This window comes from Amycolatopsis sp. NPDC031561, from assembly GCF_055580625.1.
The window spans coordinates 57,672-115,342 of the sequence record NZ_JBVILA010000027.1; the positions used below are offsets into that span (position 1 = coordinate 57,672).

46 protein-coding genes (2 of these 46 cut by a window edge) are annotated in these 57,671 nt (G+C 69.6%); 26 read left to right on the top strand and 20 right to left on the bottom strand.

All coding sequences use genetic code 11. The features are described 5' to 3' along the window. Positions 1-1,322, bottom strand: partial view of an AfsR/SARP family transcriptional regulator gene (locus ACZ5IK_RS37060; protein ID WP_465491927.1) — the start only. Its footprint begins 1,390 nt before the window's first position; 1,322 of the gene's 2,712 nt are visible here — the first part of the coding sequence; its start codon is at positions 1,320-1,322; the stop codon falls past the left edge of the window. A gap of 124 nt (positions 1,323-1,446) precedes the next feature. On the opposite strand from ACZ5IK_RS37060, the gene ACZ5IK_RS37065 reads away from it, so the two are divergent. Beyond that, positions 1,447-1,935, top strand: coding sequence for a hypothetical protein (locus tag ACZ5IK_RS37065; protein WP_465491928.1), 489 nt, complete (start codon positions 1,447-1,449; stop codon positions 1,933-1,935). 84 nt (positions 1,936-2,019) lie between these two features. Here the strand turns inward: ACZ5IK_RS37065 and ACZ5IK_RS37070 are convergent, their stop codons facing one another. Then, positions 2,020-2,832 (bottom strand): SAM-dependent methyltransferase, encoded by an 813-nt coding sequence (locus ACZ5IK_RS37070; RefSeq protein ID WP_465491929.1) that lies wholly within the window; start codon positions 2,830-2,832, stop codon positions 2,020-2,022. A gap of 172 nt (positions 2,833-3,004) precedes the next feature. On the opposite strand from ACZ5IK_RS37070, the gene ACZ5IK_RS37075 reads away from it, so the two are divergent. The 5 genes from ACZ5IK_RS37075 (at position 3,005) to ACZ5IK_RS37095 (ending at position 11,313) form a co-directional block, all read left to right on the top strand. Next, positions 3,005-4,348 (top strand): cytochrome P450, encoded by a 1,344-nt coding sequence (locus ACZ5IK_RS37075; RefSeq protein ID WP_465491930.1) that lies wholly within the window; start codon positions 3,005-3,007, stop codon positions 4,346-4,348. A 76-nt stretch (positions 4,349-4,424) separates the two neighbouring features. Further along, positions 4,425-5,474, top strand: coding sequence for an alpha/beta hydrolase (locus ACZ5IK_RS37080; RefSeq protein WP_465491931.1), 1,050 nt, complete (start codon positions 4,425-4,427; stop codon positions 5,472-5,474). Between the two features lie 105 nt (positions 5,475-5,579). Continuing rightward, positions 5,580-7,694 carry an EAL domain-containing protein gene (locus tag ACZ5IK_RS37085; RefSeq protein ID WP_465491932.1) on the top strand — a complete coding sequence of 705 codons (2,115 nt, stop codon included), beginning with the start codon at positions 5,580-5,582 and terminating at the stop codon, positions 7,692-7,694. Positions 7,695-7,969: 275 nt separating this feature from the next. After that, positions 7,970-9,559: a substrate-binding and VWA domain-containing protein gene (locus tag ACZ5IK_RS37090; protein ID WP_465491933.1), complete on the top strand. Its 1,590-nt coding sequence runs from the start codon at positions 7,970-7,972 to the stop codon at positions 9,557-9,559. An 8-nt stretch (positions 9,560-9,567) separates the two neighbouring features. Then, positions 9,568-11,313 carry a hypothetical protein gene (locus ACZ5IK_RS37095; protein WP_465491934.1) on the top strand — a complete coding sequence of 582 codons (1,746 nt, stop codon included), beginning with the start codon at positions 9,568-9,570 and terminating at the stop codon, positions 11,311-11,313. On the opposite strand, the gene ACZ5IK_RS37100 is transcribed toward ACZ5IK_RS37095, so the two are convergent. Continuing rightward, positions 11,307-12,011: a class I SAM-dependent methyltransferase gene (locus ACZ5IK_RS37100; RefSeq protein ID WP_465491935.1), complete on the bottom strand. Its 705-nt coding sequence runs from the start codon at positions 12,009-12,011 to the stop codon at positions 11,307-11,309. The two genes, ACZ5IK_RS37095 and ACZ5IK_RS37100, sit on opposite strands and share 7 nt — an antisense overlap. 39 nt (positions 12,012-12,050) lie before the next feature. Here ACZ5IK_RS37100 and ACZ5IK_RS37105 point away from each other — a divergent pair, with 39 nt between their 5' ends. Further along, the gene (locus ACZ5IK_RS37105) at positions 12,051-15,983 is read left to right on the top strand and encodes an alpha-(1->3)-arabinofuranosyltransferase (RefSeq protein WP_465491936.1); all 3,933 of its coding nucleotides are present in this window, start codon (positions 12,051-12,053) and stop codon (positions 15,981-15,983) included. 201 nt (positions 15,984-16,184) lie between these two features. After that, positions 16,185-17,039: a hypothetical protein gene (locus ACZ5IK_RS37110; protein WP_465491937.1), complete on the top strand. Its 855-nt coding sequence runs from the start codon at positions 16,185-16,187 to the stop codon at positions 17,037-17,039. 1 nt (position 17,040) lies between these two features. On the opposite strand, the gene ACZ5IK_RS37115 is transcribed toward ACZ5IK_RS37110, so the two are convergent. Further along, the gene (locus ACZ5IK_RS37115; RefSeq protein WP_465491938.1) at positions 17,041-18,237 is read right to left on the bottom strand and encodes a lipopolysaccharide biosynthesis protein; all 1,197 of its coding nucleotides are present in this window, start codon (positions 18,235-18,237) and stop codon (positions 17,041-17,043) included. A 69-nt stretch (positions 18,238-18,306) separates the two neighbouring features. Here ACZ5IK_RS37115 and ACZ5IK_RS37120 point away from each other — a divergent pair, with 69 nt between their 5' ends. Further along, the gene (locus ACZ5IK_RS37120) at positions 18,307-19,998 is read left to right on the top strand and encodes an MmpA family trehalose lipid delivery protein (RefSeq protein WP_465491939.1); all 1,692 of its coding nucleotides are present in this window, start codon (positions 18,307-18,309) and stop codon (positions 19,996-19,998) included. Positions 19,999-20,001: 3 nt separating this feature from the next. Next, positions 20,002-20,181 (top strand): hypothetical protein, encoded by a 180-nt coding sequence (locus ACZ5IK_RS37125; RefSeq protein ID WP_101608693.1) that lies wholly within the window; start codon positions 20,002-20,004, stop codon positions 20,179-20,181. Between the two features lie 925 nt (positions 20,182-21,106). Here the strand turns inward: ACZ5IK_RS37125 and ACZ5IK_RS37130 are convergent. After that, positions 21,107-22,339: a glycosyltransferase family 4 protein gene (locus ACZ5IK_RS37130; protein ID WP_465491981.1), complete on the bottom strand. Its 1,233-nt coding sequence runs from the start codon at positions 22,337-22,339 to the stop codon at positions 21,107-21,109. Between the two features lie 163 nt (positions 22,340-22,502). Between ACZ5IK_RS37130 and ACZ5IK_RS37135 the strand changes: the two genes are divergently transcribed. Beyond that, entirely contained in the window at positions 22,503-23,198 is a 696-nt protein-coding gene (locus ACZ5IK_RS37135) for a class I SAM-dependent methyltransferase (protein ID WP_465491982.1), read from the top strand. Here ACZ5IK_RS37135 and pgfA read toward each other — a convergent pair. Next, a complete protein-coding gene (gene pgfA / locus ACZ5IK_RS37140; protein WP_465491940.1) occupies positions 23,195-24,229 on the bottom strand; it encodes a cell envelope lipid trafficking protein PgfA in 1,035 nt (344 codons plus the stop codon). The two genes, ACZ5IK_RS37135 and pgfA, sit on opposite strands and share 4 nt — an antisense overlap. A gap of 236 nt (positions 24,230-24,465) precedes the next feature. On the opposite strand from pgfA, the gene ACZ5IK_RS37145 reads away from it, so the two are divergent. Beyond that, entirely contained in the window at positions 24,466-24,846 is a 381-nt protein-coding gene (locus ACZ5IK_RS37145) for a hypothetical protein (RefSeq protein ID WP_101608690.1), read from the top strand. Here the strand turns inward: ACZ5IK_RS37145 and ACZ5IK_RS37150 are convergent. The 4 genes from ACZ5IK_RS37150 to ACZ5IK_RS37165 form a co-directional block, all read right to left on the bottom strand. After that, the gene (locus ACZ5IK_RS37150) at positions 24,843-26,021 is read right to left on the bottom strand and encodes a PucR family transcriptional regulator (RefSeq protein WP_465491941.1); all 1,179 of its coding nucleotides are present in this window, start codon (positions 26,019-26,021) and stop codon (positions 24,843-24,845) included. The two genes, ACZ5IK_RS37145 and ACZ5IK_RS37150, sit on opposite strands and share 4 nt — an antisense overlap. Before the next feature lie 145 nt (positions 26,022-26,166). Next, on the bottom strand, positions 26,167-26,937 hold the full coding sequence (locus ACZ5IK_RS37155; RefSeq protein ID WP_465491942.1) for a hypothetical protein: 771 nt from the start codon (positions 26,935-26,937) through the stop codon (positions 26,167-26,169). A gap of 94 nt (positions 26,938-27,031) precedes the next feature. Further along, positions 27,032-27,721, bottom strand: coding sequence for a sigma-70 family RNA polymerase sigma factor (locus ACZ5IK_RS37160; RefSeq protein WP_465491943.1), 690 nt, complete (start codon positions 27,719-27,721; stop codon positions 27,032-27,034). A gap of 144 nt (positions 27,722-27,865) precedes the next feature. After that, positions 27,866-28,363 (bottom strand): hypothetical protein, encoded by a 498-nt coding sequence (locus ACZ5IK_RS37165; RefSeq protein ID WP_465491944.1) that lies wholly within the window; start codon positions 28,361-28,363, stop codon positions 27,866-27,868. Between the two features lie 197 nt (positions 28,364-28,560). On the opposite strand from ACZ5IK_RS37165, the gene ACZ5IK_RS37170 reads away from it, so the two are divergent. The 3 genes from ACZ5IK_RS37170 (at position 28,561) to ACZ5IK_RS37180 (ending at position 31,076) form a co-directional block, all read left to right on the top strand. Further along, complete coding sequence (locus ACZ5IK_RS37170) at positions 28,561-29,592, top strand: hypothetical protein (RefSeq protein ID WP_465491945.1); 1,032 nt, start codon at positions 28,561-28,563, stop codon at positions 29,590-29,592. Positions 29,593-29,721: 129 nt separating this feature from the next. Then, positions 29,722-30,198, top strand: coding sequence for a glycine-rich domain-containing protein (locus tag ACZ5IK_RS37175; protein WP_465491946.1), 477 nt, complete (start codon positions 29,722-29,724; stop codon positions 30,196-30,198). Positions 30,199-30,218: 20 nt separating this feature from the next. Beyond that, entirely contained in the window at positions 30,219-31,076 is an 858-nt protein-coding gene (locus tag ACZ5IK_RS37180; RefSeq protein WP_465491947.1) for a hypothetical protein, read from the top strand. A 17-nt stretch (positions 31,077-31,093) separates the two neighbouring features. Here ACZ5IK_RS37180 and ACZ5IK_RS37185 read toward each other — a convergent pair whose 3' ends face one another. Beyond that, a complete protein-coding gene (locus ACZ5IK_RS37185) occupies positions 31,094-31,963 on the bottom strand; it encodes an alpha/beta fold hydrolase (protein ID WP_465491948.1) in 870 nt (289 codons plus the stop codon). Between the two features lie 119 nt (positions 31,964-32,082). On the opposite strand from ACZ5IK_RS37185, the gene ACZ5IK_RS37190 reads away from it, so the two are divergent. After that, a complete protein-coding gene (locus ACZ5IK_RS37190; RefSeq protein WP_465491983.1) occupies positions 32,083-35,166 on the top strand; it encodes a BTAD domain-containing putative transcriptional regulator in 3,084 nt (1,027 codons plus the stop codon). Position 35,167: 1 nt separating this feature from the next. Here ACZ5IK_RS37190 and ACZ5IK_RS37195 read toward each other — a convergent pair whose 3' ends face one another. From ACZ5IK_RS37195 to ACZ5IK_RS37205, 3 genes are read right to left on the bottom strand one after another with little or no spacing between them, the layout of a single operon-like run. Next, the gene (locus ACZ5IK_RS37195; protein ID WP_465491949.1) at positions 35,168-35,464 is read right to left on the bottom strand and encodes a hypothetical protein; all 297 of its coding nucleotides are present in this window, start codon (positions 35,462-35,464) and stop codon (positions 35,168-35,170) included. Then, complete coding sequence (locus ACZ5IK_RS37200) at positions 35,457-38,855, bottom strand: TM0106 family RecB-like putative nuclease (protein WP_465491984.1); 3,399 nt, start codon at positions 38,853-38,855, stop codon at positions 35,457-35,459. The genes ACZ5IK_RS37195 and ACZ5IK_RS37200 overlap by 8 nt, the downstream gene beginning before the upstream one ends. Before the next feature lie 52 nt (positions 38,856-38,907). Further along, positions 38,908-39,618: a GntR family transcriptional regulator gene (locus ACZ5IK_RS37205; RefSeq protein WP_465491950.1), complete on the bottom strand. Its 711-nt coding sequence runs from the start codon at positions 39,616-39,618 to the stop codon at positions 38,908-38,910. A gap of 121 nt (positions 39,619-39,739) precedes the next feature. On the opposite strand from ACZ5IK_RS37205, the gene ACZ5IK_RS37210 reads away from it, so the two are divergent. The 4 genes from ACZ5IK_RS37210 to ACZ5IK_RS37225 all read left to right on the top strand — a co-directional run bounded on the left by ACZ5IK_RS37210 (position 39,740) and on the right by ACZ5IK_RS37225 (position 44,043). Further along, the gene (locus ACZ5IK_RS37210; protein ID WP_465491951.1) at positions 39,740-40,654 is read left to right on the top strand and encodes a glycoside hydrolase family 16 protein; all 915 of its coding nucleotides are present in this window, start codon (positions 39,740-39,742) and stop codon (positions 40,652-40,654) included. A 34-nt stretch (positions 40,655-40,688) separates the two neighbouring features. Next, on the top strand, positions 40,689-41,561 hold the full coding sequence (locus ACZ5IK_RS37215; RefSeq protein ID WP_465491952.1) for a sigma-70 family RNA polymerase sigma factor: 873 nt from the start codon (positions 40,689-40,691) through the stop codon (positions 41,559-41,561). Between the two features lie 98 nt (positions 41,562-41,659). After that, positions 41,660-42,436 (top strand): cyclase family protein, encoded by a 777-nt coding sequence (locus tag ACZ5IK_RS37220; protein ID WP_465491953.1) that lies wholly within the window; start codon positions 41,660-41,662, stop codon positions 42,434-42,436. Then, positions 42,433-44,043: a thiamine pyrophosphate-binding protein gene (locus tag ACZ5IK_RS37225; RefSeq protein ID WP_465491954.1), complete on the top strand. Its 1,611-nt coding sequence runs from the start codon at positions 42,433-42,435 to the stop codon at positions 44,041-44,043. Before ACZ5IK_RS37220 ends, ACZ5IK_RS37225 begins: the two co-directional genes overlap by 4 nt. A 3-nt stretch (positions 44,044-44,046) precedes the next feature. Here ACZ5IK_RS37225 and ACZ5IK_RS37230 read toward each other — a convergent pair whose 3' ends face one another. Genes ACZ5IK_RS37230 through ACZ5IK_RS37240 form a run of 3 tightly spaced genes read right to left on the bottom strand, consistent with a single transcriptional unit; the run spans position 44,047 to position 48,014 of the window. Continuing rightward, positions 44,047-45,309, bottom strand: a complete 1,263-nt coding sequence (locus ACZ5IK_RS37230; protein WP_465491955.1) for a class I SAM-dependent methyltransferase — start codon at positions 45,307-45,309, stop codon at positions 44,047-44,049. 27 nt (positions 45,310-45,336) lie between these two features. Then, a complete protein-coding gene (locus ACZ5IK_RS37235) occupies positions 45,337-46,722 on the bottom strand; it encodes an FAD-binding oxidoreductase (RefSeq protein WP_465491956.1) in 1,386 nt (461 codons plus the stop codon). 59 nt (positions 46,723-46,781) lie between these two features. Then, positions 46,782-48,014: an SGNH/GDSL hydrolase family protein gene (locus tag ACZ5IK_RS37240; RefSeq protein ID WP_465491985.1), complete on the bottom strand. Its 1,233-nt coding sequence runs from the start codon at positions 48,012-48,014 to the stop codon at positions 46,782-46,784. Between the two features lie 275 nt (positions 48,015-48,289). Between ACZ5IK_RS37240 and ACZ5IK_RS37245 the strand changes: the two genes are divergently transcribed. The 4 genes from ACZ5IK_RS37245 to ACZ5IK_RS37260 all read left to right on the top strand — a co-directional run bounded on the left by ACZ5IK_RS37245 (position 48,290) and on the right by ACZ5IK_RS37260 (position 53,516). Beyond that, on the top strand, positions 48,290-48,661 hold the full coding sequence (locus ACZ5IK_RS37245; protein ID WP_465491957.1) for an MmcQ/YjbR family DNA-binding protein: 372 nt from the start codon (positions 48,290-48,292) through the stop codon (positions 48,659-48,661). 114 nt (positions 48,662-48,775) lie between these two features. Then, positions 48,776-49,948, top strand: a complete 1,173-nt coding sequence (locus ACZ5IK_RS37250; RefSeq protein WP_465491958.1) for a sensor histidine kinase — start codon at positions 48,776-48,778, stop codon at positions 49,946-49,948. Continuing rightward, the gene (locus ACZ5IK_RS37255) at positions 49,945-50,607 is read left to right on the top strand and encodes a response regulator (protein WP_101608672.1); all 663 of its coding nucleotides are present in this window, start codon (positions 49,945-49,947) and stop codon (positions 50,605-50,607) included. The genes ACZ5IK_RS37250 and ACZ5IK_RS37255 overlap by 4 nt, the downstream gene beginning before the upstream one ends. Before the next feature lie 2 nt (positions 50,608-50,609). Continuing rightward, positions 50,610-53,516 carry an AfsR/SARP family transcriptional regulator gene (locus ACZ5IK_RS37260; protein WP_465491959.1) on the top strand — a complete coding sequence of 969 codons (2,907 nt, stop codon included), beginning with the start codon at positions 50,610-50,612 and terminating at the stop codon, positions 53,514-53,516. On the opposite strand, the gene ACZ5IK_RS37265 is transcribed toward ACZ5IK_RS37260, so the two are convergent. Next, positions 53,488-53,928, bottom strand: coding sequence for a hypothetical protein (locus tag ACZ5IK_RS37265; RefSeq protein ID WP_465491960.1), 441 nt, complete (start codon positions 53,926-53,928; stop codon positions 53,488-53,490). The genes ACZ5IK_RS37260 and ACZ5IK_RS37265 overlap by 29 nt on opposite strands. A gap of 96 nt (positions 53,929-54,024) precedes the next feature. Next, positions 54,025-54,762, bottom strand: coding sequence for a carbonic anhydrase family protein (locus tag ACZ5IK_RS37270; protein ID WP_465491961.1), 738 nt, complete (start codon positions 54,760-54,762; stop codon positions 54,025-54,027). A gap of 240 nt (positions 54,763-55,002) precedes the next feature. Between ACZ5IK_RS37270 and ACZ5IK_RS37275 the strand changes: the two genes are divergently transcribed. Next, a complete protein-coding gene (locus ACZ5IK_RS37275; RefSeq protein WP_465491962.1) occupies positions 55,003-55,494 on the top strand; it encodes a hypothetical protein in 492 nt (163 codons plus the stop codon). A gap of 4 nt (positions 55,495-55,498) precedes the next feature. Here the strand turns inward: ACZ5IK_RS37275 and ACZ5IK_RS37280 are convergent, their stop codons facing one another. Beyond that, positions 55,499-56,152 carry a TetR/AcrR family transcriptional regulator gene (locus tag ACZ5IK_RS37280; protein ID WP_465491963.1) on the bottom strand — a complete coding sequence of 218 codons (654 nt, stop codon included), beginning with the start codon at positions 56,150-56,152 and terminating at the stop codon, positions 55,499-55,501. 116 nt (positions 56,153-56,268) lie between these two features. Between ACZ5IK_RS37280 and ACZ5IK_RS37285 the strand changes: the two genes are divergently transcribed. Continuing rightward, a protein-coding gene (locus tag ACZ5IK_RS37285; protein ID WP_465491964.1) for an MMPL family transporter crosses the window boundary here: on the top strand, positions 56,269-57,671 show its 5' portion. 1,291 nt of this gene lie beyond the right edge of the window; the window shows 1,403 of its 2,694 coding nt (coding positions 1-1,403); it begins with the start codon at positions 56,269-56,271; its stop codon lies off the right edge, out of view.

Genomic DNA, 57,671 nt, shown 5'->3' on the forward strand with positions numbered 1-57,671 from the left:
GTCCACTGTGGACGATTCTGCAACCGGGCGGCCGCGATCCTGATCGCCAGCGGCAGGTTCCCGCACAACGCGGCGACGCCCGAGTCCGGTCTCCCCGACGCCGCCGCGAACAGGGCGCCCGCCTGTTCGTCCGGCAGGACTTCGAGACTGATCGACGCGGCACCGTCGACGGCGGCCAGCCGCCGCCTGCCGGTGACCACGAGGGCGACCGTGGCCGAACCGGGAAGGAGCGGCCGCACTTGCTCGGCGGTCGCGGCGTTGTCGAGCACCACGAGCAGCGACCGGCCCGCCGTCCTGGTCCGCCACAGTTCGGCGCGCCGGTCCACGCCGCCGGGGAGACGGCTCGCCGGGACGTCCAGCTGCCCGAGCAGGGCTTCGAGCGCGGCCTCGGGCGCGAGTGGTTCGCGGGTGGGGGAGTGGCCGTGCAGGTCCACGAACAGTTGCCCGTCGGGGAAATCGGCGGCGAGCCGATGCGCGGCGTGGACGGCGAACGAGGTCTTCCCGACCCCGGCCATCCCGTCGACGGCGACCGGGCGGCCGAGCCGGACGGCGTCGAGGAGACGGCGGAGCTCCTCCTCCCGGCCGGTGAAATCCGGGACGTCGTAAGGAAGGAAGCAGCGGACCTTCCCGTACTCCGGCTCGTCGCGGAGGATCCGCTCGTAGAGTTCGCGTAACTTCGGGCCGGGATCGATTCCGAGTTCGTCCACCAGCCGTGACTGCGTCTGCCGGTAGACGTTCAGCGCGTCGGCCTGCCTGCCCTGCTGGTGCAGCGCGCGCATGAGCAGCCCGGCGAACGGCTCCCGGAGAGGGTGCTCGGCGACCAGCGCCGTCAATTCCGCGACGGAGTCTTCCCCGGCGGAGATGTCCTCGTCGAGGCAACGCTCCACAACGGACAGACGCCGTTCGTCGAGTTCGTCGGCTTCACCGCGTAAAGCCGTACTGTCCACACCGGACAGAGCGGGACCGTGCCAGCATCCGAGCGCCTCCCGGAACTCACCGCGTGAGACGTGCTCCTCGAACGAGCGCAGGTCGAAAGTACGCGGGCGCAGGACGAAGCCGGGCCCTTCGGCGGTCAGGATGTCTTCGGTGGCGCCTGCGGCGACGAGAGCACGCTTGAGCGCGGTGGTGAGGTTGCGGACCTGGCGGACGGCCGTCGCGGGAGGATCCTCGTCCCAGACGACGTCCACCAGTCGTGAAACCGAAACGACGCGATCGGCACCGAGCAGCAGCGCGGCCAGGATCCGCTCCTGCCGCGAACCCGCCAGTTTCAGTGGCCGTGCGCCGATCCGGCACTGCACCGGCCCCAGTATCCGGAACTCCATCGCACCCCCTCCCGCGAGGTTAACCGGCCCCGCGCCCGCGCCGGTGCGGAAGTGATGCAGCTGTGATGCGCCACCCGGCGAACCTTCCGGTGGACGAAGTACCGGACGTGATGAGGAGAACCCTATGCGCAAGCGGTATTACGCGGCGTTGGCCGGGCTGGTCGTGGCGGCGGCGGGAATCGGCGTGCCCGCCGCGGCGACCGCGGGCGAGCAGAAGGCGGAGAGCGAGCGGCTGTCCTGCCAGCGCTCGTTCGACCGTGCCGTCTGGGAGGACATGGACAGCTACAACAAACGCGACGAGGCCCGCTACCGGGCGATCATCCACCAGAACATGGTCACCGTCGGGCGTAAGGGGCAGCTGTTCATCGGCTACGACGCCAACGTGCAGCCCGTGGTCGACGTGCAGTTCAAGCTCCCGTACGAGTACAGCATGCCGTGGACGGTGACCCACACCGTCGTCGAGAACTGCACGATGGGCTTCGCGATCCTCGACGCCTACTACAAGGTGCCGTCGCAGAACATCGACCGGCACTACACGATCAGCCTGACGCTGGTGCGCGAGCACGACAGGTGGCAGGTCATCAAGGACACGGTGACCGACGTACTGCCCTGATCGGGGAGGGGGAGTGTCATGAAAGGGGCTTTCAAGACAGTTTTTGTCCTGAAAGCCCCTTTCATGACATCCGAAGCTGGTGCGTCAGGGCTTCCGGCCCACGCCGGCGTACGGGAGGGAGTTGATCTCCGGGTCGTCGGACATGTCGCCGGCCCCTTGGGGGTTCCACATCGCGCAGCCGACGACGCCGGGCTCGATGAGGTCGAAACCGGCGAAGAACGCCTCCACCTGGTCGTGGGTCCGGGGGATGGGGTCGTTCTGGGTGCTCTTGTACGCCTCGATGGCCTCGTCGAGGCCGCTCGAGTCCGCGTCGGCGGCGACGTGCGAGATGGCGAGGAAGCTACCGGGGGCGAGGCGGTCCCGGTAGCGGGCCAAGATCGCGTTCGGCTCCCAGGAGTCCGGCACGAAATGCAGCAGCAGCAACATGAACAGGCCGATCGGCTGGCCGAGGTCCAGCAGCTCCCGCGTTTCGGGCGCGTCGAGGATGTCGTTGGCGTCGCGCAGGTCGGCCTGGATCGCCGCGCACCGGTCGTTGCCGCGCAGCAGCAGTTTGGCGTGCGCCACGGCGACCGATTCGCGGTCGACGTAGACCACCCGGCAGGACGGGTCGATCTGCTGGACGATCTCGTGGAGGTTCCCGACTGTCGGGATCCCGGAGCCGATGTCGAGGAACTGCCGCACGCCCGCGTCCACCATGTGCAGCGCGGCGCGGCGCAGGAAGGCGCGGTTGAGCCGGGCCGCGTCGCGGATCCCCGGCATGATCCGCAGGATCTGTTCGCCCAGCACGCGGTCGGCCTGGAAGTTGTGGTCGCCGTCGAGCCAATAGTCGTAGACCCGGGCGGGATTCGGCACGGTCGTGTCGACCTCGGGAGGGACCCAGCTCAGGTTGGAAGTCACCGTCGTCGCCGCCGTTCCGTTGGGAATCCTTTGGGGCACAGGAGTCTAGCGGGAGCCACGGCCGAGGTCGCCATCGTCCGATCGTGTGGATGTGCGGCGGTGGAACCCCATTCGCCGCCCGGCGGTCCTAAGGTGACCGGGTTCAGCGTCCAGGCACCGGGAGACGAGCACGATGGCACCACCTCCGGACGTTCCTGTCGCACCAGGCCGGTGGCCGCTGTTGGGGCACACCGTGCCGATGCTCCGCGACCCGCTGAAACTGCTGTCGTCACTGCGATCGTACGGCGACGTCGTGCGCCTCGACTTCGGCCCGATGCCGGTCTACCTGGTCACCACGCCGGAACTGGCCTGGCGGTTGCTCGCCGTCGACGCGGCGAAGTTCGACAAAGGCATTGTGTTCGACAAAATGCGGCCGCTGTTCGGTGACGGGCTCGCGACTTCCAACGGTGCCTTCAACCAGCGGCAACGGCGGATGATGCTGCCCGCCTTCCAGCGAAGCCGCATCGCGCTCTACGCCGAGACGACGATGACGAAGCTCGCTGTAGAGCTTGCCGACTCGTGGAAACCGGGCGAGGTGGTGGAATTCGACCAGCGGATGCAGGATCTCGCGCTGACCATCTCCGGGCGCACGCTGTTCTCCACCGAACTCGGCGACGACGCGCTCGCCGAAATCCAGCGGTCGATCCCGATCATGCTGAAGTACGTCATGGTCAGGGCCTTCTCGCCGAAGTTCGTGGAGCGGCTGCCGATCCCGGCGAACCGCGAGTTCGACGCAGCGGCCGCGCGCCTGAGACGGGTCATCGGCGACGCCGTCCTCAAAGCCCGTGAGCAGGGCGGGGATCAGGGCGACCTGCTGTCGATGTTGTTGCTGGCCAAGGACGACGAGACCGGCGAGAAGATGACCGACCGTCAGGTGGAGGACGAGGTCATCACGATCCTCACCACCGGCGCCGAGACCACCGCCGTCGCGCTCGCGTGGTTCTTCCACGAGATCGGGGAACGGCCGGACGTCGAGCGCCGCTTCCACGCCGAGGTCGACGAGGTGCTGGCGGGCGGACCCGCGCGGTACGAGCACCTACCGCGCCTGGTCTACACGCAGCGGATCATCAACGAGGTCGTGCGCCGGACCCCGCCGGTGATCCTGATGCGGCGCGCGCGGGAAGACGTCGAACTCGGTGGCGTGCGTCTTCCGGCCGGGACCGAGGTCGCGCTCAGCCAGCACACGCTGCACCGCGATCCACGCTGGTTCCCCGATCCCGGCCGTTTCGACCCGGACCGCTGGGAGCCGGATCGTGCGGACTCGTTGCCGAAGGGCGCGTTCATTCCGTTCGGTGCCGGGCCCCGGCTGTGCCCCGGCCACCAGTTCGCTCCCACCGAGATCGCGTTGGTCGCGGCGACGATCGGCGCGCGGTGGCGGCTGGTGCCGGTACCAGGGGTGAAGGTCTTTCCCAAGATCAAAGCGACGATGCAGCCGAACCGGTTGCCGATGACCGTGCTGCCGCGAACCTCGGGCTGACGGTGAGCGTCCGACTACCAGGTGTAGGGTTCGTGCTCCTTCCGAGCGTTCCGATTCCGGAGAGGGTTCTGTGAGAATGCCGCTCAAACTGGCCACGGCGGTGGCTGCCTGCTGCGTGCTCCTCGGTGGTTTCCTGGTCGCCGCCCCGGCCGCGGCCGTCGAGATCCGTTGTACCGACCTGGATCTGCCGGTCACCGGCCCGCTCGGCGAACCCGCCACGGTGCACGGCCGGTTCTGCCTGCCCGACGGCCCGGCGCCCGAGGCCGTCCAGCTCCTGGTGCACGGCGGCACCTACAACAGCGCCTATTGGGACCTGCCCTACGACCCGGATCGCTACTCGTACCAGCGCGATATGGCCAAGCACGGCTACGCGACCTTCGCCGCGGATCAGCTCGGTTCGGGCGGGAGCAGCAAACCGTTCAGCCTTCCGCTCCTGCTGCCGGTGCTGGCGCGATCGATGCACGAGGTGATCGGCCACCTGCGCGCGGGACGCGTCGGCGGCACGCCGTTCGAGAAGGTCGTGATCGTCGGGCATTCGGTCGGTTCGGGCATCGTCGCGGCCGAGGCGTCGACGTATCAGGACGTGGACGGCGTGATCCTCACCGGGATGACGCATCTGCCGTCGGTGCCCGCGTTGACGCTCGGCGTGCTCTTCGGCCTGCAGCCCGCGTTCGCGGACGACCGGCTCGGTTCCCTCGGCAGCGATCCGCTCTATTTCACGACGAAACCGGGGGCGCGCGCCGGGCTGTTCTACGCGACGGAAAATACCGACCCGGGTGTCATCGCGGCCGATGAAGCGACCAAGGACCAGGTTTCGGTCCCGGGAATGGGAACGGTCGCCGTGTTCGGCATCGTGCTGCCCGCGACAAAGGCGATCCGCGTGCCGGTTCTGCAGGCTGTCGGGGGGAAGGACATCCTGTTCTGCGGCCTGTTCGCGCTCCGGAACTGTTCGAGCGGCGCGACGCTGCGACCGGCGGAAGCGCCGTACTACCGGCCCGAGGCCGAACTTTCCACGTATGTTCTGCCCGGTGCCGGACATTCGTTGGCGTTGCATCGCAACGCGTCCGAGTACCGGGACGCCACGCGCGGATGGCTGAGGGACAAGGTCGGTATTGCGGTACCGTAGGGTTACCACCCGATTGGGTGACCGGTAAACCGTGAGTATGGCCAGAGAATCGTGGAGGATGTTTCTCCACCGCGGAATACGAAAACGACCCCAGGACCGGCGGACGTGACTGCCCCACTTCCGGACGGCGATGAGTTCCCCGTATCGCCGGACGCCTCGAAAAGAACCTCGTCTTCCGCTTCGCCGAAGCGGAAGAATGCCGCGCCGACCCGGGCGACCCTTGTTCGCAAGTGGGCGTACCTGGTCACGAGTACGGCGTACCTTCCGTATACCCACGCCCAGATCGAAGAGCATTTCACCGCTCTGCTGGACGAGGTGTACGCGGCGGTGCTCAGTGACGACGCCGAGCCCGTGCAGGCCACCGAAGCCGGCGCGCGGCTCGTCGCGCTCAGATGCGTCGGGCCGGACAGCCTGCGTCGCACGATGGACGTACTCGGCAAGGGGCTCTTGCACGAACCGGAGTTGCGGAGCGTGAAGTCGCTCCCCGAACGGGTGTTGCAGGTGCTCGGCGCTCTCGCGTCCGGCTACGGCGAGGCCTTGCGCGAGAGCATCCAGACGCAGCAAGAGGATCTGAGTCGCACGCTGGTCACGCTCGAACGCGAGACCCGGCGTGAACTGGTGCTCGCACAGGCGCGTTTCGAGCAGTTGTTCACCGGTTCGGCGACCGGTGTGGCCGTCACCAGGGTGGACGGCCGCGTCCAGCGGGTGAACCCGAAGTTCGCCGAGATGCTGAACCGGCCCGTCGCCGATCTGATCGGGCTCAACCTCTACGACCTGGTCCATCCGGATGACGCCGGTGGCCTGCGCGAGGGTTACCGGAAGCTGCTCGAAGGCGAGAGCCAGCGGCTCGAACTGTCACGAAGGCTCCTGACCGACGACGAAGATCCGACCTGGGCGGGCTTCACCGGCGCGGTCATCCGCGACCCGGCCGGCGAGGTCCAGCAGTTGATCACGCTGGTCGACGGTGACACCGACGTCTCCCTGCTCCAGCGGCAGCTGAGCCGCCAGGCCCTGCACGATCCGCTGACCGGCCTGCCGAACCGGCAGTTCTTCGGCACCCGGCTGGAGAAGGCGCTGCGGCACGCCGATCCGGCCTTCGGCGTCACGGTCTACCACCTCGACCTCGACGGATTCTCCCTGATCGCGGGCGGGCTGGGCCAGAAACAGAGCGACGACCTGCTGAAGAACGTCGCCGCGAAGCTGCGGACCGTCGTGGGCGGCGAGAACGCGCTCGTCGCCAGGCTCGGCGGAGACGAGTTCGGCATCCTCATCCAGAACACCGCCGCCAGCCCGGACGTCGCCACCGTCATCGGCATGATCAACCAGGAACTCTCCGAACCGGTCTACCTCGAAGGCGGGAGCGGGGTCGCGGTCTCGGCGTGCGTCGGGGTCGTGCACCGGCCGCCGAGGGACATCGCGCCGACCGAACTGCTGCGCGTCTCCGACATGACGCTGCGCCGGGCGCAGTCCAACGGCTATCGGCAGTGGGCGCTGTCCGACTCCGCCCTCGACACCAGGGAGCGGCACGAGTTCAGCCTGGCCGTCTCCATGGCGGGTGCCTGGGAGACCGGCGAGCTCGAGGTCGGTTTCCGGCCGTTGACCTGGCTGGCGGACAACCGGCCCGCGGGTATCGAGGCGAGACTCGCTTGGAACCATCCTCGCCACGGCCGGATCGGCCACGACACGTGCGTCCGCTTCGCCGACGAGACCGGTCTCATCGTGCCGCTCGGCGAATGGCTCATCCGCACCGCGTGCGAGGAGTCGGACGACAGGCTCCCGATGGTCGTGGGACTGACCCCGCACCAGGCCGCGGATCCGGATCTCGTCGGATCGGTGCGGAGCGTGCTCGCCGCGACCGGGCTCGGGCCGTCACGGCTGCGGCTGGGCTTCCCCGCCGGTGCCGTGCTCGCCGAACTCGGGGAGACCGTCGACAACCTGCACCTGCTCGCCGAGATCGGAGTGGACCCCGAACTGCAGGACTTCGGCGCGGCCGGTGACGTCGTCTGCCTCGTGGACGTTCCCGTGCGGACGGTCAGGATCGCTCCCCGGCTGGCGGAGCGGCGGACGGAACCGCTGGCCGGACGTTCGCTGCGGAACCTCATCGAGACCGCGAACATGGCGGGCGCGACGGTGATCGCGGACGGGATCGACTCGACCGGCGACGCGGGCTGGTGGCAGTCCGCCGGTGCCCACATCGGGGCGGGCCGATACTTCGGTTAGGCCATGTCTCTCAAAGCGCGCTTTCGGATTTCCGCAGCCGGGCCGCGGCGTCAGCTGGTCACTCACTCGGCCGTAGCAGCGGCCCGCCTCCGCAAATCCGAGGCCTCCGGCCGAAAGGAAACGCGCGCGCGTACCCTTGCCCACCCTGCCGACTTCAGTTTGGGAGACACGCGTTAGGCCATCTGTCGCAGTGGCGCGGCGCTAAGTTACCCGAGAGTTGACGTACGCGGGCGGATTGGGCAACATCCCAGGTCCTCACCCCGCACCTCGGAGGCATGCGCATGCAGGTAGGCCCGAGGCGTGGGCGGCGTTTCAACGCGCCCGTCGTCGTCTTGAGCCTGTTGCTGGTGATCGCGCTCGGTGCCTGGTGGGGAGTGGACTATCTGCGGGCCCGGTTGGCGGGCAACGGTTGTGACGCGCTGACGCCGGTCGCGATCACCGCCGCGCCCGACGTCGCACCGGTGCTCACGCGGCTCGCGGCGACCGTGCCGCAGGAAGAATGCTTCAGTGTCACCGTGACCGCGAGCGAGTCGGCCACGACGGCCGACCTGCTCGGGACCACCACCTCCGGCGGCCCCGACGTCTGGATCCCCGAGTCGAGCACGATGTTGTCGCAGGCCAGGGACGCCGGCGCGTGGAACCTGCCGGAATCCGGTCAGTCGGTGGCGAATTCCCCGGTGGTGCTGGGACTTCCCGACGAGACCGCGCGGCGGTTCGGCTGGCCGGGGAGAACCCCTGCCTGGCAAGAGATCCTCGACGGTTCCCCGGTCGGGATGCCGGACCCGGCCCGCGATCCGCTGGGCATCGCCACCCTGCTCGGCCTGCGGAAGCTGACCGAGCAGGCGCCCGATCCCGCCGCGGCCTTCACCGCCGTCATGCGGAAGCTGAATCCGGCTCCCGGCCAGTTCCCGGCCGCCTTCCCGGTGACCGAACAGGCCGTCCTCGCCCGGAATCTGGTGGCGGCGTACCCCGGTGTCCCGGTGCAGGGGTTCGATTATCCGTACGTCGTCCTGCCCAAGGCGTCGGAGGCGTCGAGAGGGGCGGCGGAACGCTTTCTGCGGCTGCTGCTCGATCCGATGGCGGGCGCGACCTTCGCCAACGAGGGATTCCGCGCGCCCGGCGGCCAGTTCGCCGTCCCCCGGGCGCAGGACAGCCGGACCGATCCGGCGTCTCAGCCGCCCGGTGCGCCGCCCGTAACGGAAATGTACGCCGCGCTGCAGGCCTGGGCGGGGACGAACCTGAGCGCCCGGGTCCAGGTGCTGCTCGACGTCTCCGGTTCGATGGCCGCCGCCGTGCCGGGCGCGGGGAAGAGCAGGATGGAACTCACCCTGCAAGCCGCGACGCAGGGACTCGGGCTGTTCAAACCCACCACGGAACTGGGGTTGTGGCTGTTCTCGACCAAATTGGACGGTGACAAGGACTACCGCGTCCTGTTGCCGATGAGGACGATCGCGGAACAGACGACTTCGGGCGGTGTCGGGCAGCTGCAGGCGGTGCGGCCGAAATCCGGTGGGGCGACCGGCCTCTACGATTCGATCCTGGCCGCGTACCAGAACGCCAGGCAGAACTGGAAACCCGGCCGGATCAACCTGGTCGTCGTCCTCACCGACGGGCGTAACGAAGACAGCGAGACGATCGGGCTGCCGCGGTTGCTGGAAGAGCTGGGGAAGCTCCAGGACCCGCGGAAACCGTTGCCCGTCATCGGGATCGGCATCGGTCCGGACATCGACGCGTCCGAACTGCGGCAGGTGTCCACCGCCACCGGCGGAGATTCGTTCACCACCCCCGATCCCCGGAAGATCTCGGACGTCTTCTACCAGGCGCTGAGCAAGATCATGTGCCAGCCGCCGACCTGCAAGAATTGAGGCAAGACGTGGTTGTCCGGGGGGTAAGACCTTCGCTGGTCACGCTCGCGGCGTTCGTCGCCGGTGTCGTGCCGTTCGTGCTGCACGCGTGGGCCGCGCTGCGCGGCAGCCTCGCGCAAGACGACTTCGTCATCACCTACCACGCCGCGCAGGCAGGCCCCTTCGACTTCGGCTACTTCTTCCAGGACTACCACGGCCATCTCGCGCCGGGCGGCTTCCTGCTCGCCGATCTGCTGACCGCTGGGGCACCGCTGAACTTCGCCGTGCTCATGGCGCCGGTCCTGGCGATGCAGGCGGCGGCCTCGGTGCTGTTGTGGACAGTGCTCGTGCGCTGTTTCGGGCGCCGGTGGGGGATTCTCGTCCCGTTCACGATGTTCACGACGTCGACCCTGCTGCTCGTCCCGACGTTGTGGTGGGCGTACGCCATCCAGATCGCGCCCGTGTTGCTGGCCACCACGGCCGCCTTGCACGCGCACGTGCGGTATCTCGCCGACGGCGGACGCTGGGCGATCGCCACCGTGGCCTGGACGGTCTTCGGGCTCGCCTTCTACGAAAAGGCGGTGTTCATCCCGCTGCTGGTCGCCGGGATCACCGTACTGCTCGGGGTTTCCCTGCGCCGTCACGTCGTGCTCTGGGGCGTTCTCGCCGCCCTGCTCGCCGGCTACGCGGCCGTTTTCTTGACCCTGACCACGAGCCAGGTCGGGCAAGGCGGCGGTCCGGTCACCGTCGGCACGGTCGCGGACATGACGGGGAGGATGCTCGGCGACACCCTGGTTCCGGGGCTGGCGGGCGGGCCGTGGTCAGGGCCGGGTCCCGGTGCGACGTTCGCCGCTTCCCCTGTCGTGGTGCGGATTCTGCTGCTGCTCGTCGCCGTCGCCGTACTGGTCGCGGGAATCCGCACGGGTGGGCTCCGGGCGCGGAAGGCGTGGCTGCTGCTGGGCCTGGTTTTCGTGGCGGACATCGGGCTTTCGGCGGCCACCCGGCTCACCGAGGTCGGCCCCGAACTGGGCAGTGACCCCCGCTATGTCGCCGACCTCGCGCTCGTGGCCGTGCTGTGTCTCGCTTTCGCCTTCCTGGAACCGAAACCGTTCGACCGGCTTTCCGATCCGGTGCCATCGCGGGCGAAACGCCCGCTCGCGCTGGTGTTGAGTCTCGCCTTGATCGCGAGTTCGGCCGTGGGTTTCTCCCGGCTGGCACCGGGATTGCGGTTCGAGCACTCCCGGGACTTCCTCGCCAACGCGCGGGCTTCGATCGAACGGAACCCCGATCTCGTTCTGTACGACACGACGGTGCCGAACGACGTCCTGCACGGCTGGTTCGGTGAGAACGCCCGCACTTCCCGGGTGGTGGGCCTGATCCCGGGCGTCCGGTTCGATCAGCCGACGAGCCGCATGTCCCTTTTGGACGGCGGGGGTGTCGCGCGGGCGATCACCGGCGTGGAATCGATTTCCCGCGGCCTTCCCGGCCCGGTGGCGGGCTGCGGGTACACCGTCGGCGAAAGCCTGGTCCGGGTTCCGCTGGACACGCCCGTTCTCGGCCGCCATCTGCTGCGGATCGACTACTTCACCTCGGACGGCGGTGAAGGTGTCGTCGATCGCGACGGGGCGCGCGTGCCGGTGTGGTTCCAGCCCGGCCTGCACACGATGTACCTGCCGATCGAAGGCCTGTTCGACAAGGTCGGTTTCCAGTTGTCGGCCAAGGGCGCACCCGTCTGCCTCGCGAAGGTCGACGTCGGCAGGCCGCTCACTCAGTAGGGGTCGTACGGACTGTCGTGGCCGAAGATCCTCGCCACGGGTGCCAACCGCAGCCGCAGCAGGATCTTGATCCCGACGTTGCGCGCGAACCACGGCAACTGGGCCAGTACGCGCAGCCTGTCCTTGGCCGACGGCGGGGTGAGCCGGAACCGGGCCATCGACGTCGCGCGGTCGAGGTAGGTGTACCGCCGTCCGAAGAGGACTTTCGCGATCGTGCCCAGGGTGACGCCGATCGAGGAAAAGCAGTCGTGGACCAGGATTTCCCCACCGTCGATCAAGTTCGTCGACCAGCGCAGATCGTCGGTGTAGGTCCAGTAGTCGTGTTTGCCGTCGATGTAGAGCAGCTGGATCGGGCGGTCCCAGCGCGGACGCAGTTTCGTGCTGTACTCGGCCACGAGTTCCACGACGTCCTCGACGTCCGCCGTCCTCAGGTTCGCCTCGAATCGTTGGCGTGTCGGCGATCCACCGAAGAGCCGTCCGTCGACGAACGGGTCGACCGCGACCACGCGGGCACCGGCCGTCCGCGCCGCCATGGCGAGGACGATCGTCGAACGGCCTTGGTGGCTGCCGATTTCGACGATGAGGTCGCCCTTGTCCAGGCGGCGTGCCGCGTTCCACAAGGCAAGGCCCTGGTCCCGCGTCATCCAGCCCTTGACGGGTTCGGCGAGCGACCACGCTTCTTCGAAACCGTCTGTCATGGGCGCATAGTAGCCACGTTTCCGCCTAGTATCTACCGGATGGTAACCGGCGCGATCGTGAAGAAGCCGAGCACGTGGATCGTGCTGGCGCTGACCGTGCTGTCCTTTTTGCAGCGTCCGGGCAGGACGACGTTCGACACCAAACTCGACCTCGCCGTGGATCCGCTGGCCTTCCTCGGCCGGGCGCTGCACCTGTGGAATCCCCAGGCGACGGCGGGGGAACTGCAGAACCAGGCGTACGGCTACCTGTTCCCCATGGGGCCCTTCTTCGCGGTGTGCCAAGCCGTCGGGATGCCGGTGTGGATCGCGCAGCGGTTGTGGTGCGCGCTCCTGCTCTCGGTCGCGTTCGGGGGCGCCCTCCTGGTGGCCCGCGCGCTCAAGATCGGGAACGAACGGACTCGGCTGATCGGAGCAGTCGGGTACGCCCTCGCGCCGAGGATGGTCACCGAAATCGGCTCGCTGTCGTCGGAAATGCTGCCCGCCGTCCTGCTGCCGTGGGTGCTGCTGCCACTGATCCTCGCCGATCGCATCGGCTCGCCACGCCGTGCCGCCGGGCTGTCCGCGCTCGCCGTGCTGTGCATGGGCGGGATCAACGGCGCGATGGTCGTGATGGCGCTCGTGCTGCCGGGACTCTGGCTGCTGACCCGGAAATGGCGGAGCACGCACGTCGAACTCGTCATCTGGTGGTTCGTCTTCGTCGCGGGCGTGGTGCTGTGGTGGATCCTGCCGCTCGTGCTGCTCGGCCAGTACAGCCTGCCGTTCCTGGACTACATCGAATCCGCGACGAACACGACGGCGCCGATGTCGCTGTACGAGGTGCTGCGCGGGACGAACCAATGGGTCGCCTACGTCGTGCAGGGCACGCCGTGGTGGCCGTCGGGCTGGGCACTGATCGACAATCCCGTCCTGATGGCGGCCACCGGGCTGGTGGCGGCGGTCGGCCTGTTCGGGCTCGCTCGGCGTGGCCTGCCCGAACGGCGGTTCCTGGTACTCGGCGTCCTGACCGGGCTGACGCTGCTGACCGTCGGCTATGTCGGGACGCTCGACAGCCCGCTGGCCGAACCCGTGCGGCATCTGCTCGACGGCCCACTCGCACCGCTGCGCAACGTGCACAAGTTCGAACCGGTGCTGCGGTTGCCGCTGATGCTGGCGTTCGTATACGGCATCACCACTGCCGTGCCCGCCGTGCGGCGGCAGCTGCGGCCCGCGCTGGGCGCTCTGCTGGTCGTGGTGATGGCCGCGCCGGTGTGGCTGCTGACGCTGCGGCCTGGGCCGGGCTGGGACGAGGTTCCGGGCCACTGGTACGACGCGATGGGCTACGTCGCCAAGACCGACCCGAACGCGCGGACGCTGCTGCTGCCCGCGACCGGATTCGGCGAGTACGACTGGGGCCGCACCGTGGACGAACCGGCACAGGCCATCGCGGACAGCCCGTGGGCCGTGCGCAACCAGGTCCCGCTGGGCTCGGAGGGCAACACGCGTCTGATGGACTCGGTCGACGCGGCGTTGGCCGACGGCAGAGGGGATCCCGGGCTCGCCGCCCTGCTCGCGCGGTCGGGCTACCGGTTCTTGCTGCTGCGAGGGGACATCGACCGCGCCAAGGTCGGCGCCCCCGACTTCGCGACGCTGCGCTCCGGACTGGCGGGATCTCCGGGGATCGGGAAAGCGGCCGAGTTCGGGCCGCTGGAGATCTACGAGGTGAAACGGCCGGTGCCGCTCGTCACCGCGACGTCCGTGAAGGACGTGCCGACGGTGAGCGGCGGCCCGGAGAACCTGCTGCCGCTGATGAACTCCGGGCAGCTCGATCCCGGCACGCCGACGGTGCTGACCGGGGACGGCGGTTCGCCGTCCGGGCGGCGGCTGGTCACCGACGGGCTGCGCCGCGCCGAACGCAACGTCGGCGGGGTGCGGGACAACCTGAGCCAGACGCTGACCGCGGGGGAATCGCCGAGACAGCAACGGGCCGCGCTGGACGTCCTGCCGTTCCCGGGGGAGCAGCATCAGACCGTGGCCGCCTACCGGGGGATCCGCTCGGTCAGCGCGTCGACAGCGGCGTCGTTCGCGGACGCTTTCGGCGGTTCGGATCCGAGTCACCAGCCGTTCGCCGCGTTGGACGGGGATCCGCGGACCGCTTGGCATTCCTCGACCTTCACCGGTCCGATCGGGCAGTGGCTCGAAGTCGAACTGGACACGCCGAGGCTGGTGAACACGGTCGATCTCGCGATGGTCGACGACATCCGCGTCGGCTGGCCGCCGACCAGGATCCGGATCACCACGGACAACGGTTCCGTCGATCACCAGGTCATCCGGGGCGAGGGGGCGCACACCTACGCGGCGCCGGCGGGCGTGACGCGCAAGGTGCGGATCACGTTGCTGTCGCTCGTGGTCGGCAGGCAGGACGGCAACGTCGGCATCTCGGAGCTGAAGATCCCCGGCGCGGAACCGCAACGCGCGCTCGAGGTCCCCGCCGACCTTCCCGAGGGAACGCCGCCGGGCTTCGCTTTCACCCGGGGCCAGCAGCCGAGGTACGCGTGTGTGCCCGACGGCGGGCACGTCCGCTGTGATGCCAACGCTGGCCGCGACGGTGAAGAACCGGACGGCATCCGGCGGCTGTTCTCGACGACGTCTCAGAGCGCGTACGAGTTCGGCGGCACCGTGCTGCCCGCCGGTGGCGGCCGGTTCCCGGTCGACCTGCCGGGCGTGCGGGTGTCGGCGACCTCGCAGCTGGGCGGGGATCCGTCGGCGGGCGCTTTCGCCGCCGCGGACGGGAATCCCGCGACCGCGTGGCTGCCCGACGTCACCGACCTGCGGCCGACGTTGACCCTGGATTGGGCCAAGGCACAGACGATCTCCGGAATCCGCGTCGCCGTCGACCCGGGCGGGACCGCGAGAGCGCCCGCGCGACTGGAGCTGACGACGCCGACGTCGAGCCGCTCCGTCGAACTCGACGCTTCCGGCACGGCGACGTTCCCGCCCATGGAGACTGGGCAGCTGAAGATCGCCTTCGCCGGTCTCGACGACGACCAGCGGACCCGGAACTCGCTGGGAATCGGGAGCCTGTCGCTGACCGGCGCCGAACTTCCCGCTCCGGCCGCGGACTTCACCGTGCCGTGCGGATCGGGCCCGAACGTCCACCTGAACGGCTTCGACTACGACACGTCCGTGCGCGGCACGCTCGCCGATTTCGCCGCGCACCGGCCGCTGACGCTTTCCGCCTGCCCCGACTCCCAGGGCGGCGTCGACCTGGCGGCGGGCGGACACGAACTCCGGACCGACCGGTCCGAGTCCTTCGTGGTCCAGGACCTGTGGCTCAAACCCGCCGGGCAGGTTGTCGCGCCTGCCACGCATCGGGCCGTGTCCGTGGACTCCTGGGACGCGACGTCCAGGACGGTGACCGTCGCGGGCGGCGACGAGTCCCTTTTGGCCGTTCCCGAGAACGCCAACGCGGGCTGGACCGCTTCTCTGAACGGGACTCCACTGGTGAAGACGCGCGTCGACGGCTGGCAACAGGCGTGGATCCTGCCCGCCGGAGCCGGCGGTGTCGTCCAGCTCGAGTTCACCCCCGACTGGAAGTACCGCTCCGGTCTGCTGATCGGCGCCGTCGCGATCCTGGCGGTGCTGATCGGCGTCCTGTGGCCGGTCCGGCGGCGCCCCGTGTCCACAGTGGCCGGATCCGGGCGGGTGGTCCCGGTGGTGCTCATCGGCCTGCTGGCCGTGCTCGGCGGGATGCTGCCGATCGTCCTGCTGATCGCCGTCCTGCTGGCACGCCAGTTCACCGACCGCGCGCCGCGCTATCTCGCTTTCGGCGGGATGGCCGTGGGGACGCTCGTCGCGGTGGTGGGGCGGCTGCTGGGGCACGGTCAGGAGTGGGCCTACGGTCCGGTGACGCAGGCTTCGCTGCTGCTGGCCGCGGCGGCGATGGTGGCGATGTGTTTGCCTTGGTTCGCGGGGCGCGAGGGTGACAGGCTGTGACGGGTGTGTGGAAATAGGGACGTTGGATGTCCCTATTTCCACACAGCCGGGCTTCAGCGGACCTGTCACGACTCATAACCCCCGGTTCTTGTCGGTGTCCCGGCTCAAGCTGGACGGGTGCGAAGAGGGGAATGGGCGCAGCACCCACTGTTGACGAGTGGCCCGGCCGTTGTCGGTGTGAAGCGGCTCGAAGAGCTGGGAATGCCCCGAAGAACGATCTGGCGCCGGTGTGAGCCCGGCGGTGTCTGGCGGATGCTGCTGCCTGGAGTCGTACTGCTCGGAAACGGTGAGCCGACCGAAGAGCACCGGATCGAGGCGAGCCTGCTCCACGCTCGTGAAGGTTCGGTGCTCACCGGTGTGCCCGCGCTCAGGCGATACGGCCTGCGTAACCTCCCGGCCGCCGAGGACGTGCATGTACTCGTGGCCGCCGAACGGACGATCGCCAGTACCGGGTTCGTCCACATCGAACGGACGCGACGCTTGCCCGCGCCACGGATCAGGTCGGGTGTTCCCACCGCTCCCGTGCCGCGAGCGGTGATCGACGCGGCACGCCGGACGCCCGATCCGGACGCGATCGTGGCGATGATGGCCGAAGCGGTGCAAGAGCGTCATTGCCTGCCGTGGGCGCTCGCCGCCGAAATCGACGGGCGGTCTCGAGCCGACGGCAGACTGCAGCGAGCGCTGACGCCGATTCTGCGCGGCGCGCATTCGGTCGCCGAGGCCGACGCGTGGAGCCTGTGGACGCGTTCAGGACTGCCCGAGTTCCAGTGGAATGTGAAGATCTTCGACGCGGCGGGCCGGTTCGTGGCGAAACCGGACGGCTGGTGTGACAGGGTCGGGTTCGCCTGGGAGGTCGATTCCCGCGGCTATCACGCCGAGGGTGACCACTTCCGTGCCACTCTCGCGCGAAACGCTCGCTATGCCGCTGCCGGGATCGTCGTCCTGCAGACGTTGCCGTCCCGGCTCCGGTCCGAACCGGACGCGGTCTTGGCCGAGCTCCACGCGGCGTTCAGGAGTGCCCAAAGACGTCCACGTCCCGATGTGCGCGTCCGGTGAGTCAGCGGCGCGACCGCCACTCCAGCACCGCACCGGAAAGCGCCAAAGCCCCTGCACAGCAAGCAGCGACGGTCACCACCTGAGTGGCCGAGGAGTGCAGCCAGGTCGTCACCAGCACCGTCTCCACCAGCACGGTCGCCCACATCAGCACGGTCACCCGGCGGTCGCCCGCGGCGAGGCGGGAGAACAGGAGGATCTGCACCAGCGCGAGCATCGAGCCGGCGAGGGCGAACGGCCAGACCGGCATGGTGCTGGCGGCGTAGCCGGGGCCGCCGATGAAGGAGAGCAGGCGCGGGCCGGCGACGAGGGAGACAAGGAGGACGAGGGCGTCGAGGGCGGCGCAGACGGCCAGGGCGGCGGGCAGGATGCGGCGCCGGTCGTCGCCGTTCGCGAACCGGGGGAGCACGAGGACGCCGACGGCTTGGGGGAGCCAGTAGGCGATTTTCGTGACGATGGCGCCGAGCGCGTATTCGCCCGCCTCGCTCGCGGGGAGGGTGTGGCGTGCCAGGACCAGGTCGAGGTTCACCAGCAGGACCAGCGCCAGCATCGCCTGTGCCGCGTGCAGGACGTCGCCCGCGTGCCAGCCCGCTTTCCGCGGCCGCTGCCGTCCACAGAGGAGCCAGCCGCAGAAGATCACCAGGTACGAGCCGATCGCGGTCCCGGCCAGCGCGCCGGTGGCGTTGCCGCCGATCACGAGGCCGATCAGCGATCCGCCGACCTTGCCCGCGCCTTCGAGCGCCATGAGCCCGGCCAGCCGCGCGAACCGGCCGCTGCCCTGCAGCAGCCCGTGGAAGAGGCCGAGCAGGGTCAGCGGGCCGAGGGTGACGGCGAGCAGCAGCGCGGGCACCACGGAATCCAGGTGCAGTACGAAGACCAGTACCGGCGCCAGGATCAGGCCGATCGTCGCGACGATCGCGCTCGTCGTGAGGCCGAGTGCCAGGAGTGTTCCCGTGTCCTGAGGCTTGCGCGCGACGCGGAGCGCGACGACGGTCTGCAGGCCCATGGCGGGGACGACGCCGATCACGAGCACCGCCAGCAGCGAGCTCAGCTCACCGAAAGCGCTCGGAGCGAGCAACCGGGCGGCGACGATGCTCAGCGCGTAGGCGCCGGCGTTGTTGGCCGCCAGCGCGAGGGAGACGAGGATCGCCGCGACACGCTTGTCGGTCCTGGCCTGATCGACCTCGACGTCTACGCTCAAAGGCGGTCTCCTATTACCGGCGAGTAATCAAGGGACCATAACCGCGATCGAGGCGGAAAGGAAAGGCCGTTGGGCGCACGTGGCGAGCGTTCGGTCCTGGCCGCGGTGTCGGCGGGGCTGGCGTTGCTGGTGTTCCTGCCGGTGCTCGGGCGCGGCTTCGTCCTGAGCTACGACATGGTGTTCGCCCAGCGTCAGTCGCTCGTCCCGGACGCGCTCGGGCTCGGTTCCGCGCTGCCGCGTTCGGTTCCCGCCGACGCCGTGATAGCGCTCGCGACCGCGGTGGTTCCCGGTGACGTCGTCCAGAAAGTAGTTCTGTTCCTCGCACTTTTCGGAGCGGCATACGGCGCAGCGAGGCTGGTGCCGGCGGAGCAACTCGGTACGCGGATCGTCGCCGCCACCGGCTACGCGTGGACGGCCTATTTCGCGGAGCGGTTGTTCATCGGGCATTGGCCGCTCCTGCTCACCTACGCCTGCCTCCCGTGGATCGTGCGCGCCGCGCTTTCCCTGCGCGACAGCGAGCCGAGGGCACTCGCGCGGCTGGTGCTGGCTTGCGCCCCCGCGGTGCTCACCCCGCCGGGTGGGATCTTGGCCGCGCTCACCGCGATCGTCGTGGCCGGACCTCGAAAACTCGGCCACACCATCGGTCTCGCCGTGGTGCTCACTCTGCCGTGGCTCGTGCCCACGCTCCTGCATGAAGGCGGCTCGCTGTCCGATCCCGCCGGGGTGGCCGCGTTCAGCGCCCGCGCGGAAAGCTGGGGCCCGGCGATCCTGAGCGTGCTCGGGCTCGGCGGTATCTGGAACGGCGACGTCGTCCCCGGGAGCCGGGGCGCGCCGATGGCCCCGGTGTTGATCCTCGTCACGGTCGCCGTGGCACTGGCGGGACTGCGTCCTCTGGCGCGAAGGTGGGGGACACCGCCGGCGAGAGCGTTGCTGGTGCTGGGAGTTCTCGGTGTCGTGCTCGCCGCGCTGGCGACACTGCCGTTCGGCGAACCCGTGCTGTCCTGGGCGATGGGACACGTTCCCGGCGCGGGACTGCTGCGGGACGCGCAGAAATGGGTGGCGTGGTGGGCACTTCCCGTCGCGCTCGGATTCGCGCTCGCGGTGGAAGCTGCCGCTTCCCGGCTGCGGACCGGCGCGGCGCGTGTGGCGCTCGTCGTGGCCGCCGCGCTCTTCCCCTTGCTCACCATGCCCGATCTCGCCTGGGGCGGCTGGGGGAAGCTCGAAGCGGTGCGGTACCCGGAGGACTGGAACGCGGTCCACCGGGTGCTCGCGGAAGACGACAGGCCCGGCGACGTCGTCGCGCTGCCGCTGTCCACGTTCCGCAGGTTCGCCTGGAACGACCACCGGACACAGCTGGACCCCGCGCCGAGGGCCTTGCCCGAAACCGTCCTCGCGGACGACACGTTGCGGGTCGGCGACGAGGAGATCTCCGGCGAGGATTCCAGAATGGACCGTGTCCGCGCCGCGAAGTCGCCCGAGGACCTGGCGGCGGCGGGAATCGGCTGGATTTTGGTCGAACACGGGACGCCGGGACGGGTCGACCCGCGGTTGCTGACCGGCGCGGAACCGGTGTGGTCCGGTGACTGGCTCACGCTCTACCGCACTCCCGGTGTGCCCGTCGTGACCGAGACGGGATCACCGATCCCCGTGGTGCTGGCAAACGGAGTAGCGCTGCTTTCGATCGGCGCCGCACTGTTGTGCCTTAAGTTACCGGTGCGTACATTGAGCCGACGCAGGAATTCCCTGCTGCGGAAGGAGTAGGTCTTGGGCACCCTCATCGGCGCGGCCGCCGCCGTCATCATCGGGCTCGCAACGGCCGCGGGCGGGAGTTACGCGCTGACGAACTCCGCCGATCCGGACGCCGCACCCCAGGTGCAGGCGAAGATCAAGGAGCAGTTCAACCCGAACACGGGCCCTGAGAACGTCATTTACGGCAACCGCTGAGCCGGTGTCCCAGTTCGCCTCCGACCACGCGCAGCGCGTCGTCGGGCTCTACGGCGACCCCACCGTTTCCTGGAGCATCCTCCTGGAAGCGAAGTTGTCTTCGGTACTGACGCCGGAAAAGGCGCGGATGCGGCTGGCGGTCGCGGTCGAGGAGCGGCCCTGGCTCGGGGCCGCTCCCGGCGTCGAAGCTGTTCCCGGCGAAGAACTCCCGGCGATCCGTGATCGTTTCGCCGAAGCCCCGTACGAACGCGGTGCACCGCTGCTCCGCGTCGCTGTCGGCACCGACGAACCCGTCGTGCTGATCGCCGCGCATCACGGCGCGCTCGACGGCCTCGGCCTGCTCGCCGTCCTCGGACTCGCCCTCGACGTCCCGATCTCGTCCGCAGCCAGGGGAATCGGCGCGCGGACGGCGAATCGGTCGTTCCTCACCTCGGCCGTCCAGCGAGTCGCTGAAGCGGTTTTCGCGCCTCCGGCGAGGATTACCCCGGAAAGAGCCGAAAGCGGCCCAGGTGACGTGTTCAGCGCCAGGATCCTCCCTCGCTCACGGCTCGGGTCCTCGACTTTCGCGGCGGCGGCCGCCGACCTGACCGACACGTGGAACGCCCGGCACGGCGAGAAAACCACCAGGGTGGTGGCCGCGGTCGGAGCGTCGTGGCGCGGCGGCGCGGCGCCGGAACCCGAGCACGACAGCGCCTTCTTCCGCTTGCGGCTCGGCAAGAAGCCGGGCGCGGCCGAAGTGGGCGCGCTACTGGCTTCGCAGCCGCCGGAACCCGATTTTCCCGCCCGCAGCAGCAGGATCGCCCGGCTGGGGACCCGGCTGCTGGCGAGCAGGCTCGGCTCGACCTACCTGGTTTCCAACCTCGGCATCGTTTCGGCGGCCGACGCGGTCACCTCGATCGCTTTCTACCCGGCGGCCAGCGGCCGCTCAGGCGTGGCGTTCGGCGCGGCGACCGTCGGGGACACGAGCACCGTCACCGTGCGCGCACGCCGCAAGGACTTCGACGACGCCGCCACGGCCGGGCTGGCCGACGGGATCGTCGAAGCCTTGCGGCGTCAGGACCCTGGGATGGGGGATGGCCACCCCGGCCACGTCGCGCACGAGTGATTCGAAGCGGTTCACGCTGTGTTCCCAGTCGAACAGACCGGCCCAGGTGATGCCCGCCTTGCCCATTTCGCTTCGGCGCGCTCGGTCTGCGAGCAGTCCGTCCACCTTCGCGGTGAACTCGCCGAAGTCGTCGGCCAGCAGCCCGGTCTTGCCCTCCACGATGGATTCGGCCACCCCGCCCGCCGCCCGGTAGGCCACCGACGGCACGCCGTGCGCGGCGGCCTCCATGATGACGATGCCCCAGCCCTCCTTGACCGACGGGCACAGGTGCAGCCAGGACCGTTCCAGGATCTCGTGTTTCGCGGCCTCGTCCACCCAGCCGTGCAGCCGCACGCGATCCTCGACACCGCGGTCACGGGCGTGCTCGCGCAGGACCTCTTCCCACGGGCCCTGCCCGACGACTTCGAGCCGCAGCGTCGGCCAGCGCCGCGCCAGTTCCGCGACGACGTCGATCGCGTGCTCGATCCGTTTGTGCGGAACCAGCCTGCTGACCGCGACCAGCGTCGGTTCCTTGTCCCGGACGGCCTTGCCGCGCGGGGGAGCGTCCAAACCGTTGGGTACCACGGTGACCCGGGATCCTTCGATGCCGAGGCCCGCGAGCTCGCCCTTGGTGATCTCGGAAACCGTGACGTAGCGGCAGTGCCGGAACAGCCACGGCGCGAGCCGGGACTCGATCCACCAGCCGATCCGGCCCAGTGTCTCGCCGAGCGCGCTGATCCACTGTTCCTTGTGGACGTGGTGCACGAGCACGAGGACCGGGCAGCCTGCCACCAGCCTGGCGAAGAACGGCATCCCGTTCTGGACGTCGACCACCAGGTCCGCGTGCGCCTTCCGGATCGCCCGCAGCGCGTGGAGGTAGACGCCGAACTTGTTGCCACGGCGGCGATAGCGGACGCCGTCGCGCCACTCCCCGGCGTTCGCGCCCGGATAGGCCGCGCACTGGATCTCCACTCGGTATCCGGCCTTGGCGAGTCCTTCGGCCATTCGCTCGACGTACCTTTCGGAACCGCCGCCTTCCGGATGGCCGGTGTCGCGCCAGTTGACGAGCAGCACACGTGGCCGTTCCATCGTGGTTCTCCCAACCTGTTAGCGACAATGCTAGGTTACCGGTGCGTACACGGTAGATGAATCATTCCCGGAAAGCGATGGTTCGATGGTCGGTAATCGGTCAGTGACACTCTCGGTGATGCCGCATCGCGCCACTTTGCGCAGATCCGTGACCTTGTTCCGTACTTTTCTCACCGAGCAGACCGATCCGGACGGTTTCTACTCGGTGCTCGCCGACGACTCCGTCAGGCAATTGGCTCAGCACACTTCGTTGAACGGCCGTACCATCGTCGACGTCGGCGGCGGGCCCGGCTATTTCTCGGACGCGTTCCGTGCCGCCGGCGCCACGTATCTCGGGATAGATCCCGATGTCGGAGAGCTGACGGCGAGGGGAGAGGCCGGTGAGAACATGGTCCGGGGCAGCGGGACGGAACTGCCGGTGCGCACCGGCTCCGTGGACATCTGCTATTCCTCGAACGTGCTCGAACACGTTTCCGAACCCGAGGTCATGCTCGCCGAGATGTGCCGGGTGACCAAACCGGGCGGGACGGTTTTCGCCTCGTTCACGCCGTGGTATTCACCGTGGGGCGGCCACGAGACGGCGCCGTGGCATTTCCTCGGTGGCTCCTACGCCCGGCGGCGTTATCTCGAAAAGAACGGGAAGGAGCCGAAGAACAAATTCGGGGAGAGCCTTTTCGCCTTTTCGGCAGGCGCGGCCATCCGGTGGGGGAAGGCCACGCCGCTCGCCGATCTCCAGGAGGTCTATCCGCGTTACCACCCCTCCTGGGCCCAGTGGATCGTGCGCGTTCCCGGCGTCCGGGAAGTCGCGTCGTGGAACTTGGTGATGGTGCTGCGCAAGCGCTAGTGACGCGAAGGGGTGGGGCGGCGCTTCACCAGAAGGAAGACCCCGAGCGCGAGGAAGGCCGCCCCGCCGATCCCGAGCACGATCGGCCCGGTGCTCCCGATGAAGTCCAGCTTGCCCTTGTTCTCGCCGACCTGCTTGACCATCGCGTCGACGGTCGCCTCGGTGAAGGTCAGCTTGCCGTCGAAGACCACCGTGGGCGTGGGATTCGCGGCCGACCGGAGTTCCTGGTGCGACCGCTGCTCCTGCTTGACCTGGATCCCGGTCACCGGCTCGATCCAGCTGGTGACGGTGCCCTGGTAGAACTGCCCCGCCTCGACGGAGTCCCCGGTGGCGCCGATGAGCGAGCTGGGCACCTTCTTCATCGAGATCTTCGTGTCGGGGATCTCCTGGACGAACTTGTAGACCTCGACACCCTTGATGTCTTCGACGCCCATGAACCGGGCCTGGACGGCGCGGCCGGTGTTGTCGTCGTAGACCTGGTAGTCCTTCTGCTCGGTGCCGAAGGGGAACTTGAAGTTCAGGCCGGGCTGCGGCCTGTACTCCTGGATCTCCTCGGGCTTTTCGTTCTCCTTCGCGGCCTTCTCCTTGAGCTTCGTGACGAAGCTGGAGTTGTCGGAGCACTTCGACTCCTGGTCGCCGCCCGGCGGCACGTAGCCCTCCGCGGTGCGGCGGTCGAAGCAGACCTGCCGTTTGCTCGCGCTGACCACGGTCTGATCGCTGGTGTCGACGACCGAGACGGCCAGCAGCCACACCGCGACGTCCGTGCCCTCCCGCATCTCCGGCGGCGCGAAGTTCGCGATCACCCGGGCGGTGGCCTTCAGCTTGGCGTCGTCACGGATCTCCGTGACGGTCTTGCCGTCCTCGGTCTTCACCGCGAGCACCTTGGACGCGGTGCCTTCGAGGACCGACGTCGATTCCTGGTTCAGTGGCACTTTGGCGAGTTCGGGCTTCACGTAGGTCGGTAGCAACACCGCGCCGGCGATGGCGAACACCCCTAGTGCCAAGAAGATCAGGCTCAACGCACGTCGCAACGGTCCTCCTGGTGAGACCACGGAAAATCCACATTACCCATCGGTAATCGGTCGCCAGATAGTGGCTGGTGGACCGGTCAGCGTCAAAGGTGTGACCGACGGTCACAGGTACGCCACGGGGCCGGAAGGCGGTACGGGTGCCGCCATTCGGCGCAGACAGCCAAACATGTTTGTTCCCGGGAACAACGTGAGCGGGACCACCATCGGACGACTTCCGGTGCGTGGAAAGGAACTCTGTGCCGCAGGACCCGAACGATCCCCGCGCGCTGGACATCGGCGCGTACTCGGACTCCATCACCGACGTCGAACTCCGCGACGCGGTCGCGGACGTCGCCGCGTTGCTTTCGTTGCACGGCAACGTGATCCGCGACCTCGACGCCAGGAGATCACGGTGGCGTCCCGGACGGCGGTCCCCGCATCCGGACATCGTGCTGTCCGCGGCCGGGCGCCGTCCACAGTGGACGAGGTCCGCGAACCCCGAGGTGACCCTGCCGGTCGCCACGACCTCGCGCGGCCGCACGCTCGCGGTGCGGCTCACCGCGCGGCCCGGTCTCGGGCACACGCTGCTGGACCTCGCGAGGATCATCGACGCCGACATGGCGCCGGACAGGCGCTAGCGAGCGTCGTCCGCCAGCCGGACCGCCTCCAGCGCGACGTAGAGCTCGCCGACGTCGACCGGGTCGGACAGGTCGCGTCTGGTCAGTTCCTGCACCCGGCGCAGCCGGTAGCGGACCGTGTTCGGGTGGACGATCAGCCTGTCCGCGGCCTCCTTCGCCGAGCCGTGCCCGGCGAACCACGCGACCAGCGTGTCGAGCAGGACGTGCCGTTCGGCCTGGGGGAGCACCAGGATCCCGGTGAGCACCGAGCGCACGACGTCCCGCGACATCGCGGGCGCGCTCGCGACCAGCGTGGTGACCGGCGAGTCGCCGAAGACGGCGACGCCGGTGGTGCCGGTGGACAGCGACCGGCGGGCGATCCGGGCCCGGTGCACCGCGTCCGGCACCTCGAGGAAGCCGTTGAACGGCCTGCTCATCCCCACCGCCAGCGGCAAGGCGCCCAGTACGTCGCGCAGCCGCCGGACGTCCTCGACGCGGTCGATCACGACCAGCCCGGTTTCGGCGCCCGGCCGCCACGCCGACTTCCAGCGCCGCGCCCGCAGCAGCGCCTCGACGCCGGGGCGTTCCTTGGGTTCGACGGCTTCGGTCACGACGGCGACGAACGTGCCCGCCGCCGGAAGATCGAGTTCCTTCGCGGCGTTCTCGAGCTCCGCCTGGGTGGCGAACCGGCCCTGCAGCAGGCCGTCGAGCAAGGCGAGCTTCTCGTGGGACAGTTCGGCGGCGACCTCGCTGTACGCGGTGGTCAGCGCGTCGGAGTAGAGGTCGATGGTCTTCCACACGTTGGAGTTGATCTCCACCGTGCGGGCGGGGTTGATGAACCCGGGGCCCGCCAGTTCCAGCAGGCGCTCGTAGACGAAGATCCCGCCGATGCGGAACGCGCGGAGCACGGACGGCAGCGGGATACCCTGCCGGGCCTGTGCCAGGCCGGTCTTGCGGGCCGCGTCGAGAGGGAGCCCCCGGCCCTCCACGAGCGCTGTCAGCGCCCGCTCGAGATTCGCCCGGCAGACCTTGCGCAACTCGTCCGGCGCGGTGCTGTCCACCTGGTGGTAGAACTCGTCCTCGTCGCTGAGCAGCTGGGCGAGGCGGTCGCTGAACTCGGGCAGCCGGGTGAGCATCGCCTGCATGAGCACACGCTGCTCCCGGGGTGCGGGAGTAGCGAGAGCCTCGGTGCCCATCCGTCAACTCTAACCCGACGGAGTGGCCGATTTTTATCACGATGCGACGAAAGGGCCGTTTCGGGTGCTGGGCGCGCCTGACAAGAAGGAACGCCGCCGGACGAAGACCTCTTCGTCCGGCGGCGCCCCCAGGTGGCCCGGGTGATCAGTGGTTGATCTTGAACCAGGGCTGCGACCAGCCGAGATAGGTGTAGTTCCACTTGCTCTTGATCTGCGCGATGGTGGTCTCGGTGAAGCTGCCGGGACCGTTGATGTCGTTCGACAGGAACTTGCCGCCGCCGATCGAGATCATCGTGTGCCCGGTGCCGCCGTTGCTGAAGAAGGCGAGCCCGCCCGCGGGGACCTGGGTGTCACCCGGGTGCTTGTACGAACCCGGGAGCTGGGTCCAGTGCACGTAGGCGGTTTCCGAACCGCTCGCGGTCCAGCCGTAGGCCCACGAGTTGATCCGGTCGCACCAGCGGTAGTAGTCCGGGTCGTTGTTGGTGTGCACGTGCGCCTTCGCCCACGCGACGGCTTCCGCGCAGGTCCGCGGGTTGCCGGTGCCCGCGGTCGAGCAGGAGAGGGTGCTGCCGGCGCAGTCCGGGGCGACCCGGCCGTCCGAACCGGTGTAGACGTAGGCGTCGCTGATGTAGCCGCCCTTGGACGGCACGTAGTCCCAGATGTCGGTGGTGCCGTACTTCCCGGTCACCGTCGAGCCGTTCGTCTGGCAGTCGATGGTGACGGCGGTGCCGCTCGCGACCGTGCCGACCGCGCTCCCGCCCGTGCTCGGGGTCGACCGGACGGTCACGGCGACACCGGAGTCGGTGTTCACCGTGCCCGTCGCCGCCAGCGCCTCGCCCGCGCCGCCGAGCATGACCGCCCCGGCCATCGCGATCGCGCTCATGGCGCCGCCGACGATCCTCGATCGGATCTTCATTGCTGTCCTCCAGTGGTTTCCCCAGATAGGTGGACAGGATGCAAGATCCCCGTACAAGTGGCGTACAAGAAACGACGGTCCGAAGTGGACGGTTCTATACCGGGACGAGCTCCGGGACGGCCACCTCTTCGAGTTCCGGGACATCGGGCGCGTAACGGGCATTCCGCTCGGTGAGCAGGGCTCGCAACCTGGTCAGCGCCCGGTACTGGGCCGCGCGGACCGCGCCGGCGCTCGGCAGGCCGAGGCGTTCGGCCGTCTCCTCGGCCGAAAGGCCGAACACGAACCGGAGGGCGAGGACCTGCCGGTGCGGCATCGGCAACCTGGCCAGCAGCACCCCGGCCTGCATCCGGTGTTCCAGTCGTTCGATCTCGTCCGGGTCACGGCGGATCCACCGGGTCAGGCCGTCGCCGATTTCCGCGACGGTGGCGACCGGTTCGCGTGAGCGGCGGCGGTGGAAATCGGCCACCTTGTGCCCGGCGATCCCGAAGGCGAACGCGAGGAACCGGTCCGGGCGGTACCGGTAGCGGGGCAAGGCGATCAAGACGGCCTGCAACACTTCCTGCGCGCAGTCCTGTGCGTCGCAGACGCCCGTTCCGGTGCTCCCGAGCCTCCCGGCGCAGTAGCGGAACACGTGCGGGGAAAGGAAACGAGCCAAATCCCGGACCGCGTCCGGATCACCCGCGACGGCGGCCCGGACCAGCCTGCTCTCCGGGTTGGGCAGCAGCCCCGCCGTGGCGGCCGCTCGGGAGTCCGCGGGTATCGTCGAGGGCGCTACCTCGTCCAAGTCTGCACTCCTGGTTCAGGGGAACTGGTCACCAAGGTGCGCCCGTCATCGGGGACTGGGACTTCGTGCGCGGTTGTCCAGCCTGCCGCGCCGCGCTGGGGATGTCCACATGTTCGGCGGGAAGTCATCCGAACCGCGCAATGTCTACTGTGGACGCTGGGGCTGTGAGCCCTTGAGGCAGGAAAGCACCGGGGGATAGGCCGTGGTGTCGGTGCTGAGGAAGTCCGATGTCCAGACCAGGCAGTGCGCGAGCACCCGGATCCGGCGGTCGAGGTCGGCGTTCGCGCAGGCCGCCCCGATCTGGTCGGCGCAGGTGTCCCGGTCGTCGCGGACGCTGGCGGCGATGGCGCGGACCATCGCGGCCACGCCGGGATCCAGTTTGTCGGGCCGGACCGTCTGGCCCGCGGGATCCCGCAGGCGCAAGGTGAACGGTTCACGGATCCGCAGCGAACGACGGCGATCCTTGGCGGCAAGGGAGAAGGTGTCGACCAGCCGCCCGACGACGTCGCCGAGCGCCGGCCCTTCCCGGGTGGGCGAGGCGGTGGACACCAGAGCGGTGGCGAGCCGGTCGGCCTCGCCGGATCTGGTGAGGGAAAGGAGATCACGGGCGACGGTGTGCGCGCGTCTGGAACTGGGTTTCATGTCGGGCCCCTCGTTTGTCCTGCCGACAACCGATACCCCGCGTGGAGAAAGGTAAACATGAAGGTCTGTCGGATTGGGGCGGGCGGGGGCGCGGATTGCGCCGTTCGGCCCAGTCAGGGGCGGTCGGACCGTTCTGTAACGGCGAGCGACCGGAGGACGACGCCTGGTAGGACCGGTCGTCGGGCGGGCGGAGGGGCATGCTGTCGAGTCTTCTCCCGGGTCTGCGCGAACTCCGGGCGCCGCTCGCCGCGGGCTACGTCTGGCTTCTCGGGCTCTGGCTCGCCTTCCGGCCCAGCCTGCCCCCGCCCGGCCAGGCGTCCGGCGTCTACCGGGACCTGCTGGACCTGGGTTCCTGGTCGGGCAAGGCCGCGGTCTTCGCGGCCGCCACCTTCGCCGCGTATCTCCTCGGGACGATGTCCCTTGCCATCACTCATTGGCTGGACACGATCGTGACCCCGTTGTTCCGCCGGTCGAGACTCCAGGGAATCGCCTGGCTGGAGCCGAAATACCGGGGCAGGCGGCTGATCCTGCGCGCGTTGCGGGACGCCGTGCTCAACAAGCTGTCGGACCGGTTCCTCACCGATGAGGCCTTCCGCGACAAGGTGCTGGCCCACGTCAGCGGGCTTCAGGAATTCGCGCGTCGGGCGGGACAGGAACTGCCGGAGATCGTCGCCGGGGTGCGCGGTGGCGACCACCGGCGACGGGCCATGGACGACTACCTCCACCGCTGGCACCTCCTCGGCACTGTCGTCCGGCTCGACGCCTACGTCGAATCGGCCAAAGAGGATCTGGACTACGTCGGGCCGCGGCTGCTCGGAAAAGAGGATCAGCTCTACGGCGAATACGACCGGCAGAACGCCGAAGGATCGTTGCGCATCGGTCTTTTCCTGCCGCTCGTATTCCTCGTCGCCGTCCTGGCCCTGCGGGTGAGCCCCTGGTGCCTGCCCGCCCTGATCGTGCCCGTGACGCTGCTCTACCTCGGCTCGTCGTCATGGGCGGCGGCCGAGCAGAACCTCGCCGTGGCGCTCGCCGCGGAACGGGTCGAAAGCCCGACGCTGGAACTGCTCAAGTCGGCCGACGTCGAGTTCGTCCCCTTCGAGTTGCTGGTGCTGGGGCGGGTGGTGCCGGGTTATTCCGCCGGTTACCCGAACGCCCGGGCGCCCAGGGAAACGCAAGGACGCATCGCGACCGTCGCGCCGAGCAAGTCCATGCCGAAGCCCAAGTTCTAGCGCGTCAGCCTGGTAACGACCTGGCTACCCGACAGGGCCACTCAGGTGGAGTCGCGCTCCGGACGACTGATCGGGCCCACAGCGTGCGGCAGCCTACCCATTGAGCAGAGAACCGAAAAGGAGTGGGGAATGACAAACACCGTTGAAGAACTTACCGGCCAGGGACTCATCCCCGGCGAGCTGTTCGGGCGCCTCGTGAACCGTATCGCCAAAGAACACGACATGCCGCGTGATTTCGCGGCCCGAATCATGGATCAAGCGCTGGCGTTCCTTCGCGCGTGCGGCGAAAGTCACGGTGCGCAGCTCGGGCCGTCGGAGCTGGTGGATATCGGGTGGCACACCTTCATCCTCTACACCCGTGAATACGCGTCTTTCTGTGCACGGGTGGCGGGCGGGTTCATCCACCACGTCCCCAACGACGACGGCGCGAGTGGAACGGACCCGGAAGAACTGATCGCCCGGACCACCGAGGCCATTCGCTCTCTCGGGTTCGCGGTCGACGACGAGCTTTGGTTGACTTTCATGGTCAAGTGCAGCGATGGCGATGACGGTTGCCGGGCTTCGGGCAAAGACGGCAACGAGAACACCGACACCAACGGCAAGTAGTACCAAGGACAGGACCGCAGGTGAAGAAGTACGGCTGGGACGAGTTGCCGGAACCCGTCAGGGAAGCCATCCGGAATCGTGTCGATGATATCGACAGGGTCGATGAGATCGAGGTCGGCCAGAGCAGCAACTTCGCCGCGGTGTTCTCCCGAGACGGAGCGGCACCCTTGTTCGTCAAGGGGGTCGAGGGTGTGTCGCCCGCGATGCGCTGGCTTCGGAACGAGGCCGAACTCGGCACGCTGGTGTCCGGCATCGCTCCGGCCGTGCACTTCGCCGCCGACATCGAGGACTGGCTGCTCGTCGGCTACGAATACGTCGCCGGCCGACGAGCCCGGCTCCAACCGGGCTCGTCGGATCTCACGCGAGTGGCCGAGACGGTCAACCGCATCGGCGATATCAAGGCGCCCGGACTCAAGCCCCTGGAACAGCGCTGGAAGTCCGCTTGGTGGCCCAAACTCGCCCAGGAGCGGCCGGAGATCGTCGGCGACTGGGACATCGGCGAGCTGACCGCATGGGAGCAGAAGGCTCCGGCGTTCACGGCCGGACGCTCCCTGCTGCATACAGATCTTCATGCCGACCAGTTCCTCGTCCCGGCGGCCGGAAATATCCGTGTCATCGACTGGGGTTGGCCCGCTCAAGGTGCGGCCTGGGTCGATCCCGCCTTCATGGTGATCCGCCTCATCGGTGACGGCCATCGGGCGATGGACGCCGAAACCTGGGCGAAGACGAGCACGCGCTGGAGCGAGGCCACCGAAGAGGAGATCACCGCGTTCGCCGTGTACGTCGCAGGGCTCTGGAGCTATAAGGCCGCCACCACCAGCAGGCTGGCACAGATCGCACGTGACTATGCCGGCTGGCGCCTGCGACCGCCGCACTGATTCGCCCGCCCCGAGTTCTAGCGCGTCAGCAGTTCTCGCAGCGCCTTCACCACCTCCGACGGTGATTCCTCGGCCATGAAGTGGCCCGTGGTGACCGTCCGGTGGTCCAGGTCCGTCGCCCACGCCCGCCAGAGTGCGACGGCGTCGTAGCCGAGCGCGGCACCCCAGTCCTGCTGGAGCACGGTGAGCGGCATGGCGAGCCGGTTGCCCGCTTCGCGATCCGCCGTGTCGTGCTCGACGTCGATTCCCGCCGACGCGCGATAGTCGGCGACGATCGAGGTCACCGCGTTCCGTGACGCCTCCAGATACGCGGCCCGGACGTCTGCCGGGATCGCGTCGCCGGGCCGCGTCCACGCGTCGAGGAAGTGGCCGAAGAACGCGTCGGGCGCGGCGCTGATCAGCTGTTCCGGCAGGCCGGGCGGCTGAGCCATCAGGTAGAGGTGGAAGCCGACAGTGGCGCTCGTGCCGTGCAGCACGTCCCACATGTCCAGGGTCGGCAGCACGTCGAGGATCGCGAGGTGGCTCACCTTGTCCGGGTGGTCGAGCCCGGCCCGCAGGGCCACCAGCGCACCCCGATCGTGCCCGGCGAGGGCGAACCGGTCGTGGCCGAAAGCCTTCGCGACGGCGACGACGTCGGCCGCCATCGAACGCTTCGAGTAGGTCTCGCCGGTGTCGGCGGGCTTGTCGCTTTCGCCGTATCCCCGCAGGTCAGGGCAGAGGACGGTGTGGTCCGCCGCCAGATCCGCCGCCACGTGCCGCCACATGAGGTGGGTCTCGGGGAAGCCGTGCAGCAGCACGATCGGGCTGCCCGTCCCGGCGACGGCGACGTCGAGTGCGACGCCGTCGGCCACGGGCACGCGCTGGTAGTCGAATCCGGTGATGCGCATGGGTACCTTCCTGGTCGTTTCCGTTGACCGCCAGCGTCCCGGACCCGAATCAGCACCCGGTCAGCGTCGGCCGAGCGGCCGGGGCACGATGATCACCGTCGGTGAACGAGGAGGTGGCGATGCGGTTCGGGGTGCTCGGCCCGCTCGTGGCCGAGGACGCGCGGGGCGACGTCGGGCTCAACGGCCCGCGGCACCGGGCGGTGCTGGCGAGGCTGCTGATCGCCCGCGGCCGGGTCGTGCCGGTGGAACGCCTGGTCGACGACCTGTGGGAGCGTCCGCCCGAAGGAGCTGTCGGCGCTGTCCAGACGTTCGTCGGTGCCTTGCGCCGCGCGCTGGAGCCGGACCGCGCGCCCCGTGAGCCGGCGCGGCTGCTCGTCACGGTCGGCCGCGGCTATGCCCTGCGCGCGGACTCCGTCGACGCCTGGGATTTCGAGGCCGCCGTCGCCACGGCCCGCGAACTGGTCGACGCCCGCCGGGCGGACGCCGCACTGTCGCAAGTGGACACCGCGCTCGCGCTCTGGCGCGGGCCCGCGTATGCCGGGTTCGCCGACGAGAGCTGGGCCCGTGGCGAGGTCTCCCGGCTGACCGAACTCCGTTCGCTCGCCGGGGAACTTCGCGCAGAGGCTCTCCTCACGCTCGGGCGGGCCGCCGAGGCGATCCCCGAGCTGGAGTCGCGAGTTCGTGAAAACCCGTTGCGGGAGAACGGTTCCCGGCTGCTCGCGCTGGCGCTCTACCGAACCGGGCGACAGGGCGACGCGCTGGCCGTGCTGCGCACCACGCGCGCACTGCTCGCCGACGAACTCGGTCTCGACCCGGGCGCGGGCCTGCGTGAGCTCGAGGCCGACATCCTGGCGCAGGCACCCCGGTTGGCACCGTCCGTGCCCAAGATCGCCGAGCGGCCGCTGATCGGCCGCGCCGCCGAGTTGGCAAGGCTCGAGGAAGCCGCGACACGGTCGCGGCTGGTGCTCGTCTCGGGAGACGCCGGGGTCGGGAAGACCGCGCTCGCCGAAGCGTTTTCCGCTCGCCTGGCCGCGCAAGGCTGGGCCACGGCCTGGGGGAGCAATCCCGACGACGAGGGCCTGCCACCCGCCTACGCGTGGAGCCGGATCCTGGCCACGCTCGCCGACGCCGGGCATGGCGCCGCGCCGACGGCGGGTCCGGTGACCGGTGATCCCATGACCGCGCGACGGCGATGGCATCGCGCGGTCGCGTCCTATCTGGCCGGCGCCGCGCCTCTCCTGCTCGTCCTCGACGACCTGCACTGGGCGGGTGAGGAGACACTGGCGTTGCTGACGTCGGTGCTCGCCGAGCCGGTGCTGATCGTCGCGACCTATCGCGGGACCGATCCGTCCGCCCGCTTGACGGAATTCCTCGGCCGGGCCGCGCGTGCCGAGCCGACGCGGATCTACCTCGGCGGCCTGCCCGAGACCGACGTCGCCGGCCTGATCCGCGTCACGACCGGGGAAGAAATCGATCCGGAAACCGCCGCGGTGATCCACCGGCGCAGCGGCGGGAACGCCTTCTTCGTCCGAGAACTCGCCCGCCTGCTGGCCTCCGAAGGCACTGCCGCGCTGGACGCGGTCCCGCCGGGAGTCCGCGACGTCGTCCGGCACCGGGTGGAGGCGTTGCCGGACACCGCCCGCGAGGTGGTGCGCCGGGCCGCGGTGATCGGCACGGACGTCGATCTCCGCCTGCTCGAAGCCCTGTCGGGGGAAACCGCGCTCGACGCGGCGGAAATCGCGGTCCGGCGCGGATTCCTGACCGAAACGGGGCCGCATCGGTTCCGGTTCTCGCACGCCCTCGTCCGGGACACGCTCTACCACGATCTCTCCCGGTCGCGCCGTGCCCGCGAGCACGGCAAGATCGCCGAAGCGCTGGAAGGCCTCCGCCCGGACGACGTCGATGCTTTGGCGCACCATTACGTGCTGTCCGAAGAACACGCGGGCCACGCCGCGCACTACGCGAAAGCCGCCGCGGAGAAGGCCGAAAGCCGTTTCGCGCAGGCGGAAGCGGCGAGACTCTGGGACGCCGCGCTCACCGCGTACGACCGCTCCGGAGCCACCGATACGGCGGAGCGCCTGGAGCTGATCATGGGCAAGGCCCGCGCGTCGGCCGTGTCCGGTGGCCTCGGCCAGTCCCGGCGGCATCGGGCCGAAGCGCTGGAACTGGCGGAAAAGCTCGATGATCCGCTCCTGACCGCGCGTGTGATCGGCGCCTTCGACATCCCCGCGATCTGGACCGAAAGCGACGATCCCGAACTGGCATCCCGGATCGCGGCCGCCGTCGAACGGACCCTCGCCGCGTTGCCCGCCGAACGGACGGCGGAGCGTTGCCGTCTGCTGGCCACGCTCGCCGTCGAACTGCGGAACGCGGGCGGGCGACGAGCTCGCGAGGCCGCGCGAGAAGCCGAGACGCTCGCACGGCGGCTCGACGACCCGGCGCTGCTGGCGTTCGCGCTCAACGCCCGGTTCCTGCAGTCCTTCGATCGCGCCGGGCTCGCGTCCCGGCGGGCCGGGATCGGCGCGGAACTGGTCGAGCTCGCCTCGCGGCACCGGCTGGTGACGTTCGAGGTGCTCGGACATCTCGTGCTGGTCCAGGCGAAGAGCGCGCTCGCGGATTTCGCGGCCGCGGACCGGCATGCGGAGTCGGCGGACGAACTCGGGGAGAAGTACGGCCTTCCGCTCGTCGCCGTGTTCACCCGGTGGTATCGCGCGATGCGGACCGCGATGACCGGTCCCGGCGGGGAAGCCGCCTATCGTGCCGCGGCCGCAGGGCTCGCCGGTACGGCCATGTCCGGAGTGGACAACGGGATCCTCGCCCTCGCCCTGTTCTGCGACCGGATTCAGCGAGGCTTGCCGCGAGAAGCGGCAGAGGAGAGCTACGGCGCCTACGAAAGCTGGTGCCGCCCGGTACACCCGATCCCGGATTCGCCCCGGGACCTGTTGTACGAGGCCCGCACCTGCCTGCACGCCGTCGTCGCGATCGAAACCGGCGACCGGACGCTGATGGACCGCCTGTACACCGAACTCCTGCCCGCCGCCGACGAGATCGCCGGAGCCGGGAGCGGGATGCTCACCCTCCGCCCGGTCGCCGGCTACCTCGGTGACCTCGCCACCGCCCTGGGCCGCCACGACGCGGCCGCCGCGCACTACCGGCAGGCGCACGCCATCGCGGGCAAAGCCGGTTCACCGCACTGGGGTTAGCTCACTGCTCCCGCATGGCGCGGCGGATCTCGGCCAGTTTGTCCTTGGCCGCCTTGTCCCGGTCGGCGATCTTCTTGTCCAGCGACGCCACGTCTTCCTTGCCGCCCAAGCCCGCGAGTTCGGTCGAGCCCAGCGAGGTCGTGTACCGCTGTTCGATCCGGTCTCGCACGTGGTCGAACGAAGGCACTCCCGACTCGCTGTAGTCCGGGTCCGGAACCTCGACCGGCGGGGCCGGGGACTCTTCGACGATTTCGGCGTCGAGGATTTCCGGCTGCTTCTCCGGGCTGTTCTCACTCATGGTCGCTCCGTCCTTGCCGCCAGGGTACGGCTTCCGTCATCAAACCGAGCATGCCCGAGACCAGGCGCATCTGCTCGACCGTGCGGATGTCGGCCTCGACCAGCCGCGGCGAGCAGACCACGACGGCGAGCGCCTGCGCCCGCGAGAGCGCCACGTTGAGCCGGTTGCGGGAGAGCAGGAAATCCAGGCCGCGCGGCAGGTCGACCGCCGACGACGAGGTCATGGTGGTGATCACCACCGGCGCCTCCTGACCCTGGAACCGGTCCACGGTGCCGACCCGCACGCCGGGGTGCCCGGCCTGCTCCAGCGCGCGGGCCACGACGCGGGCCTGCAGGTTGTACGGGGCCACGACCAGGATGTCCTCGTCGCCGAGCGGCCGGGGCTCGCCGTGATCGGTCCAGGTGCGGCCGTGGAGTTCGGCGACGAGAGCGGTGACCGCCTCGGCCTCCTCGACCGACCGTGTCGTGTTGCCGTGGTGGTCGACCTCGGCGAGGTACAGACCCCCGTCGACCCCGTCGATCGCCCGCTCGGCCGCCGAAGGATGCGAATGCAGGCGGCCCGCGTAGGACAGCCGTGACACCGGTGAACAGACGGCCGGGTGCATCCGGCGGGTCTCGTCGAGGAAATAGCCGAGTTCGGCCGGGATGATGTCGGCCTCGCCGATCAGATGCCCCAGCGCGGAGGCCTCGGCTCCCGCGGGATGCGTGCCCTGCACGACCTGCGGCAACTGCTGCGGATCGCCCAGCAGCAGGAGGTTCTTGGCGCACATCGACACCGCGAGCGCGTCGGCGAGGGCGAACTGGCCCGCCTCGTCGATGATCAGCAGGTCGAACGGCTCGTCCCGGATCGCGGCGTTCGCGAACGTCCAGGCGGTGCCGCCGACCAGATGACCGGTGTCGTGTTCCTCGCGCCATTTCACCAGCGCCGGATTGGTCTTCGGCTGCTCCCAGGGCGCGGCCGGATCCGGGGTCCGCTTGGCGCGTTTGGCGCACGGCAGATCCGGCGCGTTCTTCAGCGCGGCGGACAGCACGTTCTCCACGGCCTTGTGGCTGGTCGAGGTGACGGCGATCGTCTTGCCCGCGCGGACGAGCTTCGCGATCAGCCTGCCCGCGAGATAAGTCTTGCCCGCGCCGGGCGGGCCTTGGACGGCGAGCGCGGAGCCGTCCAGCTTCTCGACCGCGTCGATCACCGTGTCGACCAGGTCGGTGCCCGGTTCCGGCAGGGTCGCGTCGTCACGCAGCCGGGGCGTCGTGCGCCGGAGCAGGTCGACGCCGGGATGAGCGGGCAGCGTCGGCAGCGCGTCGACGACCAGCCGGGCGAGGTCCGCGACCGCGTCGTCCTTGGGGGAGGGCCGCACCGGGCTCCCGGGCAGCACCGCGACGGGCCGGTCGGCGCTGGTCTCGTCGGGCTGGCAGCTTTCCTCGAGGGTCAGTTCGACGGCGGTGGCCGAGACGACCTTGGCGTCCCGCGCGGCGGCTCCGTAGCGCAGGCGGACGTCGTCGCCGGGGGCGAAGGGATGCGGCCGGTCCGGGTCGCAGCGAAGCGTCAACGACCGCTTCGCCTTGCGGACGCGGCCCGAAGGCGGCACCCATTCCCCGGCCTCCATGGTCACCGGGACGGCGCAGGCGTTGTCGGTCTCCAGATCGCCGAGCGGCGCGGCCAGCTGGCGGAAGTACTCCCACCACGCCGGATTCGTCTCGCGCCGGTGGTAGCCGACGGACGCGGCCAGCAGCGCGCGGGCACGGTCCTCACCGGTGAATTCGGCCGGATCGTCGGGCAGCCCGTCCAGCAGCGGATCGACCAGAGCGGCGAGCTGCGCGGCGCGTTCGGCGCGTTTCTGCGCGGCGACGTCCTCTTCGGTCTGGCGGAGCAGAGCGTCCACATCGGACTCTTCGGGCGGCTCGGCGAGCGCGATCCCTGCCTCCACGCGGATCTTGTGGAGGAACTGGAACAGCCGGAGCGTGGAGACACAGTCGTATTCGTTGTAGTCGCTGATGCCGCGCAAGACTTCGTCCGCGTGCGCTGTCTCGCCGGAGGCGGTGAGCGTCAGGTATTCCTCGTAGGCCTCGATGCTCGAAACCGCCGTCTTCACGTCGCCGTCGCGAGCCTCCGGCATGTACAGCGGTTCCAGGTACTTGATGGAATACGACCGCTGCGAGACCCGGAGTGCCTTGCGCACCACGGAGTACAGATCGACGAGCCCACCGCTGCGCAGCAGGTGGTCGACGGCGTCCTCACGGGTCCCGTGCACGGCGGCGAGCCGCTTGATCGCGGTGACCTCGTACGGGGCGTAGTGGTAGACGTGCGAACCGGGATGTTCCGCGAGCCTCGCGGTGGCGAAGTCGACGAACTCCTCGAAGGCCCGCTTCTCCTGCGACCGGTTGTGCGCCCAGAACGGCGTGAACGGAGTGCCGTCCTCGTCCGTCACGGCGCCGAAGAGGTATTCGAGCCCTTCGCCCGCAAGGGCGTAGGGATCGCCTTCCATGTCGAAGAAGACATCGCCGGGCGCGGGCGGCGGCAGTGTGGCCAGCGCGTCCGGATCGATGATCTCGTAGGCGATCTGCCCGGTGGCGTCCTGCCGGACCTGGATCGCGGCCTGGGCGCGCAAGGTGGTGAACGACGTCGTCGAGATGTCGCGCGGCCGGTCTTCCGGAGCGGCCTCCGCGAGCGCGTCGATGGTGCCGAGTCCGGCGGCGACGAGTTTGCGCCGCTGGTCGCCGCGCATCCCCGCCACCAGCGAAAGATCGCGATCGGCTTCGCGGGCGCTCGCGCAGTGGGCGGCGTAGGAGCAGCCGCCGCAGGCGGGCCGTTCGTCGGCCCACAGCGGGACCGGCAAGGTGGGCGGCCGGTTCCGCAGCCGGGCGCGGAGCCTGTCCACCAGCGGGAGGAAGTCGTCGACGCGGAACGAACGGGTGCTGTGGTCGCCGAGCAGCAGGTGCATCCGCGGTCCGGCCGGCCAGCCCGCCCGGCGCAGGGCGTCGGCGTACGTGGTCAGCTGGACCACGGCGGCGGGCTTCGCGTGCCGGGCCAGCTTCGTGTCGTACACCTCGTAGCGGCCCTCGTCGTCCCGCATCAGGAAGTCGGCGCGGCCGGAGAACTCGCCGTCGTGGAAGACCGCCTGGTAGATCACCGGGGCACCCGCCCGCAGCGCCTCTTCGGTGGCCTTCGCGGCGACGACCGGGTCCCGTTCGTCGATCTCGACGACGGCACTCTTCTCGCCGCGCAGCTTGTCCAGCGTCGCGGCTTCGTGGGCGCGCCCGTGGGTGACCGCCAGCTGATCCGGGCCGGAGCCCGGCCGCGGCGCTCCCGGGAGCCCGGCGGACAGCGCCTGGTTCAGGACGCTGCGGTGCTCGCATTCGAGCAGGTCGGCGAGATCGGACGGGGTGTACATCGCCCGGGAGTCTGACATGGACTCTCCGGCGGGCCACCCCGGCACGCCGGAGTCAGCCGGAGGTGTGGTCGAACTTCAGGTGCGAGGTGATCCGGTAGCAGTCGCCGCGGTAGATCGAGCGGGTGTATTCGATCACGTGGCCACCGGCGTCGCGGGTCGTGCGCTCGAACAGCAGCGCGGGGGAGTGCTGCGGGACGCCGAGCAGACCGGACTCGTCGGCGTCGGTGACGGTGGGCTCGATGACCTGCACGGCCGTCGCCGGGACGACCTCGTACCGCCTGCGGAGCAGTTCGTAGAACGAGCCGGACTCGAAGTCGGCGGCCGTGATGTCCGGCACGACCTCCCGGGGGACCAGGATCCGTTCGATCGCCATCGGCGCCTCTTCGACGACCCGGACGCGGGTGACGGCCACCAGCGGACGGCTGGGGGAGACCTCGAGCCGTTTGCCGAGCCGGGCACCCGCCGGGGTGACGGCGAAGTCGATCACCCGGCTGGTCCAGTGTCCTTCGGCGGGCGGGGCGAACTGCTCGCCGCCGGTGGCGGGCACGAGGTCCTGGGAGATCTTGCGCGGCGCGGTGAACGTGCCCCTGCCGTGCTCGCGGACGACGAGGCCGTCCCGCGCCAGTTCGTCGATCGCGGCTCGCAAAGTGGGGCGCGAGACGCCGATTTCGGTGCTCAGCGCGCGTTCCGACGGCAGGACCTCACCCGGCAGCCGCCGCTCGATGAGCTTGCGAAGCCGTTCCTTGACCTCTGTCCGCCGCATGACCTCAGCCTACCCAGTGGTCACCGGGAATTGGCTGGTGGACAAGTTGTCTAGACCTATTGACTTTACCACTTCACGGGGAGACCTTGAAAGAAGCTGACCAGTGGTAAAGGAGAGAGCGATGTCGAACTCGAAGAAGTTCCGTTTCGCCGCTTTGGCCGCGTTGTCGGTCGCCACGCTCGGGCTGGCGCCGGGGACAGCGAGCGGCTCGGCCGCGTGCGGGGCGCTGTTCGACGACTTCCACTACGTCTCGCACACCGACGGTCTGCTTTCCCAGCACGGCTGGCAAGTGCGCTCCGGCGGCGGTGGCCCCGGTGTCCCTGGCGCGCGGTGGGCACCGGAAGGCATCACGTTCCCGACGTCGGGCGGCGACAAGGTGCTGCAACTCGCCTCCACCACCGACGGCACGTCCGCGGGTACGACGCAGACCGAGATCATGCAGTCCGACCGGCGGTTCTTCGAAGGGACCTACGCGGCACGGATCCGCTTCTCCGACGCGCCGTCGTCCGGCCCCGACGGCGACCGGATCAACCAGACGTTCTTCACGATCAGCCCGCTGCGCTACGACAACGACCCGATCTACAGCGAACTGGACTTCTCGGAGTACCTGCCGAACGGCGGCTGGGGCGAGGCGGGGCCGGTCGATTTCCAGACCAGCTGGCACACCTACACGCCGGACCCGTGGTACGCCGAGAACAAGAGCGACAGCCAGCGCCGCAGCATCGACGGCTGGCACTCCGTGGCCGCGACCGTGTCCGGCGGCCATGTGCGGTACTACATCGACGGCGCCCTGGTGGCCGACCACGACCGCGGCGGGCCGTTCGACGTCTATCCGCGGCAGAACATGTCGCTGAACTTCAACCAGTGGTTCATCGACCTCACCCAGCACACCGGCGGCACGAGCACCTACCTCGAACAGGTGGATTGGGTCTACTACGCGAAGAACGAGGTCGTGACGCCGGCCGTGGCCGCCGGACGCGCCGCTTCGTACCGGTCTTCGGGTGTGCGGTTCGCCGACGATCTCGGGGGTTGTTAAATAGGCTCGGGGTTCTGCGGGAACGAGGAGTGCGGTGGACGAGCGTGATCGGCTGACGGAACGGTTCGAGGAGCATCGGACCAGGTTGCGGGCCGTGGCATACCGGATGCTGGGCTCCGCCAGCGAGGCCGAAGACGCCGTCCAGGACACGTGGCTGCGGCTCGCCCGGACCGACGCCGGGGAGATCGAGAACCTCGGCGGCTGGCTGACCACCGTGGTGGCGCGGGTGTGCCTGAACGTGTTGCGCTCACGCGACCACCGGCGCGAAGATCCGCTGGACGCCGCGTACTCCGAGCCCGCCGATTCCTCGGTCGATCCCGCCGCCGACGCGGTGCTCGCCGACTCGATCGGGCTGGCGATGCTGGTGGTCCTGGACACGCTGGCACCCGCCGAGCGGCTCGCGTTCGTCCTGCACGACATGTTCGCGGTGCCCTTCGACGAGATCGCCCCGCTGATCGATCGCACCCCGGCCGCCGCGAGGCAACTCGCGAGCCGCGCCCGGCGCCGCGTCCAGGGCCGTCCCGCCGCCGCGGAACCGGACCTCGCGCGACGGCGCCAAGTCGTCGACGCCTACCTGGCCGCCGCCCGCGGCGGGGACTTCGAAGCGCTCCTCGAACTGCTCCACCCCGACGTCGTCCTCCGTGCCGACAAGGCCGCGGGCCCCTCGCGCGCGCCGATCTTCCTGCAAGGCGCCGGTGTGGTGGCACGTGGTGCCGCGGCCGCTTCGGTGCGGGCGGCTGTCACTCAGCTCGCGCTGGTGAACGGCGGCATCGGACTCGTGATGGCCGACGAAGGACGTCCTTCGGTGGTGCTCGCGTTCACGTTCAAGGACGGGAAGATCGCCGAGATCGACGTCATCGCGGACCGGGACCGGCTGCAGGGCCTGGACCTGGCGATCGTGGACTGATCCTGGGTCCCGCATTTAGTCGACTGAATGCGGGACCCGCCACTCTCGCTCCCGGCTTAAGGTGATCCGGACGCCGCAGTCACGTCCGGGAGGCACGCATGTCGTTGTTGGCCCAGTTGACCACCGCCCTCACCAAGGGCGCGATCGAGGTCGTCGACCTCACCGCCCCGTTGAGCGCGAGCACGCCGATCCTGCGGCTGCCGGAGCCGTTCGCGAACACGATCCCGTTCGGGCTGGAGGAGATCAGCCGGTACGACGAACGCGGGCCGCGCTGGTACTGGAACAACATCCACACCGGCGAGCACACCGGGACCCATCTCGACGTCCCGGTGCACTGGCTGTCGGGCAAGGACGGTCACGACGTCTCCGAGGTGCCGTTGCGCTCGCTGGTCGCCCCGGCGGTGGTGCTCGACGCCTCCGCCCGCGCGGCGGAGGATCCGGACTTCCTGCTCTCCATCGACGACATTCGCGCGTGGGAGCGCGAGAACGGGCCCCTGCCCGACGGCGGCTGGCTGCTTTACCGCACGGGGTGGGACGCCCGGTCGCACGACCAGGAGACCTTCCTCAACAACGACGAGAACGGCCCGCATACGCCGGGAATCTCGGCGGAGTGCGCTCGCTGGCTCGCGGAGGAGGCGCCGATCACCGGGTTCGGCGTGGAGACCGTCGGCACCGACGCGGGACAGGCGATGGCCCTCGAACCGGCCTTCCCCTGCCACGAACTCCTTCTGGGCGCGGGAAAGCACGGCCTGACCCAGCTGCGGAACCTGGCGAGCCTGCCATCCACCGGAGCCCTGCTGGTCGTCAGCCCGCTCCCGATCGTCGGCGGCTCCGGCAGCCCCGCCCGGGTCTACGCGCTGGTCGAGCGGGCATGAAGGTCGCGGAGCTGGTCGGCCGCACCCTCGCGGAGCTCGGGGTGGGGACCGCGTTCGGGGTCGTCGGCAGCGGCAACTTCGAGGCCACCAACGGATTGCGGGCGGGCGGGGTGCGGTTCGTCGCCGCGCGGCACGAGGGCGGCGCGGCGAGCATGGCCGACGCGTACGCGCGGATGAGCGGCCGTGTGTCGGTGCTGAGTCTCCATCAGGGTGTCGGGCTGACCAACGCGCTCACCGGGATCACCGAGGCGGCCAAGAGCCGGACCCCGATGATCGTCCTGGCCGCCGACACCGCGGCGTCGGCGGTGCTGTCGAACTTCCGGATCGACCAGGACGCGCTCGCGACCGCCGTCGGCGCCGTGCCGGAACGCGTCCACGGCTCGGCGACCGCGATCGCCGACACCGTCCGCGCCTACCGGACGGCCTGGCAGCAACGCCGGACCGTCCTGCTCAACCTCCCGCTCGACGTCCAAGCCCACGAAGCGCCCGAAGCCGTCCCGGTTCCGGAAATCCCCGGCCCGGCGCCGATCCGGCCGGACCGGCAGGCGGTCGCGAAACTGGCCGACCTCCTCGCCGGGGCGCGGCGGCCGGTGTTCATCGCCGGCCGCGGCGCACGGGAGAGTTCGGCGCCGCTCCGCGAACTCGCGGAAGTCTCCGGCGCGCTGCTGGCGACTTCGGCGGTGGCACACGGCCTTTTCCAGGGTGATCCCTTCTCCGTCGGGATCTCGGGCGGCTTTTCGTCGCCCGCGGCGGCGGAGCTCATCGGAAACGCGGACCTCGTGATCGGCTGGGGGTGCGCGCTGAACATGTGGACCACGCGGCACGGCACGCTCCTCGGCCCGGACGCGCGACTGGTCCAGGTCGACGTCGACCAGGCCGCGCTCGGCGCGCACCGGCCGATCGACCTCGGTGTGGTCGGCGACGTCACCAGCACCGCCGCCGACGTCCACGCGGAACTCGGCACGCGTGGCCATGGCGCCGAGAGATCGCGAATCCCCGCGACGAGCTGGACCGACGTGCCGTATAACGACCTATCCGGCAACGGGAGGATCGATCCGCGCACCCTCAGCCGCCGTCTCGACGAGATCGTCCCGGAAGAACGCGTGGTCTCCATCGACTCCGGCAACTTCATGGGCTACCCGAGCGCGTACCTGTCCGTTCCCGACGAGAACGGTTTCTGTTTCACCCAAGCGTTCCAGTGCGTCGGGCTCGGCCTGGGGACGGCGATCGGCGCGGCATTGGCGAGGCCGGACAGGCTCCCGGTGCTCGGTGTCGGCGACGGTGGGTTCCACATGGCCATTTCCGAACTGGAAACCGCGGTACGGCTGCGGATCCCGCTCGTGGTCATCGTCTACAACGACGCCGCGTACGGCGCCGAGATCCACCACTTCGGCGCCGCGGACATGACCACGGTCCGGTTCCCCGACACCGACATCGCGGCGATCGGCCGGGGCTTCGGCTGCGACGGCGTCACCGTGCGGTCGGCCGGGGATCTGGCCGCCGTCACGGACTGGCTCGGCGGGCCACGGGACGCGCCGCTCGTCATCGACGCCAAGATCGCCGACGACGGCGGCTCGTGGTGGCTGGCCGAAGCCTTCCGCCACTGAACGCTAAACGCCCCAGTCCGGCCGCAGGGGCATTCCCGAGTCCCCGTCCGGACCGACCTTCACCCCGAGCACCTGGTGCAGTTCGATCTCCCGCCGCTCGAAGGCGAGGCGGCACGCGGCCATGTACAGCGCCCAGACCCGGCTCCGCCCGGCGCCCGCTTCGGCGACGGCCTCGTCCCAGTTCGCGTCGAGGTTGGCGCACCACGCGCCGAGGGTGGTGGCGTAGTGCTCGCGCAGGTTCTCCGAGTGCCGCACCTCGAGCCCGCTGTCGTGCATGGCGGTGGCGATCTCCCCGACGGACTCCAGCTCGCCGTCGGGGAAGACGTACCGGTCGATGAAGCCGCGCGAACTGTGCGCGACGGAGGTGTCCGGATTGGTGATGCAGTGGTTCAGCAGGCGGCCTTGCGGCTTCAGCTTCCCGGCGAGGAAACGGAAGTACGACGGGAGGTTCCGCGCGCCGATGTGTTCGGTGAGCCCGATCGACGACACCGCGTCGAAGCCCGTTTCGGTGACGTCGCGGTAGTCGAGGTGCCGGACCTCGGCCCGGTCCGCGAGCCCCTTGGTCACGATGTCCTTCTGCGCCCACTGCGCCTGCTCGCGCGAAAGGGTGACGCCGAGCGCCTCGACGCCGTAGTGCTCGACGGCGTGTTCGACCATCCCGCCCCAGCCGCAGCCGACGTCCAGCAGCCGCATCCCCGGCCGGAGGCCGAGTTTCCGGCACACCAGGTCGAATTTGTGCGCCTGCGCCTCTTCCAGCGAGGATTCGACGGACGGATACGCGGCGCAGGTGTAGGCCATCGACGGACCCAGCACCAGTTCGTAGAACCGGTTCGAGACGTCGTAGTGGTTCGAGATCGCGTTGCTGTCGCGCGTCTTGGAGTGCCGCAACCCGTCGAGGCCGCGCTTGAGCCTGCTCGGCAGTTCCTCGGCGGGCGGGGCGACGCGGCGCAGATGCGTGGGGCCGAGTTTGCGCAGCAGCCACACCCGGTCGGCGGGGCTGAGCTGGTCGACCTGGGCCACGAGCGCGCGCAGTGCCGTGTAGAGGTCACCGTCCACATCGAGCGCGCCCGCGACATAGGCGCGCGCGAGCCCGAGGTCTCCCGGGGACGACATCAGATACGTCAGCGCCAGCGGTGACCGCACGTGGATCGACACCGGTGCGTCCGCCGGGCCGCTCGCGCTGCCGTCGTAGCCGGTGATGGACACCGCGGCGCTCGGGCCGAGCAACCGCTCGAAGATCTTGCCGACGGTCGTCGTCTCAGCCATGTTCGTCTCTCTTCTTCCCGTCCCGGGTCACCGCCGCCGCACGCATTTCGCGTACAGGTCGAGGAGGCGGCCGTCCGGGTCGTAGGTCGTCTTCAGTTTCCGGTAGGCGTCGCCGTTGTACAGCCGCCAAAACTCGTCTTCGGTATAGAAACTGTCGGAGTACAGCGATTTCCGCCCGCCGAGTCGCGTCACTTCGGCCTCGATCAGCCGATTGTGCGTATCCGGCCCCTCGCCGGGGTCCAGCGGGACCGCGGACCAGAAGCCGAAGTTGACGTACAGCGTTTCGGGGTCCATTTCGTACAGCGGCGAGTTCACGCCGCCCGGCCGCTGCTTCAGCGGGCAGATCCACACCGGGCTGATCGGGATCTCGCGGCGGAAGAAGTCCAGGAACTCCGCGGCCCGCGACAGCGGCACCTCGATGTCCTGGACGACGGTCTCCTCCGGGGGAAGCCGTCGCAGCTTGAGGAGTTTCGCGGCGATCCCGAACCGGCGGTCGAGCGCCACCAGCTTCCAGTAGACCGATGATCGCAGCAGTTTCCTGCCCAGCAGCAGCCGGGGGAGCCTGCTCTGGACACCGAACGCGCGGGAACACCAGAACCAGTCCGTGTCCCAGCGCCACAGGTAGTCCCGGACGCTCAGGTGGTCGGTCTCGCGTTCGCGGATCGACTTGTAGTAGATGTCGAGCCAGGTGTAGTCGCTGGTCGCGGGCGCCGAGGTGGTGAACGTGCCCAGCGTCACGTACTGCTCGCCCGGGCCGAAGACGGTCCCGTCCACGAAGTCGGCGGACCCGCTGCGGCAGGCCTCGCCCAGCGCCGCGAAGTACTCCTCGGTGTCGTCGTACCGGACATGGTCGAGCCGCACGTACGGTTTGACCGGCTCCAGCTCGATCTTCAACCGCAGCGCGTAACCGAGCGTGCCGTACGAGTTCGGGAAGCCGTGGAACAGTTCGCTGTGCTCGTTGTCGGCCCGCGCGACGACGATCCGGCCGTCGCCGGTGAGCAACTCCAGCTCCAGCACCGACTCGTGCACGAGTCCGTTGCGGAACGAAGAGGACTCGATGCCGAGGCCGGTGACCGCGCCGCCGAGCGTGATCGTCTTGAGCTGCGGCACGACCAGCGGCATCAGCCCGTGGGGCAGGGTCGCGTCCACCAGCTGCTCGTAGGTGACCATGCCCTCGACGTCGGCCGTGCGAGCCAAGGGATCGACGTCGAGGACGTGCGTGAACCCGGAGACGTCCAGTCCCGGGGTGCTGGTCGCCGTCCGCGCCCGGAACAGGTTCGATGTCCGCTTCGCCAGCCGGATCGTGCCGTGCAGGCCCGCCAGCTGAGCGCGGAGCGCTTCGGCGCGCGCTTCGTGCTCGGCGAACCGGACCAGGCGGGCCGTCGCTCGGGTTCCGCCGTCGCCGCTAGCCATTCCTGATCGCCATCAGCTCATCGTGCCCCACGGAACCGCGCGGCGCAGCTCTTATTTCGCTACCTCAGCCGAGACAGCGGGACCGCGTCCGCCATGGCGGTGAAGCCCTTGTCCCCGGGGTGGAGGTGATCGCCGGAGTCGTACTCGGGTTTCATCCGCTGCGGGTCGGCCGGATCGCGGATCACCGCGTCGAAGTCGATGTGGCCGTCGAAGAGCCTGCTGGTCCGGATGAACCGGTTGACCGCCTGCCGGGTCTCCTCCAGTTGTGGCGTGTACGAGCCCCAGCCCTTCCATGGCGTGATCGTCGCGCCGAGCACCCGCAGGCCGCGGTCGTGCGCCCTCGTCGCGATCTGCTTCAGCGCCGAGATGATCTTGTTCGGATCGGCCTGGTGCGGCGTCTGCTGGATGTCGTTGATGCCCTCGAACACGATCGCCGTCCGCGCGCCGGACTGGGCCAGCACGTCCCGGTCCAGCCGGGCCAGCGCGTTGACGCCGTAGTTGCCGCCGTCGAGCAGGAGCCGGTTCCCGCTGATCCCGGCGTTGAGCACGCCGGTATCCCGGCTGATCTTGTCGGCGAGCTGATCGGGCCAGCGCAGGTTCGCGCCCCACGTCGAGTTCGCCCCGTCGGTGATCGAGTCGCCGATCGCCACGACACTGCCCCGCAGACCGGGACCCCGGACATCCACTCCGGACACGTAATGCCAGACCGCGGTCTTCTCCGGGAACGCCGCGGCCGACTCGTCGGCGGCCTTGTCGCCGTTCCGGGTGAAGTAGGAGTTCTGCATGGCCAGCGGGTGGTAGGTGACCGGACCGGACGGGGTCGGGGTGTACGTGGTCACCAGGAGGTCGCCGTCCCTCGGCACGGTCAGCGCCGCGCCGTCGCTGACGATGTCGGCGCCCGGCGGCACGGTGACCTCGCCGTCGCCGCCGAAGGTCAGCGTGCGCATCGTGCCGGGGACCGCCTGCGGCGTGTCCGGGCCGGCGGCGACCGCGACGGTCACCCGGCCGAACAGCACCGGCGTCCGGCCGAAGGCGTTGGACAGCCGTACGCGCACCTCGCGCCCGCCGGCGCTGGTGTGCACGATGTTGCGGATCGAGAAGTTCGGGTAGCCGTTGTCGGTGCCCGCCACCCCGGCCGCGGGTGCGGCCGCCCAGGTGCCCACCCAGCCGCTCGTGGCGGTGCTTACCCCGCTTTCCACCGGGACGGCGGGAGCCGCCGCGGCGGCTCCCGGTACCACACCCAGCAGCAGAATCGCCGCCACCAGCAGGTTTCTTCCGCGGTCCAGTCGCATGTCGGTCACGCCTCCACCCAGTCGACTCCCTTCATCGTCAGGGAATCACCGACAGCCGGTCAATGCGCCGGAGAGGACAGGTTTCTGTCGGTGGGCCGGGCTAGGGCGTGTTTCATGAGGCTGTTCGCGGTCTCCGCGCCCAGGTGGCCCCTGACGGCACAGGCGGATGCGGCCGAGTACGACCCGGTACGAGGCCGATCCGCCCGCACCGTCAGGAACCACCTGGATCACGAAGCCCATCGAACAGCCTCATGAACACGCCCTAGTGTTCCCGTATGACGCCTGCCGCTCTCGAGAAGCTCTGTCTCGGCTTCCCCGGTGCCCGCGCGGAGTTCCCGTTCGACGAGCATTCGAGCGTGTTCAAGGTCGCGGGCAAGATGTTCGCGCTCAGCGCGCTCAAGGCGAAGCCACTGCGCGTCAGCCTCAAATGCGAGCCCGACCTGGCCGTCCGGTTGCGCGCCGAACATCCGGCGATCATCCCCGGCTACCACCTGAACAAACAGCACTGGAACACCGTCGAGCTGGACGGTTCGCTGACCGACGGCTTCGTCCGGGAGATGGTCGAGGACTCCTACGACCTCGTGGTCGCGGGTCTGCCGAAGCGGGAACAGGAGAAGCTGAAGTGGGTCGCGCTCAGCCAGGAGTGAGCGCCAGGGTTTCATCCGGATTTCATCGGCCCGTGCCACCCCGGCCTCCTACCGTGGGCGGAGACGGGTGCCGCCCGCCGCACGATGACGCGCTTCCCGGTACTTCCTAGGCTGATGCCCGTGCTGGAGATCTTGGTGGATCGGTTCCGGGCACGGGTGCAGGTCAGTCTCACCCGTGCCGGACTGAGCCTGCCCTGGTGGGGGGCGTTGTGCGCGAGCGCGGTGAGCTTCGTGTTCACGACGGTCGCGCTGGTGCAACGGGACGCTCTCCTGCCGCCGCAGCCGATCGCGCTGGCCGGACTGATCGTGATCGCGCCGTCGGTGATCTGGACGATCACCGACTGGATCATGCCGTGGGTGCGGATGACCGCGCTGATCGTCGCGGCCTCGATTCTGCTCCTCCAGCCGGTACTCCCGGATTTCGCGCCGTTGCTGCTGCTGGTCGCGGCCACCGAGGCGGGCAGTGTCCTGCGGACGACCTGGGGAATCGCCCTCGTCACCGTCGCGGGCGAGACGGTTCTCGTCGTGGCGGGGATCTGGGGCGGGCTGGTCGGCGGGCCGGTGTACATGGTCGCGATCCTGCTGGGCCTCAGCGGCGGGCTCATGGTCCGCTGGTACACCAGGGTGCTGGACGCCGAACGCGTCAACCGGGATGCTTCCCGTGACAAGGCCTTGCTGGCCGAACGGCAGCGGATCGCACGCGAGGTGCACGACGTCGTCGGCCATTCGCTCAGCATCACGCTCCTTCACCTGACCGGGGCCCGGCGCGCGCTGCAGCAGGACCGTGACGTCGACGAGGCGATCGAGGCGCTCACCGAAGCCGAGCAGGTGGGACGGGCCGCGATGGCCGACATCCGCCGCACGGTCGGCCTGCTCGCCGACACCCCGTCGGGCTCCACCCCGCTGCCTGGGGTGGAGGACATCGCGACGCTGGTGGAACGCACCCGGGTCGCCGGACTGGCGGTGCGCTATACACAGGAAGGCGACCTCGGCCGGGTAGGCGCCTCGGAAGGATTGGGCCTCTACCGGATCGTGCAGGAATCACTCGTCAACGTTGTCAAACACGCCCCCGGCGCGACCGCGGAGGTCCGGCTGAACGCCGGCCGGTCGGGCGCGAAGCTCGTCGTCAGCAACCCTCTCCCCGCCGCCGCCCGGCGCACGTCCGAGGACGGTTCGGGACTGGCGGGGATGGCCGTCCGCGCGGCCCAGCTCGGCGCCAAGCTCAGTGCCGGGCCCAATGGCAGGCAGTGGGTCGTGGAGGTCACCGTGCCGGGAGCCAAGCCGTGACCGCCGCCGAGATCCGGGTGCTGCTGGTCGACGACCAGGAGCTGGTCCGCTCCGGGCTGCGGCGCATCCTGCGGCGCCGCGACGGGTTCGTCATAGCGGGGGAGTGCGGAGACGGCTCGGAAGTGCCGGCGGCGCTGGCCGCGAACGAGGTCGACGCCATCGTGATGGACCTGCGGATGAAGAACGTCGGCGGGGTCGAGGCGACCAGCAGGCTGCGGCGGTCCGGTGGTCATCCGCCGGTGCTCGCGCTGACCACCTTCGACGACGACAACCTCCTGGCGGACGCGCTGCGGGCCGGTGCCGCGGGTTACGTCCTCAAGGATTCCCCCGCCGAAGACCTGATCCGGGCCGTGCGCGCGGTCGCCGCGGGCGACGCCTGGCTCGACCCCGGGGTCACCGGCCGCGTGCTCGCCGCCTACCGGCAGGCCGCCGGGAACGGCAGCGGCGGACGTTCGCCCGAACTGCTGACCCCGAGGGAACAAGACGTGCTCCGGGCGATCGGCCGCGGGCTGACCAACGCGGAGATCGCCGCGACACTCGTGATTTCGGAGGTGACCGTGAAAAGCCACATCGGCCGGATCTTCACCAAGCTGCAGCTGCGGGACCGGGCGGCCGCGATCGTCTACGCGTTCGACCACGGGATCGTGGTGCCGGGCTAGCCATGCGAAACGAAGGGGGGAACATGCAGGACTCGCGGCTTCGGTTCGAGGTGCTCGGCCCGTTGCGGGCCTGGCAGGGGGAGACACGGCTGGACCTCGGTCCGGTCCGGCAGCAGGCCGTGCTGGCCGCGCTGCTGCTGCGCCCGGACGTGACCGTCAGCCATTACGAACTCACCGACGGGCTCTGGGAACGGCCGCCGGAGTCGAACGTGCTGCCGGTGTACGTCCGGCGGCTGCGGCAATGCCTGGACACCTCCGGGCAGAAGCCTCGGGACTCGGTGATCGTGTCCGACCGCGGCGGCTACCGGTTCGCCAGCGGCGGGGTGCGGCTGGACGTGACGAGGCTGGAGGAGATCGCGGTCGTCGCGGCCGCGGCCGAGGAGACCGGCGACTTCATCACCGCGGTGGACACCTTCGCCGAAGCGCTCCGGCTGTTCCATGGCGAGCCGTTGACGGGACTGCCCGGCGCGTTCGTCCAGGGCGAGCGGCGACGGCTGGAGGAACGCAGGCTCCTGTTGCTGCGCCGGAAACTGCGGGCACAGCTGAAACTCGGCCGATTCGAAGAGGTGATCGGCGAGCTGTCGGCGCTGGTGTCCGCTGACCCGCCGAGCGAGCCGCTGGCCGCGCTGCTGATGCGCGCGCTCTACGGCGGCGGGCGCCAGGCGGAGGCGCTGGAGGTGTTCACCGACGTCCGCGAGCGGCTGGTGGAGCAACTCGGCGTCGAGCCGGGCGAGGAACTGCGGCAGGTGCAAGAGGCGGTGCTGCGCGGGGACGACGCGCTGCTCGGGGTCTCTCAGCGCCGCGAGACGCCGCGCCGGATCCGCAACGAGCTGCCCGCCACCAACGGGGAACTCGTCGGCAGGGACCGGGAACTCGCGCTGCTCGTCGAAGACGGCGACCCGGAGTCCGTCTCGGTCGACGCCGTCGACGGCGTCCCAGGCGCGGGGAAGACCACGCTCGCGGTGTGCGCGGCACACCGGCTTCGCGAGTCCTATCCGGACGGTGCGTTGTTCGTGGATCTGCACGGGTACACCGAAGGTCGCGAGCCGGTGACGCCGGAGCGCGCCCTGCGGCGGTTGCTGCGCGCCGTCGGTGTCGAAGACCGCGTCATGCCGGACGATCTCGACGAACTGGCCGCGTCGTGGCGGGCGGCGACAGCGCAACTGCGGTTGCTGCTGGTACTCGACAACGCCGAGTCCGCAGGGCAGGTGCGGCCGTTGCTGCCGTCCGGTCCGGGCAGCCGGGTGCTGGTGACCAGCCGCCGTCGTCTGTCCGGTTTGGACGCGGACCGCCGCGTCTCCCTCGGCGCGCTGGGCCTCGAAGCCGCGGAACGGCTGCTCGGCCGCATCGTGGGAGCGCCGAGGGCCGAGGGCGAGCGGTTCGCCGTGCGCGCGCTCGCCGGACTGTGCGGGCGGCTGCCGCTCGCGTTGCGGATCGCGGGCGCCCGGCTGCAGAACCGTCCGATGTGGACGTTCAAGGACCTGGTGGACCGGATGTCGGACGACGAGCGGCGGCTCGGCGAGCTGACCGCGGAAGACCGCAGCGTCGAGGTGGCACTGCGCCTGTCGTACGAACAACTGCGGCCCGTCGAGCAACGCGCGTTCGGCGTGCTCGGCCTGACCCCGACCCCCGAATTCGACCGGCTTTCGGTCGCCGCCCTGCTGGACTGCTCACCGGCGGAAGCCGAGCGGCGGCTGGAAAGTCTCGTCGACGCGAGCCTCCTGCAGGAACCGGCGAGCGGCCGCTACCGGTTGCACGATCTGGTGGCCGTCTACGCACGGCGGCTCGCCGGGGGACTGCCCGGCGACGTCGTCGAAGAAGCCCGGAAACGGGTGTACGGCCTGTACCTCGGCGCCGCCCGCCGGGCGAGCGAATGGGGTGTCGCACGATTCCCGGTCGAATCCGGCGGCGGACCGTTCACCGGGCAACGCGACGCCTCCGCCTGGCTGGACGCCGCCGGCGACCTGCCCGAAGTGGTCACCCAAGCGGCGGAGGCCGGGCTGGACGGCCTCGCGTGCTCGATCGCCGAGGGGCTGGTCGACTATCTCGCGCGCCAGCAGCGGTACCACGAATCCCGGACGGCACTGCAGATCGCGCTGCCCTTGGCCGAACGCGCGGAGGACGGGCGCCTGGTCTCGTCGCTGCGGTTCTGCCTCGGCTACGCGTACGCCATGCAGGGGCAGCTCGACCGGGCGCGCGGCTGGTTCGACGACGCGCTGCGGGCGGGCCAGACCTCCGGCGACCGCGGGGTGGAGGCGCGGGCACTGGGCGGGCTCACCATGGCGGATCTGATCGCGGGGCGGCACGATCTCGCGATCCCCGGCATGCGGCGGGTGATGATCTTGGCCGAGGAAGTGGGGGACGACTGGCTGGCCGAACGGACATTGTCCGCGCTCGGCTATCTCGCCTACCTGCAGGGGGAGCACGAAGAAGCGCTCGTCCACCTCGGCCGCGCCCGTGACCTGAGCGAGGAGATCGGCAGCCCTGGGATGCTGGCGAGGGTGCTGTGCCACAGCGGCACCGTCCGGCTCGAAACCGGCAGGTTCGCCGAAGCCGTGCTGGATCTCCGGCGTTCGGTCGAGCTCGCCGAGGAGACGACGGACGGCCTGCTGATCGCGACCAGCCTGGCGCGCCTCGGCGCGGCGGAACTGGAACTCGGGAATCTCGGCGAGGCGTTCGAACTGCAGCGGCGGGCGCTGGCGGCGGTCACCGAGGAGACCATCGTCGGGATGGAGTCCGAGATCCGCAACCGGCTCGGCCGCACCCATCTCGCCGCGGGCGATCCGGCGGCCGCCCGCGAGTATTTCGAATGGGTGCTGACCACCATCGGACCCGACGGTGATTCCGAGCAACGGGCGCTCGCCCTGGAAGGTCTGGACCTCACCAGACAGTCGGTACACCGGCGTTGACGATCGTGAAGCGGTGTCCCGCCATACTCGTCCGCCACCGGGTGAAGTAGGCGTCAGCGGCATCGGTCACGTGGCTCCCGGCACGGACCTCGTGGACGACGCACGCCCAGTCCGCGGCGTCGCACAGCACCAGTTCCCGCGGCGCCCCGCGCTTCCGGAGCACGGACGAGCACAGGGCGCCGCGCCTTCCGACGTTGCCGTCGTCGAGACAGCGGCCGAGGTCGTCGACGGCCTGGGCGGCGGTCTCGAACAGCGTCCACCGGTACCGGGGCGACGGGCGGCCGTCGGCCCACGGGGTGAAGAACGCCGCCCAGCTCCAGCCCGGTCCGAAGACCCCATCCCGTTCCCCGGGACTCGGCCGGTCGTCCCGGGGCATCACCATGTTGTACGGGGTCCGGCTCGCCGGGCTCATGCACGTCTCCTCGAGGACCTCCGGTCCGCCGGTGCGGATCCGTGCTCGGAACCGTAAGGCGGCGCCATGAAATCCGGATGAAACGCTTGTGTCGGCCTAAATGTGCGGTACCGCGGTCAGGTGCCGTCCGTTGAGCGGCTGGGGCGCGCGGGCGTTGCCGTCACCGAACAGGCCCTGGAACCGCGCGATCGTCGCCGGGGAGACGGTCCGCTCGGACATCAGGAACCACTGCACGCCTTCGGTGAACGGGGCCGTGGTGAGCGAGCCCTCGTACCGGAGCGTGCCGCGGTTGCGGGGCAAGAGCGTGTCGAGGTCGAAGTCCGCCAGCGCCACCGTTTCGCCGCACTCCGGCGCGAGCTTCGCCAGGACACGGTCCATCGGCGACGCGGCGCCCGCGCGCAGGGGCACGCCGATCACCAGCAGCTTCCCGGCGGCGCTGCGGTGCACGAAATGCATTTCCAGCGGATCCGTCCTGCCCTGGAAGCGGTGCTCGGACGGGGTGTGGAAATGGAACTGTTCGAGCTCGTAGCGGACCCCGGCGAGCGTGACGTGCCCGGTGCCGGGCCTGACCACGGCCTCCTCGGTTTCTTCGTGATTTCTCGTACTGCATCCGTTGGTGTCCGACGCGTCCTTTCGGACGTATTCCAGGTCCAGATCCGAATGGCCGTAGAAGACGTTCAGTCTCGGCGACGCGGGGTCGAACCGGATCGCGCCGGGTGAGATGTCGACCGGGCTCTGTGCAGGCTGCCGCGACTGGGCGGTGCCGCCCGCGGTGAGCAGGAATCCGGCGAGGGCGACGGGAACGACGAATGCGACAAGGCGCCTGCGTGTCACGCTTGAACCTTTCGTGGTCCGGATGAACTGTGATCATCCGGACAAAAGCCGGCCGCACCTCATGAGTGGTGCGCGCGAGAAGAACACATCTTTTTCCTGTGCCGAAAAATGTGCAAGTCCCCTGAGTAGGGCAATTTCCGACATATTCCCTCCTTTCGTGCGAAAGGGAGCGTGATTTGTGCCGGACCTCCGCGAAAGATTCACTGTGCGCAGCCGGGAGGGCACCCGTAGTATCCGGGCGTGCCGATCTTGTCCGTGCTCCTCAGTCTGGTGGCCCTCTTTCCCGCCGTGGACCCGGTTCCGCGAACCGGCGCGTGCGCCGGAACGGAGGGGGTGACCGTCGCGGTGGGCATGGAGGCCGGGGTGCTCGTGCGCTGCGTGCCCGGCTCACCCGGCGACGTGCGGACCGCGCTCGAGCGCTCCGGGCTCGCCGTGCACTTGGGGAGCGGAACCGGGCCGTACGGGGATTCCCGTTACGTCTGCCGCGTCGAAGGCTTGCCCGCCAACGATCCCTGTACCGGTCATCGGGACGGCGCGCCGTTCTGGAAGGTGTGGCGGGTCGGGCTGGATCCCGTCGCCTGGCGGGAATCCCGGACGCAGGGCGGGCCCGGCGCTGTCCGGGTCTGCGCGGGCGGGCTCGTCGGGTTCAGCTTCGGGACCAAGACTTCGCAGATGACCGTGGCGCCCGAGCAGGTCGTCACCACGCCCGGCTGGCTCCCGCCGCCGTGCTGACGACTCAGGTCGCCGGGACGATGAGGGAAGCCATCACCTTCGGGATCAGTTCGCTCACGAACCGCCCGTCGCCGGGCAGTTCGGTGCCTTCCAGCAGGTAGTTCTGCAGCCCTTGCTCGTAAAGCGCGACCAGGACGAGTACCGCGTCGTCCGGTGAGATCGTCAGTTTCCGCTCGATCCGGTCGAGCGCGCCGACCAGTACCTTGGCCAGTTCGGTGTGGAAGTACCGGAACGCGGCGCCGATCCGATCGCGGATCTCCGGCTGCCGCAGGCCCTGGGTGCGGAATTCCGCGCACAGCAGGTACCAGTTCTTGTCCGCGCTGAGCGCGACCATGAACAGTTCGGCGATCCGCCCGAGCGCGGGGGAGAGATCGTCGTGCGCGTCGACGACGGTCTCGCCGAGCACGCTTTCCGTGGCGTCGTGGAAACGCTCGAGCCGGACCGCGGTCTCCTCCTGGAACAGGGTCAGGAAGAGATCCTCCTTCGAGCTGAAGTTCGAGTAGAAGGCGCCGCGGGTGAAGCCGGCGCGCTCGCAGATCAGTTCGACCGGGGTGTCCCGGATGCCGCGTTCGGAGAAGGCCTCGTACGCCGCGTCGATCAGCCGTCGGCGGGTGTCCGCCCGGCGCCTGGTCATGGTGACGCCCCGCTCCTCGGTCATCTCGCCATTCTCCCGTATGCGCCCGGTTCACCCGGCTGTGGGACAGGATACATCGTGAATCGGATACAGAGTGTATTACGATACGCCCTGTATCCAACGAGTGCCGGGAGCCGATCGTGTCGTCATTCCTCTACCGCCTCGGCAGGCTGGCCGCCCGTGGACGCGTGCTCGTCACCGCGTTGTGGCTGGTGGTGCTGTGCGTCGCGGGCGGGGCGGCGCTGCTGTTCGGCCAGGGCACCGACGACACGTTCGCGATCCCCGGCTCCGAATCCCAGGAGGCGCTCGACCATCTCGGCCGGGTTTTCCCGCAGGTGAGCGGGACTTCGGCACAACTGGTCGTGCTCGTCCCCGAAGGACAGCGGGCCGACGCCGCCGCCGTTCGCGACGCGGTCGGCGCCGTGGTGCCCGGGCTGACCAAGGCGCCGCAGGTCTCGACGGTGGTGAATCCTTTCGACGCCAACGTGCACGACGCGGTGTCGAAGGACGGTCGCGCCGCCTTGGTCACCGTGCAACTCGACGTCGGGCTGGCCGACATCGAGCCGTCGACGCGGACCGCGCTCGCCGGGGTCGCGCAGGATCTGGAGAACCGGATCGGCCAGGGCACCGAGGTACTCACCGGCGGCGACGCGTTCTCGGACAAGGTGCCGAAGCTCAGCCCCACCGAGGGGATCGGCCTCGTCATCGCGCTCGTGGTGCTGCTGATGGTGTTCGGTTCGTTCATCGCGGCGGGAATGCCGTTGCTGACGGCCATCCTCGGCGTCGGTGTGTCGGTGGCGCTGGTCTACGCGGCGACCTCGGTGGCGACCGTGTCCTCCACGGCACCGATGCTCGCGGTCATGCTCGGGCTGGCCGTCGGCATCGACTACGCGCTCTTCCTGCTTTCCCGGCACCGCGATCAGCTCGCCGAGGGACTCGAAGTCGAGGAGTCCATCGCCAGGGCGACCGCGACCGCGGGATCCGCCGTCATCTTCGCCGGCCTCACCGTGGTGATCGCCCTGCTGGGTCTGTTCGTCGCCAGGATCCCGTTCCTGACCACGATGGGCGTCGCGGCGGCGGGCGGGGTCGCCGTCGCGGTGATCGTGGCCATCACCCTCATCCCCGCGCTGCTGGGTTTCGCCGGTGAGCGGCTACGGCCCAAGAAGCCGAAGAAGTGCAAGCGCAAGAAGAAGGCCCGTTTCAGCCTGCGGTGGGTCCGGCTCGCCACCAAGTCGCCGTGGTTGACGATCGCGCTGATCGTCGGCGTGCTCGCGGTGGCCTCGGTGCCCGCGCTGGATCTCCGGCTCGCCTTGCCGGACAACGGAACCGACGAGGACGGCACCCCGGCCCGCGTCGCGTACGACGTCGTCGCCGAGCATTTCGGGCCAGGGTTCAACGGCCCGCTGATCGTCACCGCGGACATCCTGTCGACCACCGATCCGGTCGGGATCACGAACGGCATCGCCGACGACATCCGCCGGGTGCCCGGCGTCGCCGTCGTCCCGCTCGCCACGCCGAACCCCAAGGGCGACACCGCGATCAT

Bases quoted from the DNA above. Each gene is read 5' to 3' on its own strand.
- ACZ5IK_RS37265 (WP_465491960.1), bottom strand. From the start codon at position 53,928: ATGAGCCCGGCGAGCCGGACCCCGTACAACATGGTGATGCCCCGGGAC.
- ACZ5IK_RS37090 (WP_465491933.1), top strand. From the start codon at position 7,970: ATGCGCATGCAGGTAGGCCCGAGGCGTGGGCGGCGTTTCAACGCGCCC.
- ACZ5IK_RS37250 (WP_465491958.1), top strand. From the start codon at position 48,776: ATGCCCGTGCTGGAGATCTTGGTGGATCGGTTCCGGGCACGGGTGCAG.
- ACZ5IK_RS37260 (WP_465491959.1), top strand. From the start codon at position 50,610: ATGCGAAACGAAGGGGGGAACATGCAGGACTCGCGGCTTCGGTTCGAG.
- ACZ5IK_RS37200 (WP_465491984.1), bottom strand. From the start codon at position 38,855: ATGTACACCCCGTCCGATCTCGCCGACCTGCTCGAATGCGAGCACCGC.
- ACZ5IK_RS37185 (WP_465491948.1), bottom strand. From the start codon at position 31,963: ATGCGCATCACCGGATTCGACTACCAGCGCGTGCCCGTGGCCGACGGC.
- ACZ5IK_RS37225 (WP_465491954.1), top strand. From the start codon at position 42,433: ATGAAGGTCGCGGAGCTGGTCGGCCGCACCCTCGCGGAGCTCGGGGTG.
- ACZ5IK_RS37230 (WP_465491955.1), bottom strand. From the start codon at position 45,309: ATGGCTGAGACGACGACCGTCGGCAAGATCTTCGAGCGGTTGCTCGGC.
- ACZ5IK_RS37175 (WP_465491946.1), top strand. From the start codon at position 29,722: ATGACAAACACCGTTGAAGAACTTACCGGCCAGGGACTCATCCCCGGC.
- ACZ5IK_RS37235 (WP_465491956.1), bottom strand. From the start codon at position 46,722: ATGGCTAGCGGCGACGGCGGAACCCGAGCGACGGCCCGCCTGGTCCGG.
- ACZ5IK_RS37065 (WP_465491928.1), top strand. From the start codon at position 1,447: ATGCGCAAGCGGTATTACGCGGCGTTGGCCGGGCTGGTCGTGGCGGCG.
- ACZ5IK_RS37280 (WP_465491963.1), bottom strand. From the start codon at position 56,152: ATGACCGAGGAGCGGGGCGTCACCATGACCAGGCGCCGGGCGGACACC.
- ACZ5IK_RS37100 (WP_465491935.1), bottom strand. From the start codon at position 12,011: ATGACAGACGGTTTCGAAGAAGCGTGGTCGCTCGCCGAACCCGTCAAG.
- ACZ5IK_RS37240 (WP_465491985.1), bottom strand. From the start codon at position 48,014: ATGCGACTGGACCGCGGAAGAAACCTGCTGGTGGCGGCGATTCTGCTG.
- ACZ5IK_RS37190 (WP_465491983.1), top strand. From the start codon at position 32,083: ATGCGGTTCGGGGTGCTCGGCCCGCTCGTGGCCGAGGACGCGCGGGGC.
- ACZ5IK_RS37150 (WP_465491941.1), bottom strand. From the start codon at position 26,021: ATGGGCACCGAGGCTCTCGCTACTCCCGCACCCCGGGAGCAGCGTGTG.
- ACZ5IK_RS37075 (WP_465491930.1), top strand. From the start codon at position 3,005: ATGGCACCACCTCCGGACGTTCCTGTCGCACCAGGCCGGTGGCCGCTG.
- ACZ5IK_RS37195 (WP_465491949.1), bottom strand. From the start codon at position 35,464: ATGAGTGAGAACAGCCCGGAGAAGCAGCCGGAAATCCTCGACGCCGAA.
- ACZ5IK_RS37105 (WP_465491936.1), top strand. From the start codon at position 12,051: ATGGTAACCGGCGCGATCGTGAAGAAGCCGAGCACGTGGATCGTGCTG.
- ACZ5IK_RS37155 (WP_465491942.1), bottom strand. From the start codon at position 26,937: ATGAAGATCCGATCGAGGATCGTCGGCGGCGCCATGAGCGCGATCGCG.
- ACZ5IK_RS37080 (WP_465491931.1), top strand. From the start codon at position 4,425: ATGCCGCTCAAACTGGCCACGGCGGTGGCTGCCTGCTGCGTGCTCCTC.
- ACZ5IK_RS37245 (WP_465491957.1), top strand. From the start codon at position 48,290: ATGACGCCTGCCGCTCTCGAGAAGCTCTGTCTCGGCTTCCCCGGTGCC.
- ACZ5IK_RS37170 (WP_465491945.1), top strand. From the start codon at position 28,561: ATGCTGTCGAGTCTTCTCCCGGGTCTGCGCGAACTCCGGGCGCCGCTC.
- ACZ5IK_RS37205 (WP_465491950.1), bottom strand. From the start codon at position 39,618: ATGCGGCGGACAGAGGTCAAGGAACGGCTTCGCAAGCTCATCGAGCGG.
- ACZ5IK_RS37210 (WP_465491951.1), top strand. From the start codon at position 39,740: ATGTCGAACTCGAAGAAGTTCCGTTTCGCCGCTTTGGCCGCGTTGTCG.
- ACZ5IK_RS37110 (WP_465491937.1), top strand. From the start codon at position 16,185: ATGCCCCGAAGAACGATCTGGCGCCGGTGTGAGCCCGGCGGTGTCTGG.
- ACZ5IK_RS37165 (WP_465491944.1), bottom strand. From the start codon at position 28,363: ATGAAACCCAGTTCCAGACGCGCGCACACCGTCGCCCGTGATCTCCTT.
- ACZ5IK_RS37220 (WP_465491953.1), top strand. From the start codon at position 41,660: ATGTCGTTGTTGGCCCAGTTGACCACCGCCCTCACCAAGGGCGCGATC.